This is a genomic window from Pseudomonas sp. AC239 (genome assembly GCF_979258545.1).
Map to the genome: position 1 here is coordinate 2,395,443 of NZ_OZ409864.1, position 57,671 is coordinate 2,453,113.

General features: G+C 60.7%; 44 protein-coding genes and 2 pseudogenes (2 of these 46 cut by a window edge). 23 read left to right on the forward strand and 23 right to left on the reverse strand.

Annotated features, from left to right (window positions below; all coding sequences use genetic code 11):
* The 9 genes in view from ACZ0AZ_RS11040 to ACZ0AZ_RS11080 are tightly spaced (at most 9 nt apart) and all read right to left on the reverse strand, a layout consistent with a single transcriptional unit that may run on beyond the window.
* Window positions 1-1,079: the 5' portion of an HAL/PAL/TAL family ammonia-lyase gene (locus tag ACZ0AZ_RS11040; protein WP_137215151.1), read on the reverse strand. Its footprint begins 466 nt before the window's first position; the window shows 1,079 of its 1,545 coding nt (coding positions 1-1,079); the start codon lies at window positions 1,077-1,079; its stop codon lies beyond the left edge, outside the window.
* Complete coding sequence (locus tag ACZ0AZ_RS11045) at window positions 1,060-2,007, reverse strand: LpxL/LpxP family acyltransferase (protein ID WP_463537372.1); 948 nt, start codon at window positions 2,005-2,007, stop codon at window positions 1,060-1,062. The genes ACZ0AZ_RS11040 and ACZ0AZ_RS11045 overlap by 20 nt, the downstream gene beginning before the upstream one ends.
* Entirely contained in the window at window positions 2,004-2,738 is a 735-nt protein-coding gene (locus tag ACZ0AZ_RS11050) for a glycosyltransferase family 2 protein (RefSeq protein WP_463537373.1), read from the reverse strand. Before ACZ0AZ_RS11050 ends, ACZ0AZ_RS11045 begins: the two co-directional genes overlap by 4 nt.
* Window positions 2,731-4,410, reverse strand: coding sequence for an ApeI family dehydratase (locus tag ACZ0AZ_RS11055; RefSeq protein WP_463537374.1), 1,680 nt, complete (start codon window positions 4,408-4,410; stop codon window positions 2,731-2,733). The genes ACZ0AZ_RS11050 and ACZ0AZ_RS11055 overlap by 8 nt, the downstream gene beginning before the upstream one ends.
* Complete coding sequence (locus ACZ0AZ_RS11060) at window positions 4,407-4,952, reverse strand: COG4648 family protein (protein WP_129998239.1); 546 nt, start codon at window positions 4,950-4,952, stop codon at window positions 4,407-4,409. Before ACZ0AZ_RS11060 ends, ACZ0AZ_RS11055 begins: the two co-directional genes overlap by 4 nt.
* Complete coding sequence (locus ACZ0AZ_RS11065) at window positions 4,949-5,203, reverse strand: acyl carrier protein (RefSeq protein WP_016772026.1); 255 nt, start codon at window positions 5,201-5,203, stop codon at window positions 4,949-4,951. Before ACZ0AZ_RS11065 ends, ACZ0AZ_RS11060 begins: the two co-directional genes overlap by 4 nt.
* Window positions 5,204-5,212: 9 nt before the next feature.
* Entirely contained in the window at window positions 5,213-5,488 is a 276-nt protein-coding gene (locus ACZ0AZ_RS11070) for a phosphopantetheine-binding protein (RefSeq protein ID WP_039756723.1), read from the reverse strand.
* Entirely contained in the window at window positions 5,466-6,278 is an 813-nt protein-coding gene (locus tag ACZ0AZ_RS11075) for a lysophospholipid acyltransferase family protein (protein ID WP_129998238.1), read from the reverse strand. The genes ACZ0AZ_RS11070 and ACZ0AZ_RS11075 overlap by 23 nt, the downstream gene beginning before the upstream one ends.
* Entirely contained in the window at window positions 6,254-6,979 is a 726-nt protein-coding gene (locus ACZ0AZ_RS11080) for a beta-ketoacyl synthase chain length factor (protein ID WP_039756726.1), read from the reverse strand. The genes ACZ0AZ_RS11075 and ACZ0AZ_RS11080 overlap by 25 nt, the downstream gene beginning before the upstream one ends.
* A 357-nt stretch (window positions 6,980-7,336) precedes the next feature.
* Between ACZ0AZ_RS11080 and ACZ0AZ_RS11085 the strand changes: the two genes are divergently transcribed.
* Window positions 7,337-8,107, forward strand: coding sequence for a ParA family protein (locus ACZ0AZ_RS11085; RefSeq protein ID WP_024011296.1), 771 nt, complete (start codon window positions 7,337-7,339; stop codon window positions 8,105-8,107).
* 132 nt (window positions 8,108-8,239) lie between these two features.
* Here ACZ0AZ_RS11085 and trxC read toward each other — a convergent pair whose 3' ends face one another.
* The gene (trxC, locus tag ACZ0AZ_RS11090) at window positions 8,240-8,674 is read right to left on the reverse strand and encodes a thioredoxin TrxC (protein ID WP_129998237.1); all 435 of its coding nucleotides are present in this window, start codon (window positions 8,672-8,674) and stop codon (window positions 8,240-8,242) included.
* Between trxC and mazE the strand changes: the two genes are divergently transcribed.
* Both mazE and mazF read left to right on the forward strand, forming a co-directional pair.
* Window positions 8,673-9,179, forward strand: coding sequence for a type II toxin-antitoxin system antitoxin MazE (gene mazE, locus ACZ0AZ_RS11095; RefSeq protein ID WP_240783180.1), 507 nt, complete (start codon window positions 8,673-8,675; stop codon window positions 9,177-9,179). The genes trxC and mazE overlap by 2 nt on opposite strands.
* On the forward strand, window positions 9,179-9,541 hold the full coding sequence (gene mazF, locus ACZ0AZ_RS11100) for a type II toxin-antitoxin system toxin MazF (protein ID WP_463537375.1): 363 nt from the start codon (window positions 9,179-9,181) through the stop codon (window positions 9,539-9,541). Before mazE ends, mazF begins: the two co-directional genes overlap by 1 nt.
* Window positions 9,542-9,546: 5 nt before the next feature.
* On the opposite strand, the gene selO is transcribed toward mazF, so the two are convergent.
* The 5 genes and pseudogenes from selO to ACZ0AZ_RS11125 form a co-directional block, all read right to left on the reverse strand.
* On the reverse strand, window positions 9,547-11,010 hold the full coding sequence (gene selO, locus ACZ0AZ_RS11105) for a protein adenylyltransferase SelO (RefSeq protein ID WP_463537376.1): 1,464 nt from the start codon (window positions 11,008-11,010) through the stop codon (window positions 9,547-9,549).
* Between the two features lie 48 nt (window positions 11,011-11,058).
* Window positions 11,059-14,412, reverse strand: a complete 3,354-nt coding sequence (gene mscK, locus ACZ0AZ_RS11110) for a mechanosensitive channel MscK (RefSeq protein WP_310404066.1) — start codon at window positions 14,410-14,412, stop codon at window positions 11,059-11,061.
* Between the two features lie 34 nt (window positions 14,413-14,446).
* Window positions 14,447-16,189: a potassium/proton antiporter gene (locus ACZ0AZ_RS11115; RefSeq protein ID WP_024011302.1), complete on the reverse strand. Its 1,743-nt coding sequence runs from the start codon at window positions 16,187-16,189 to the stop codon at window positions 14,447-14,449.
* A 294-nt stretch (window positions 16,190-16,483) separates the two neighbouring features.
* A complete protein-coding gene (locus ACZ0AZ_RS11120; RefSeq protein ID WP_370695130.1) occupies window positions 16,484-17,356 on the reverse strand; it encodes a methyl-accepting chemotaxis protein in 873 nt (290 codons plus the stop codon).
* Window positions 17,357-17,386: 30 nt separating this feature from the next.
* A pseudogene (locus tag ACZ0AZ_RS11125) lies at window positions 17,387-18,109 on the reverse strand (MCP four helix bundle domain-containing protein); the annotation flags it as partial.
* A 277-nt stretch (window positions 18,110-18,386) separates the two neighbouring features.
* On the opposite strand from ACZ0AZ_RS11125, the gene ACZ0AZ_RS11130 reads away from it, so the two are divergent.
* From ACZ0AZ_RS11130 to ACZ0AZ_RS11145, 4 genes and pseudogenes are all read left to right on the forward strand, one after another.
* Window positions 18,387-18,617, forward strand: a complete 231-nt coding sequence (locus ACZ0AZ_RS11130) for a hypothetical protein (RefSeq protein WP_016772015.1) — start codon at window positions 18,387-18,389, stop codon at window positions 18,615-18,617.
* Complete coding sequence (locus ACZ0AZ_RS11135) at window positions 18,614-18,916, forward strand: cell division protein ZapA (protein WP_039756738.1); 303 nt, start codon at window positions 18,614-18,616, stop codon at window positions 18,914-18,916. Before ACZ0AZ_RS11130 ends, ACZ0AZ_RS11135 begins: the two co-directional genes overlap by 4 nt.
* Before the next feature lie 144 nt (window positions 18,917-19,060).
* A pseudogene (locus tag ACZ0AZ_RS11140) lies at window positions 19,061-20,086 on the forward strand (cache domain-containing protein); the annotation flags it as partial.
* A gap of 135 nt (window positions 20,087-20,221) precedes the next feature.
* Entirely contained in the window at window positions 20,222-20,953 is a 732-nt protein-coding gene (locus ACZ0AZ_RS11145; RefSeq protein ID WP_463538772.1) for a methyl-accepting chemotaxis protein, read from the forward strand.
* Between the two features lie 143 nt (window positions 20,954-21,096).
* On the opposite strand, the gene ACZ0AZ_RS11150 is transcribed toward ACZ0AZ_RS11145, so the two are convergent.
* Together ACZ0AZ_RS11150 and putA are read right to left on the reverse strand one after the other, a co-directional pair.
* Entirely contained in the window at window positions 21,097-22,899 is a 1,803-nt protein-coding gene (locus ACZ0AZ_RS11150; protein WP_463537377.1) for an acyl-CoA dehydrogenase, read from the reverse strand.
* Window positions 22,900-23,064: 165 nt separating this feature from the next.
* Window positions 23,065-27,018 (reverse strand): trifunctional transcriptional regulator/proline dehydrogenase/L-glutamate gamma-semialdehyde dehydrogenase, encoded by a 3,954-nt coding sequence (gene putA, locus ACZ0AZ_RS11155; protein ID WP_463570884.1) that lies wholly within the window; start codon window positions 27,016-27,018, stop codon window positions 23,065-23,067.
* Window positions 27,019-27,476: 458 nt separating this feature from the next.
* Here putA and putP point away from each other — a divergent pair, with 458 nt between their 5' ends.
* From putP to ACZ0AZ_RS11175, 4 genes are all read left to right on the forward strand, one after another.
* Complete coding sequence (putP, locus tag ACZ0AZ_RS11160; RefSeq protein ID WP_039756745.1) at window positions 27,477-28,961, forward strand: sodium/proline symporter PutP; 1,485 nt, start codon at window positions 27,477-27,479, stop codon at window positions 28,959-28,961.
* A gap of 349 nt (window positions 28,962-29,310) precedes the next feature.
* Window positions 29,311-31,326 (forward strand): type VI secretion system Vgr family protein, encoded by a 2,016-nt coding sequence (locus ACZ0AZ_RS11165; RefSeq protein WP_463537378.1) that lies wholly within the window; start codon window positions 29,311-29,313, stop codon window positions 31,324-31,326.
* On the forward strand, window positions 31,316-32,029 hold the full coding sequence (locus ACZ0AZ_RS11170; protein ID WP_463537379.1) for a DUF4123 domain-containing protein: 714 nt from the start codon (window positions 31,316-31,318) through the stop codon (window positions 32,027-32,029). Before ACZ0AZ_RS11165 ends, ACZ0AZ_RS11170 begins: the two co-directional genes overlap by 11 nt.
* A gap of 331 nt (window positions 32,030-32,360) precedes the next feature.
* Window positions 32,361-32,681 carry a hypothetical protein gene (locus tag ACZ0AZ_RS11175; protein WP_039756751.1) on the forward strand — a complete coding sequence of 107 codons (321 nt, stop codon included), beginning with the start codon at window positions 32,361-32,363 and terminating at the stop codon, window positions 32,679-32,681.
* 93 nt (window positions 32,682-32,774) lie between these two features.
* On the opposite strand, the gene ACZ0AZ_RS11180 is transcribed toward ACZ0AZ_RS11175, so the two are convergent.
* Complete coding sequence (locus tag ACZ0AZ_RS11180) at window positions 32,775-33,188, reverse strand: hypothetical protein (protein ID WP_129998225.1); 414 nt, start codon at window positions 33,186-33,188, stop codon at window positions 32,775-32,777.
* A gap of 420 nt (window positions 33,189-33,608) precedes the next feature.
* Between ACZ0AZ_RS11180 and ACZ0AZ_RS11185 the strand changes: the two genes are divergently transcribed.
* The gene (locus ACZ0AZ_RS11185; RefSeq protein WP_039756754.1) at window positions 33,609-34,445 is read left to right on the forward strand and encodes a 23S rRNA (adenine(2030)-N(6))-methyltransferase RlmJ; all 837 of its coding nucleotides are present in this window, start codon (window positions 33,609-33,611) and stop codon (window positions 34,443-34,445) included.
* A 71-nt stretch (window positions 34,446-34,516) separates the two neighbouring features.
* Here ACZ0AZ_RS11185 and msrA read toward each other — a convergent pair whose 3' ends face one another.
* From msrA to aceE, 5 genes are all read right to left on the reverse strand, one after another.
* Complete coding sequence (gene msrA, locus ACZ0AZ_RS11190; protein ID WP_463537380.1) at window positions 34,517-35,167, reverse strand: peptide-methionine (S)-S-oxide reductase MsrA; 651 nt, start codon at window positions 35,165-35,167, stop codon at window positions 34,517-34,519.
* A gap of 195 nt (window positions 35,168-35,362) precedes the next feature.
* A complete protein-coding gene (locus ACZ0AZ_RS11195) occupies window positions 35,363-38,059 on the reverse strand; it encodes a putative bifunctional diguanylate cyclase/phosphodiesterase (protein WP_463537381.1) in 2,697 nt (898 codons plus the stop codon).
* 254 nt (window positions 38,060-38,313) lie between these two features.
* Window positions 38,314-39,711 carry an alkaline phosphatase D family protein gene (locus ACZ0AZ_RS11200; RefSeq protein WP_129998222.1) on the reverse strand — a complete coding sequence of 466 codons (1,398 nt, stop codon included), beginning with the start codon at window positions 39,709-39,711 and terminating at the stop codon, window positions 38,314-38,316.
* 276 nt (window positions 39,712-39,987) lie between these two features.
* Entirely contained in the window at window positions 39,988-41,940 is a 1,953-nt protein-coding gene (gene aceF, locus ACZ0AZ_RS11205) for a dihydrolipoyllysine-residue acetyltransferase (RefSeq protein WP_039756759.1), read from the reverse strand.
* Window positions 41,941-41,951: 11 nt separating this feature from the next.
* Window positions 41,952-44,597 (reverse strand): pyruvate dehydrogenase (acetyl-transferring), homodimeric type, encoded by a 2,646-nt coding sequence (aceE, locus tag ACZ0AZ_RS11210; RefSeq protein WP_039756761.1) that lies wholly within the window; start codon window positions 44,595-44,597, stop codon window positions 41,952-41,954.
* Between the two features lie 384 nt (window positions 44,598-44,981).
* Here aceE and glnE point away from each other — a divergent pair, with 384 nt between their 5' ends.
* From glnE to ACZ0AZ_RS11265, 11 genes are all read left to right on the forward strand, one after another.
* A complete protein-coding gene (glnE, locus tag ACZ0AZ_RS11215) occupies window positions 44,982-47,921 on the forward strand; it encodes a bifunctional [glutamate--ammonia ligase]-adenylyl-L-tyrosine phosphorylase/[glutamate--ammonia-ligase] adenylyltransferase (protein ID WP_463537382.1) in 2,940 nt (979 codons plus the stop codon).
* Window positions 47,922-48,096: 175 nt separating this feature from the next.
* A complete protein-coding gene (gene waaF, locus ACZ0AZ_RS11220; RefSeq protein ID WP_039756765.1) occupies window positions 48,097-49,131 on the forward strand; it encodes a lipopolysaccharide heptosyltransferase II in 1,035 nt (344 codons plus the stop codon).
* A gap of 1 nt (window position 49,132) precedes the next feature.
* Window positions 49,133-50,194 (forward strand): lipopolysaccharide heptosyltransferase RfaC, encoded by a 1,062-nt coding sequence (rfaC, locus tag ACZ0AZ_RS11225; RefSeq protein ID WP_463570882.1) that lies wholly within the window; start codon window positions 49,133-49,135, stop codon window positions 50,192-50,194.
* On the forward strand, window positions 50,194-51,315 hold the full coding sequence (locus ACZ0AZ_RS11230; RefSeq protein ID WP_310404031.1) for a glycosyltransferase family 4 protein: 1,122 nt from the start codon (window positions 50,194-50,196) through the stop codon (window positions 51,313-51,315). The genes rfaC and ACZ0AZ_RS11230 overlap by 1 nt, the downstream gene beginning before the upstream one ends.
* Window positions 51,315-52,121: a lipopolysaccharide core heptose(I) kinase RfaP gene (rfaP, locus tag ACZ0AZ_RS11235; protein ID WP_129998218.1), complete on the forward strand. Its 807-nt coding sequence runs from the start codon at window positions 51,315-51,317 to the stop codon at window positions 52,119-52,121. Before ACZ0AZ_RS11230 ends, rfaP begins: the two co-directional genes overlap by 1 nt.
* Window positions 52,121-52,855 carry a lipopolysaccharide kinase InaA family protein gene (locus ACZ0AZ_RS11240; protein WP_129998217.1) on the forward strand — a complete coding sequence of 245 codons (735 nt, stop codon included), beginning with the start codon at window positions 52,121-52,123 and terminating at the stop codon, window positions 52,853-52,855. The genes rfaP and ACZ0AZ_RS11240 overlap by 1 nt, the downstream gene beginning before the upstream one ends.
* On the forward strand, window positions 52,852-53,604 hold the full coding sequence (locus ACZ0AZ_RS11245; RefSeq protein ID WP_463537383.1) for a lipopolysaccharide kinase InaA family protein: 753 nt from the start codon (window positions 52,852-52,854) through the stop codon (window positions 53,602-53,604). Before ACZ0AZ_RS11240 ends, ACZ0AZ_RS11245 begins: the two co-directional genes overlap by 4 nt.
* On the forward strand, window positions 53,604-55,055 hold the full coding sequence (locus tag ACZ0AZ_RS11250; RefSeq protein ID WP_463537384.1) for a lipopolysaccharide kinase InaA family protein: 1,452 nt from the start codon (window positions 53,604-53,606) through the stop codon (window positions 55,053-55,055). Before ACZ0AZ_RS11245 ends, ACZ0AZ_RS11250 begins: the two co-directional genes overlap by 1 nt.
* Before the next feature lie 179 nt (window positions 55,056-55,234).
* Complete coding sequence (locus tag ACZ0AZ_RS11255) at window positions 55,235-55,564, forward strand: YceK/YidQ family lipoprotein (RefSeq protein WP_372339870.1); 330 nt, start codon at window positions 55,235-55,237, stop codon at window positions 55,562-55,564.
* Window positions 55,565-55,736: 172 nt separating this feature from the next.
* Complete coding sequence (locus tag ACZ0AZ_RS11260; RefSeq protein WP_463537385.1) at window positions 55,737-57,491, forward strand: carbamoyltransferase family protein; 1,755 nt, start codon at window positions 55,737-55,739, stop codon at window positions 57,489-57,491.
* Window positions 57,484-57,671, forward strand: partial view of a glycosyltransferase family 2 protein gene (locus ACZ0AZ_RS11265; protein ID WP_463537386.1) — the 5' portion only. The gene runs 721 nt beyond the window's last position; 188 of the gene's 909 nt are visible here — the first part of the coding sequence; it begins with the start codon at window positions 57,484-57,486; its stop codon lies beyond the right edge, outside the window. Before ACZ0AZ_RS11260 ends, ACZ0AZ_RS11265 begins: the two co-directional genes overlap by 8 nt.

A 57,671-nucleotide genomic window follows, 5' to 3' on the forward strand; every position in this document is an offset into this window, starting at 1 on the left:
AGTTGCCGATCGAGCAGATCGGCGACGTTGGCCACAAGGTTTTTCAGGCTGTCCATGGCGAACGCGATGTGCCCGCCGTAGAAGTGCCCGCCATGCAGGACGCGCTCGGCTTCGGCGTCGATGATCGGGTTGTCGTTGGCGCTGTTCAGCTCGGTTTCGATGAAGCCGCGCAGCCAGTTCAGACTGTCGGCCAACACGCCGAGCACATGCGGCGCGCAACGCAGCGAGTAGCGATCCTGCAGACGATGCAGCGGTGCAGTTGGCGCGTCGATTGCCAGATCCTTGCGCAGCCACGCGGCGACCTGCATCTGTCCCGGATGCGGCTTGGCGGCGAACAGACGTTCGTCGAAGTGCTCCGGGTTGCCTTGCAGCGCGACAACGTTGAGCGCGGTGATGCGCGTGGCCAGTTGCAACAGGTAATCGGCGCGGGCGAAGGCGAGGCAGGCGAGGCCGGTCATCACCGCTGTGCCATTCATCAGTGCCAGTGCTTCTTTCGGGCGCAGCACCAGCGGCGTCCAGCCGAGTTCGCGATGCACGTCGGCAGCCTGACGACGTTCGCCACGGAACATCACTTCGCGCTCGCCGGACAGGGTTGCGGCGACATAGGACAGCGGCGTCAGATCGCCGCTGGCACCCACCGAACCCTCTTCGGGAATCAACGGCAGGATGTCGTATTCGAGAAACGCGTGCAGACGCTCGAGCAGTTCGACGCGCACCCCGGAAACGCCGTGACACAGCGACTGCAAACGCGCCGCCAGCACCGCGCGGGTCGCCTGCGCGTCGAGCAGTTTGCCCAGGCCGCAACCATGAAAGGTGTAGAGATGACGCGGCAAGGCTTCGACGTGATGCAGCGGCACCGCGACCACGCAGGAATCGCCGTAACCGGTGGTGACGCCGTAGATCACGCCTTCCTTGTCCAGCAGCGAATCAAGAAACCGCGCGCCCTTGGCGATGCGCTCGCGATAGTCGGCGTCAGCCTGCAACTGCACGGGCGCCTGACGGTTGGCCAGGGCCAGCACGTCTTCGATGCGCAAAGGGCGTTCGCCGAAGGTTACCGGCTCATGGGTTGGCGTCGTCATCGGTCTTCCAGAAAGGGTAAAAGTTGAACCATTGCTGCGGGGCTTCGAGGCAATAGTGACTCAGGCGCTGCGCGTAGCGCGTGGCCCACTGATGAATGACCTGCTCGCGCTCGCGGCGTGTCCACACCACCGCGTCGGCGAACGGTTCGAGGGTCAGGCGATAGTGGCCGTCGGGTTGCTTGAGGCACATCAGCAGATTGACCGGGCACTTGAGCAGGCCGGCCAGCAACCACGGGCCTTGCGGAAATGGCGCCGGATGGCCGAGAAAATCCACCGTCACGCTGCGCCCGCCGTGCAGCGGCACGCGGTCGCCGGCAATCGCCAGCCACTCGCCGCGTTCCAGCCGTTCATGCAGTTGCAGCATGATCACCGGGTCGAGTTCGCTGACCTGGATCAGGCGCAGATTGGTCGCCCCGGCTTCACCAAGCAACCGGTTGAATTGCTCGGCATGCTTGGTGTGCACCAGCACGTTCATGGTGACCTTTTCGCCGATCTCCGCCAGCGCGCGGCAGACTTCGAGATTGCCCAGATGCGCGCCGACCAGCAGTTGCCCGCGACTGCCGCGCAACTGCTTGCGCAGCAGCGCCGGGTCGATGATTTCGATCTGCTCGATGCTCAGCTTGCCGTTCCACACGTCGAGCTTGTCGAGCAGCGAATCGGCAAAGGTCATGAACTGGCCGAACACCCGCCAGTGGCTCGGGCGCAAGTCGTCGCGCCGGCTCCACTCGGCCAAGCGCTGCTGGTACTGCCAGGCACTGCGTCGGGCGATCCGGCCGAACAAAAAGAAATACAGCACGATGCCGTACAGCAACGGACTGAGCAGTCGCCGGCCGAGGACTTTGGCGGCGAGCGCGGTGAATTTCATCAGCAGGAAACTGCCGCGCTCTTCGCGGTCGGCCCAGTGCTTCTTGTCGACTTCTTCGCTCATGGTTTCCACCGCCGCCAGAGGATCACCGGCCAGCGCAGCAACATGCCGAAGAAGAGCCGCGTGTGCATGCTGGAGATCAGCGCGTTGTCGTGGAACAGGCGAAAGTGCGATACACCGTCCAGCGGGTAATGCACGCTGGTCTGCAGCCAGCGCATCGGCTGATTGCGCCAGGCCAGACGCACGAGAATGTCCGAGTCGAAATCCATGCGCTTGCCGACCTTGGCCGAATCGATCACCGCCAGAGTCGGCGCCAGCGGATAAACACGGAAGCCGCACATCGAATCGCGAATCTGCAACGACAGGGTGTTGATCCACACCATCACGTGGGTCAGGTAGCGCGCGTACAAACGCCCTTTCGGCACGCTCTCGTCGAACAGTGGATAGCCACAGATCATCGCCTCGGGATGGGCGCGGGATTCGCCGACGAAGCGCGCGACGTCGTGCAAATCGTGCTGGCCGTCGGCATCGACCTGCAAGGCATGGCTGTAACCCAGACGCGAGGCTTCACGCAGACCGGCCATCACCGCGCCGCCCTTGCCCTGATTGGCTGTGAGACGCACCAGAAAAACCCCGTCGCGCTCGGCCAGGGCGTCGAGCACCCGTGCGCATGACGGCTCGCTGGCATCGTCCACCAGAATGCACGGCAGACCTTGTGCAAGCAGGGCATCGACCACGGTGATGATCGCGGTTTCGTGGTTGTACACCGGGATCACGGCGCAGGGGTTATGCATGGGCAGGCCCCAGGAGAATGCGTCCGCTGGAACACGTCGCTGTGTCGTTGCGATAAGCGAAATACAACTTGCCGCGCTCGGCATCGAAACGCAGATGCAGCTGGATTGCATCCCCCGGGCGCACCAGTTGCTGGAATTTCAGCACTTCCATTCCGGCAAACGCGCCGTCCAGCTTCAGCAACTGTCGACCCAGATTCAGCGCCCACTCCACCTGCACCACGCCGGGCAAAACCGGCGCCTTGGGAAAGTGTCCGCTGAAGTAGGCCAGATCCGGCGGCACGCTGAGTTGCAGGCTCCACTCGCCGTCGCTTGCGCTCTGCTCCAGCACTTCGGGGGCTTTCGGCCGTGCGGCCAGCAGCAGCGCTTCGACGTCGGCTTGCGCCAGTTTGCCCTGGCTGTTCAACGGCATTTGCCGCAGCAGGCGCCAGCGTCGGGGCAGGGCGAGGGCTTCGCAATGTTGGCTCAGATGTTTGCGCAGGGTCTCGGTCAGGCCACGGCGGCCATGCTCGCGCAGGGCGAACAGACCCGATTCGCTGAGCACCAGCAGCGCGCCGAGCGAGGCGCGGTTTTCCTGGACCACACCGAGGCGCGCTTCGGCGACCCAGTCATGGGCTGCCAAGGCCTGCTCAAGCATCGGCAGCGAGATGCGTTTTTCTTCCAGTTTGACGATGCGGTCCAGTCGCCCCAGCAGTTCGAAACGACCATCGGCGGCGATGCGCGCGGCGTCGGCGCTGTGTTCGACATGGCCGGCAGGCAGGTAAGGCGAGGCGATCAGCAGGGCGCCGTCGCTGTCCTGGCTCAGTTCGACGCCTGCAAACGGTTGCCACAACGATTCGCCCTGACGCCAGGCGATGCCGCCGGTTTCCGAGCTGCCGAGGATTTCCGTCGGCCATTGCTGCAAGCGCTGTTGCAGGCTTTGCGCAGCCTCCAGTGGCAACGCGCCCCCGGAGGAAAACACCCGGCGCACCGCGCTCAGGGCCGGCCAGTCGAGGTTGTCGCCCATGCGCTTGAGCAGCGCCGGGCTGGCGACCCAGGCAAAGGCCGGATGCTCGCGGCTGGCGCGCTGCAGGTCTTCGGAAAAGGCCAGTTGCCGGCGCACAAACGGGCGCCCGGCGCACAGTGGCCACAACACGCGAAACAGCAGGCCATAGATGTGTTGCGTGGCGACACTGCCGATGATGCAGGCTTGACCGAGGTCTGCGCCCCACAACTGTTCCAGCGCTTCGACCTCGTTGGCCAATTGGCGCAGGGTCTTGTCGATGCGCTTGGGGTCGCCGCTGGAGCCGGAGGTGCACAGGCTCAGTCGGGATTGATCGAGATCCAGTTCTGCACCGGCCAGGCCGGGCTGAGTGAAGTCGTGCAACTGGGCGTCGCCGGGTTGATCGGTCAGCCATAGATCGACCTCCTGCGACCAGCGCTGACGCGTCTGCGCTTGCAGATCCGCCGGCAGCAACACGCTGACGCCGGCACGCCATGCACCGAGCAGGGCGATGGCGAGGTCGGCAGCATCTTCCAGATGCACGGCCAGACGTTTCACGCCTCGGCTTTGCAGACCAGCGGCGACGCTCAAGGCCTGCGCTCGCAGTTGCGTGTGATCGAGGGCCGGCGCCTGGCAGATCGCCCGTGCTGGCAGTGCCTTGAGCAACAGCTGCTCAAGTTTTATCCAATTCATGTACGGCCTCTTACCCGTTGTCGTATCAGCCATTCAATGGCAAACATCAGGCCGATCAATCCATAGGAGATCAGGCCGGTGTACAACATCCACCAATCCAGCGGCGCCCACAGAGTGAGGAGGGCGGCGCACAAACCGTTGCAAAAGAAAAACACGCTCCAGGCCAGCGTCACCTTGCGCGTATAGCGAATGGCAACCTCAGGCAGTTCCGGCTCGCGCAACCGCGCCAGGCGCTCGACCATCGGCGGGCCGTATTTCAGGCTCACGCCGAACAGCACCAGCATGAACGCGCTGATCAGCACCGGGTACCAGCGCAGCAGCTGCGGGCTGTCGAACACCGCCAACAACAGGCAGAACCCGATCGCTGTGCAGGCCATCCACAGGCTGCCGGGCTTGCGTTCGCCGGTCAGGGCGCGCGCCAGCCACAGGCTGCCCAGCAGCAGCGCAAATTGCCACGGGGCGAAATGCTCCATGCCGAAATACACCGCAAAGGGGTACAGCAGACCGGCCAGCAGCAGGCCCAGGCCGATCAGTCGGCTCATGCGGCCGGTTGAACCAGACGGAACACCGCCTCGACCACGTCACCGACAGTGCGCACCGACTTGAATTCTTCGGCGGCGATTTTCTTCCCGGTCTGGCGTTTGATGTGATCGATCAGGTCGACGGCGTCGATGCTGTCGATTTCCAGGTCCTGATACAGGTTGGCGTCCATGCTTACACGGGCCGGATCCAGTTCGAACAGCTCGACCAGGGCATCGCGCAGGGTGTTGAAAATATCGTCACGAGTTTGCATGGTCCGGTCTCAAGCTGCCTGTTTTGCCGTGACGAACGCCGCAAGGCTGGCCACGTTGGTGAAATGGTTACGAGTGTCTTTGGCATCGGCGTCGATCTTGATGCCGTATTTTTTCTGGATCGCCAGGCCCAGTTCCAGCGCGTCCACGGAATCCAGGCCGAGGCCTTCGCCGAAGAGTGTCTGCTCATCGCCGATGTCTTCGGGGCTGATGTCTTCCAGGCCCAAGGCGTCGATGATCAGCAGTTTGATGTCACGCACCAGGCTAGCGGTGTTCAGTTCGCTCATCTGCGGCGAGCTCCTTAATGAAATAGTCATGCAAATAATCGTTGAGCTTGCGCGAGGCCTGCGGTGCGGGGCCTTGCGCGGCGAAGGTCTGTGGGTCTATATCGGCCCCCACGCGAAAACTGAAGTGCACGCGGCGATGGGGGATGCGATACCACGGCTCGGCTTTGGTCAGGGTGGTCGGGCTGACCTTGATGATCACCGGGGTGACGATTTTCGCACCGCGCAGGGCAATCGCCGCCGCCCCCCGATGAAAGGCCGGCGCCTGCCCCGGCTGGGTGCGCGTGCCTTCGGGGAAAATGATCAGGGTCTGGCCGTCCTGCAACGACTGTGCGGCGGCGTCGAGCATGTCCATGCTGCCGTCGTTGCTGATGTACTCGGTGCGGCGCAGCGGGCCACGGGTGAATGGGTTTTCCCAAAGGGTTTTCTTCACCACGCAGTTGGCGTGGCGCACCAGACCGATGAGGAAAACCACGTCGATCAGCGACGGGTGGTTTGCGATGATCATCTGTCCCGGCCGGCCAAGGCGTTCGGCGCCCTCGATGTCGTAGGTGAGCACGCCAGTGCGGGCCATGAACCGCACGAAAAACCAGAACAATCGGCTGACCGTGCGCCGCGCGCGCAGGCGATGTTCAAGTGCATCACCGGGCAGGCAACCGAGCACCGGAAATACCAGCACGCGCAGACACAGCCCGCCGAGCCCGAACAAAGCGAAGCTCGCAGCAGTGGCCAGCAGGCGCCAGTAGTAGGCGTCGCGGTATTTGGCGGTCACGGGTTGCGATGCCAGGTCCATACACGATTCTTCCACGCATGTTGGCAGTCAGGTTGCTGGCCGAGCAGGGTTCGCAGCAGGTTCAGCGCGTGGGGCCAGTGCACTTTGGACTCGGGTTTTGGGCTGCTGCTCAGGGTCAGCCGCCAGTCGGTACCGGGCGTGAGCAATAAACCCAGCGCGTAAGGGAATGGCACGTCATCGACCCACTGCGAATACGCCTCGGGCGGTTGTTCTTCGGTGATCACCAGCAGCACCGCCGGGGCGCCTTCTTCGAGCAGTGCGGCTGCTTCAAGCATGCCGTGCTCCAGACCGTCGCCAGCGGCGGCGAGGGCGGTCATTTCGCTGGTTTCACCGCGCATGATCGACCACAAACCGATGATCGCGTTATGCACCGAAAGGCTGAATTGGGTCGGCGACAAGGGCTGTTCGGTGGCCAGGTCGCGGAGAATTTCAAACGTGCGGGGGGTTTCGCCGTGCCGGGAAACGAACACCAGCGGCAGATGGTCCCGTCCGTCGGCCAGCGGCCAGCCAACACTGAACGCCATCCGCGCCAGGCGGCTGAGGCGACGGCGTTGCATGGCCGGCAGAAACGACACATCGGGCGCGGCATCACTGCTCTGCAGCACGACCGGTTGTCGGCTCCAGGCCTGCCAGGCGTCCACGCTGTCGAGCCCCGGGGCCCACGCGCGCCATTGGGCGATGTTGAAGTTGATCACGGACATTCATCCCGCCCCTGCGGGCTTTCGTTGACGCGTTGAGTCGCCAGCGCCGCAGCAGGCTTGGCTTGGCGCAGGGCGCCGGGTGGCGCGCATTATCCCGGTGCGACGGGTGTGTAGCAAATGTTGGTTACATTTTGCTCAACAAAATGTACCGAGCGGTTCGCTGGAGTGGCTATCACTTGGCCATTATCCATATTCCCCGGGGTCAGTCTGTCAGGTGTCTCTGTGACGGCTGGCGGTTTTTTCCATGCGTGGGCGCCGATATTTACACCTGGCGGCGTAGTCCATGTCGGTGAAGGTAGCGAAGCGCGGCCACCGCCAACTACACTCGGTCATTCTTTGATACACGGAGGTTTGGTCATGCGGCGCGTGGTGTTCAATCAGAAAGGTGGCGTGGGCAAATCGAGCATTGCCTGCAATCTGGCGGCGGTCAGCGCCAGCGAGGGTTATCGCACGTTGTTGGTCGACCTCGATGCTCAGGCCAATTCCACTCAGTATCTGACCGGGCTCACCGGCGATGACATTCCGATGGGCATCGCCGATTTCTTCAAACAGACACTGTCGTCCGGGCCGTTCTCGAAAAAGAATCAGGCGGACATCTACGAAACTCCGTTCGACAACCTGCACATCATTACCGCCACCGCCGAGCTGGCCGACCTACAGCCCAAGCTAGAGGCGAAACACAAGATCAACAAGCTGCGTAAGTTGCTCGATGAGCTATCGGAAGACTACGACCGGATCTATCTCGATACCCCGCCAGCACTGAATTTTTACGCGGTATCGGCGCTGATTGCCGCGGATCGCGTGCTGATTCCCTTCGACTGCGACAGCTTTTCCCGTCAGGCCCTGTACGGACTGATCGCCGAGATCGAAGAGTTGAAGGATGACCACAACGAAGGGTTGGAAGTCGAAGGCATCGTGGTCAATCAGTTTCAGGCGCGGGCCAGCCTGCCACAGCAGATGCTCGATGAGTTGATTGCCGAAGGCTTGCCGGTATTGCCGGTGTACCTGAGCAGTTCGGTGCGCATGCGCGAGTCGCACCAGGCCAGCATGCCGCTGATCCACCTCGACCCACGGCACAAACTGACGCAGCAGTTTGTGGAACTGCACAATCTGCTGGAAGACCACTGATTTTCCGACTCACACGCAAATCTTCTGTGGGAGCGAGCCTGCTCGCGAAGAGGCCGGCACATTCAACATCGGCGCTGAATGATCGACCGCCTTCGCGAGCAGGCTCGCTCCCACAGGGGGCTCTGTGGTGTGTCAGATGCCTTGGCTACGCAGCCACGCCATCAACTGCGGCAATGGCAACGCACCGCTCTGCCGCGCCACTTCCCTGCCGTTTCTAAACAGAATCAGACTTGGAATCGAGCGAATCCCCAACTGCGCCGACAACTGCTGGTTCGCCTCGCTGTCGAGCTTGGCCAGCCGACACTTGCCCGCCAACTGCGCCGCAGCCTGTTCGAACACCGGCGCGAACGACTTGCACGGCCCGCACCAGTCCGCCCAGACATCCACCAGTAACGGCAGATCGCCCTTGATCTGACTGGCGTAATCGCCTTGCTTGAGCTCGAACGGTTTGCTCAACAGCACCGCAGACTTGCAGCGCCCGCATTTGGGCTGGTCAGCCAGGCGCTCGGCGGGGATGCGGTTGAGGCCGTTGCAGGTGGGGCAGGGGATGAGGAGTGGGGTGGTCATGATTGGTTCTCTGATAGGAGTCTATAGAACTGATTTGAAGTCGATCTGCCAACTTATCAATGTCGCAACTGCTCACATTTTTCTCAAAACAGTTCCGGGATCGATGGCTAGTCTGAAGACCAATTCGGCGTTTTACGCTTGTCGTGAGGAGATCGCTTTGTCTTTATCTGCGTGCTACTTTTGTTGCACTAATCCAGGAATCGATGATTCCTATGCATCAAATCGGAGGGACATAATGTCCGTAACTTCCAAGATACGCCGCCAAGGCGGCGCTGCCGTCATTACGATTCCGCCCACGCTTTTAAAGTTGTTGCATCTGGAGGTTGGCGCACAGCTAGAGCTGAATGTGGTCGATGGCGAACTGATTGCTCGTCCAGCCGTAGCCGCTACGCGTAAGCGTTATAGTTTGTCAGAGCTACTCGAAGGCGCAGAAGAATTGCAGAAACTTAACGCCCAGACTAGCGAGACCCTTGAAGGTGATTCTGTCGGCCGGGAGCTGGGTTGATGGTGCGCCGACAGCCCCCTCAGCGGGGTGACGTTTACTGGATTGATCCAAACCCAGTGGCGGGGCGGGAGATGATGAACAGACATCGCTTTGTGGTGATCACGCTCAGAGAGATCAACGCATTGGGCGTGAGCATGACGGTGCCTGTTACTAGCGGTGGGAATTTCAGCCGGAATATGGGTTTGGCGGTCGCCATTACTGGCCACGAAACCAATGGTGTAGCGGTGTGTAATCAGGTTCGCAGTTTTGACATAGAACAACGGGTACGAGACGGCACGGCCAAATTCATCGAGCGACTGGATGACGTGACAATGTCTGACATCGTCGACCGTGTAATCAGTGCAATCGACCCGCTAAGCTGAAGCGCCTACGAAGAACAACTGATCTCCAAATGCTTGCCCCACTCCGGTGGCCGCTCGGCATAACTTTCCATCCCTGGCTGTTCCTCAAACGGCTTGCTCAACACCGCATGCAGCCGGCGCACCTCGGAATAATCGCCTTGCTCGGCGGCGTCGATGGCTTTTTGCGCAAGGTAATTGCGCAGGATGTACAGCGGATTGACCGCATGCATCCGCGCGCGGCGTTGTGCCTGATCGGCATTGCCGTCGCGAGTCACCCGGGCGACGTAGCGTTCGCCCCAGGCATCGAAACCTTTGATATCGACAAAATCGTCGCGCAGGCGGGCGATGGCCTGTTCGGCTGACTCTTCACCGAGGCGGCGGAAGAACAGCGTGTAGTCGACGCCGCTGTTCTGCATCAGTTGCAGCAGGTTTTCCAGCAGTTGCTGATCGTCGTCCTCGGCGGTGGTGAAGCCGAAGCGGCGGCGCATCAGGTCGAGGTAATGCGCCTGGAACAGCGGCAGGTACAAGCCGAGGGTTTCCCGCAGCGCTTCGACGCTGATGAACGGCGTCAGTGCCTGTGCGAGAGCGCTGAGGTTCCATTGGCCGACCGGCACCTGATTGCTGAACGAGTAACGGCCCTGATCATCCGAGTGGTTGCAGATGAAGTTGGCGTCGAAGTCGTCGAGAAAGGCGAACGGGCCGAAGTCGAAAGTAATGCCGAGGATCGACATGTTGTCGGTGTTCATCACGCCGTGGCAGAAGCCATAAGCCTGCCACTTGGCGATCAGCTCGGCGTTGCGCTCAACGATTTCGCGAAACATCGCCAGATACGGTTCCGGTTGTTCGAGGCATTCGGGGAAGTGCATCGCCAGCACATGCTCGCCGAGCTGTTTCTGCTGCTCGGGGCGCTTGGTGTAGTAGAAATATTCGAAGTGGCCGAAGCGGATGTGGCTCGGCGCCAGACGCAGCACCATCGCCGCGCGTTCCTGCTTTTCCCGCCAGACGGGCGTGTCGGAGCCAATCACGCAGGCGGCCCGCGAAGACGGGATGTTCAGCGCGTACAGCGCTTCGGAAGCCAGAAATTCGCGAATCGATGAGCGCAGCACCGCGCGGCCATCGCCCATGCGTGAAAACGGCGTCTGCCCGGCGCCCTTGAGGTGCAAGTCCCAGTGCTCGCCGGCGTTGTTGTAGACCTCGCCCAGCAGCAGGCCGCGACCGTCACCCAGTTGCGGGGTGTAGCCGCCGAACTGATGGCCGGAATACACCATCGCCCGTGGCTCGGCATCGGCCCACAATTTGTGGCCGCCGAACAGTTGCGCGAATTCTTCGGTGTCGGCGCTGGCCGCATCGAGATCGAGCAAGGCCAGAGCGGCCGGGCTGGCGACCACCAGGCGCGGATTGTCGATCGGCTCGGGCAGCACGTGCGCGGAGAACGCGTCGCCCAGACGGGCAAAGCGGTTGTCGAAAGTCAGTTCGTCGAGGGCTTTCACGGGCCGGCTCCAGCAGAATGTCCGAGCATTCTGCTGGGACCATGTCGGTTAGTCGAGTTTGCTCGGTGGCGGTTCCGGCAACGGTTTCTGCCCGTCGACGATCGGCACGATGGTTTTGTTCTCGGGTTCCACAGGCACCATCTTGTATTCCTGGCCGTGCAGGTTCTTCAGGTAAACCTCCATCTGCCGGAACGAGATGTTGATGTGCTGCTTCTTGAACTCGCGATTGATGAAGCGGTTGACCTCATCCAGCACCGGGTTGCGGTCACCGAGATCGCGCACATGCATGCGCAGTTCGTGGTCGAGGGTGCTTTCGCCGAAGTTGAGGAAGTACACGTGCGGCTCTGGTTCTTTGAGTACACGCGGGTTCTCCCGGGCTGCTTTGAGCAGCAGTTCCTTGACCAGATCCAGATCCGAGCCGTAATCGACGCCCAGTTTCAACGTGACGCGGGTGATGGTGTCGGTCAGCGACCAGTTGATCAGTTGCCCGGTGATGAACGTCTTGTTCGGGACAATGATGTCCTTGCGGTCAAAATCGGTGATGGTCGTGGCGCGGATGCGGATCTTGCTTACCGTGCCCGACAGGTTGCCGATGGTGATGGTGTCGCCGATCCGCACCGGGCGTTCGAAGAGAATCATGATGCCGGAGATGAAGTTGGCGAAGATCTCCTGCATGCCGAAACCGAGGCCCACCGACAGCGCCGCCACTAGCCACTGCAACTTGTCCCAACTGACGCCGAGGGTCGACAGGGTGGTGACGAAACCGACGCCGGCAATCACGTAGGACAGCAGCGTGGTTGTCGCATAAGCGCTGCCCTGCGCCAGATTGAGCTTGGACAGCACGAACACTTCGAGCAGACCGGGCAAGTTGCGCGCCAGCGCGAAGGTGATGCCGATGATGATCAGCGCGCCGAGCATGTCGCCGATGCTGATCGGCACCATGCTCATGTTGGCGCCGGTGCCGCTGGTGTATTCGTAGAGGGTGATGTTGTCCAGATACGAGAACACCGAAATCAGGTCCGACCAGACCCAGTACAGCGCCGCGATGAAACCGCCGAGCAGGGCCAGGCGGATCAGGCGCAGGGACTGTTCGTTGACCTTTTCGATGTCCAGGGTTGGCTCTTCGATCACCGCTTCGCCGTCGCCGGCCTCTTTCGCCGCCTGCCGTTTGGCCAGCGCGCGCTGGTAAGCCAGGCGCCGCGCGGCAACGCTCAGGCCCCGGACGAAAGTGGCCTCGATCACCAGCCAGAACATCAGCAGGTACAGGGTGTTGATCAAGCGGTCGCTGAGTTTCAGCGCGGTGTAGTAGTAGCCGAAGCACACCGCGACAAACAGGGCGATCGGCAGCAGAGTGAACATCACCCCGACGGCTTTGCGGAACAGCGAAGCGTTCTGGTGCGTCGGGCTGCTGATCAGCAGGCGACTGAGCAGCCAGGCCATCAAGGCGTAACAGGTCAGCACCACCGGCATGCCGAGCACGTCATCGGCCAGCGCCGCCGGTTGCAACTCGGCGACGGCCACCACGGCCACCAGCGCCATTACTACCAGGCCGAGTCGACGCACCCAGCCCTGAAGGAACTCGACCTGTGGCTTTTCCCAGCGGAAGTGCAATTCCGCCACGCCACCGGGCGCGAGAATCCGGTACGCGGTGTAGAACACCAGCCAGGCCTGCCCCATCTGCAGCAGCGCCGCGCCCATATTGGCGTTCTGCCCGCGCGCGTCGATCTGCAAGGCCAGACCGCACAGCGCCAGACCCAGTGCCACCGGCATCGCCAACAGAATATTGATCAGAATCGCCTGCGGCGTGTGCCACTGGCTGTCGCGCTTGAAGTGGCCGATGTCCTGGTGAACCTTGTTGAGTCGTCCGTACAGGGCCTTGCGTCGCCACAACAGGGCGCCGATCAGCAGCGCCAATGGCAGGAACAACAATGGCCGCTGGGTCAGGCCGTCAGTCAGCTCGCTCAGGCTCGACGCCCACGGCAAGGTGTTGACCTGCCGCTCAAGGCGCTCGGGCACGCCGCGCATCCATTCCACGTCCAGCGGCTTGTTGCTGGGGATCCAGAACATCTGTTCGTCGAGGGTCGCGCGCAGGCTTTGCGCGGTGCTCAGCAATTGCTTCTGGTTGAGCTGCAGGGTGATCGATTCGTTGAGCATCGCGCTCAACTCGCGGTTCAGCCGCTCGAGCAGATCAGCGCGGGTGTTGGCCAGATCGAGCAGGCTTTTGCGCAATTGCGGCGTGACCTGCTCCGGCGGCTGCGTGGCCAGCAGATTGTCGACGTAGGTCGCCGGACTGCTCAGCAGCTCGCGTTGCTGGCTGACATCGAACTGATACAGGCGAATATCGGCAATCTGGTCGGCGAGGTCGCGGTCGACCTTCAAGTGCGGCAGTGCCTGCTTCTGTTTATAGAGAATTTTCGATAGTAGCAGGCTGCCCTTGAGCACACTGATCTGCTCATCCAGTGCCGAATCGCTCTGGGTCAGGGTATCGAGTTGCTGTTTGGTCTGCAGGTTCTGCTGCGTGACTTCGTTGAGACGGTCGGTGCTCTTGAGCAAGTAATCGGAAAGCTTGAGGTTGGTCGCGCTCTCACTCGCCAGCAGGCTGCTGCCGCCGGCCTTCTGCGCTTCGATCGATTGCTGGGTGACGGTTTCCTGCGACTGCGCCAGACGCTTCTGATTGATCAGGGTTTGCAATTCCTGGATCTCGCGGTCGAGCCGATCGGATTTCTCCGAAAGCAAGTCGTGCTGAGCGTTGCCCAGATCCTGCAACTGGGTGTTGCCGGCCAGTTCCTGGCGGCGCAGCGGAATCAGTGCATTGAGTGCGGCGAGTTCGGCGTTCAACTGGTCGCGCTGTTCGGCGGTGACCGTTTTGCCCGTGTCCTTGCCGGATTTGAGGATAGTGTTGATCTGCTGGATGCGCGTCTGGCTGGCGGAAATCTCTGCCTGAGCGCGCTCGGGGCGAGTCTGCGCGGTGATGATCAGGCTGTTGGCTTCGGCCAGGGCTTTTTGCAGATCGCTCTGCTGGGTCGAGCGATCGGTGAGGATCTGCTCCAGTTGCTGAATCGACTCCTTCGGAAAACGCTGCGCTACCGGCACCGGCGCGGTGGCCTTGAGGCGGCTGAGTTCGCGGGTGTTTTCAATCGTCTGCTTCGGCGCGTTGGCCAGCTGACGCTTGAGATCGATCAGTTTCTGCTCGTAATCACGCTGGTTGTTCAGCTGATTGAGGGTGTTCTGCAGGACGGTCTGCAAAGTCTTTTTGTCGGCGTCCGGCAGTTTGCTGTCGGCCAGCTTGTCGAGGCTGGCCTGCACGGCATCGCTGGACGGTGGTTCGGCAGCATGCAGCGGGCCGACGACAAGACTGAGGCCCAGCAGGGCCGCGGCGAAAAAGGAGCGCAGGGTAGGCATAGAGACCGGTCAAGCAAGTGAGAGTGGAGGCAGTTTAGAGGAAGAGTCCGGGGCCCGGGCGACTTCCTTCGGGGAATCTGACGCCCACTTTGCCGATCTTGTTCCCGTCCATGACCGCCACCGTCCAGTGGGTGTTGTTCCATTCCACCTGGTCACCGACGATGGGGGCACCCCCGACTTTTTGCGCAATGAACGCGCCCAAAGTCATGTCCGGATCGATGCCTTCGGCCGGTAAGCCATACAACGCTGCAACCGCTTTAAGCTGGGCGTCTCCTTCAAGCACGAAGTCGCCGAAGAAACGCAGATCGAGGCCACGTTGCGGCGCCTGGCTGAACAGTTTGCCGAGGGCCGGCAGGTTGTGTTCATGGCCAATAACACACAGTAAATCATCGACTTCCAGCACCGTACTACCCGACGGATGGAGCAGTTGCTGGCCACGAAACAGGGCGGCGATGCGTGTGCCTTCGGGCATTTTCAGCTCACGCAGGGGCGAACCGATGCACCATTTCTCCGCGCCGAGCTTGTAAACGAACAGCTCCCACTCGCTGGTCACATGCACTTCCAGTGCCGCCCGGGATATCGGCGCGGGTTCTGGCGGAACGGTCACCTTGAGCAATTTGGCCACCCACGGCAGGCTCGTACCCTGCACCAGCAGCGACACCAGCACGATGAAGAACGCCAGATTGAAATACAGCTGCGCTTGCGGCAGGCCGGCCATCAGCGGGAACACCGCGAGAATGATCGGCACCGCGCCGCGCAGGCCGACCCAGGAAATAAAGGCTTTTTCACGACCGTGGAAGGCCTTGAACGGCAGCAGGCCGACCATCACCGACAGCGGCCGCGCGAACAGAATCATCCACAGCGCCAGACCGAGGGCGGGCAGGGCGATCGGCAGCAGATCGTGGGGCGTGACCAGCAGGCCCAGCACCAGGAACATGCCGATCTGCGCCAGCCACGCCATGCCGTCGAGCATGTGCAGAATGCCGTGGCGGCTGCGCACCGGGCGGTTGCCGATGACCAGACCGCACAGGTACACGGCAAGGAAGCCACTGCCGTGCAAGGCGTTGGTCAGCGCAAACACCACCAGCCCGCCAGCGATGATGAGGATCGGATACAGCCCGGCGGCAAGATTGATGCGGTTGACCAATTGCAGCATCACCCAACCGCCGCCCAGACCGATCACGCCACCGATGCCGAATTCGCGGATCAAGTGGGTCAGCAGGCTCCAGTGCAAGCCGGTCTCGCCGCTGGCGAGCATGTCGATCAGGGTGACGGTGAGGAACACCGCCATGGGGTCGTTGCTGCCGGATTCGATTTCCAGACTGGCGCTGACCCGTTCGTTCAGGCCTTTACCGCCGAGCAGCGAGAACACCGCGGCGGCGTCGGTTGAACCGACAATGGCACCGATCAGCAGGCCCTGAATCAGATTGAGGTCGAACAGCCACGCAGCGGCCATGCCGGTCAGCCCGGTGGTGATCAACACCCCGACCGTGGCCAGCGACAGCGCCGGCCACAAGGCCACGCGGAAACTCGACACCCGCGTGCGCAAGCCGCCGTCGAGCAGGATCACCGCCAGGGCGAGGTTGCCGACCAGATAGGCCGTCGGGTAGTTGTCGAAAATGATCCCGCCACCATCGACCCCCGCCGCCATGCCGACCGCGAGAATGATGACCAGAATCGGAATGCCGAGACGTGAAGAAAGCGAGCTGACAAGAATGCTTGCGCCTACCAGCAACGCGCCGATCAAGAACAGGCTGTTGATGGTCGTCGCATTCAAAGGCAGTACTCCAGAAGCGTAAAGACGAGGCACAAACTGACCATGCAGTCTGCGTGCCAGCGATTCTAACCTGTTGAAATGTGATGCTGTCAAAAAGCTTTTGTGCAGAATCGCCTTGCAGATGCGGCGAGTGATGACTGTGGCGAGGGGATTCATCCCCGTTCGGCGGCGCAGCCGTCGTAAAACCGTTGTACGCGGGTCCTCAGGTGGAACCGCATACGCTGTTTTTGGGGCGGCTTCGCCACCCAACGGGGATAAATCCCCTCACCACAGGGGAAGTTCCAGCGAAGTGTGTTACAGGCTGAACCGCCCAACCATGTTGTTCAGATCCAGCGCCAGGCGCGACAGCTCATTGCTCGCCGCGCTGGTCTGATTCGCCCCGGTCGCCGATTGCACCGACAGATCACGGATGTTGACCAGGTTGCGATCGACTTCACGCGCTACCTGCGCCTGCTCTTCGGCGGCGCTGGCGATGACCAGGTTGCGCTCGTTGATCTCAACGATGGCGCTGTTGATCGTGTCCAGCGACATCCCCGCGCCACGGGCGATGTTCAGCGTCGATTCGGCGCGTTCGGTGCTGTTGCGCATTGAATCCACGGCGTGTTCGGTGCCGCTCTGGATGCTGCCGATCATGCGTTCGATTTCGCTGGTCGACTGTTGGGTGCGATGGGCCAGTGCGCGCACTTCGTCCGCCACCACGGCAAAACCACGACCGGCCTCACCGGCACGGGCCGCTTCGATCGCTGCGTTCAAGGCCAGCAGGTTGGTCTGGTCAGCCAGACCACGAATCACGTCGAGCACCTTGCCGATGTCGCGGGATTCATTGGCCAGGTCGCCGATCAAGGACGCGGTGCTCTGCACATCGGCGCTCATGCGTTCGATGGCGCTGACGGTTTCCTGCACCAGATCACGACCGTCGCCCGCCGAAGTGGTGGCGTTTTTCGAGGCTTCCGAAGTGCTGACCGCGTTGCGCGCGACTTCCTCGACGGCGCTGGTCATCTCATTGACCGCAGTGGCCGCCTGCTCGATTTCATTGTTCTGCTGGGTCAGGCCTCGAGCACTCTCGTCGGTGACGCTGTTCAGCTCTTCCGCAGCAGACGCAAGCTGTGTGGCCGAACCGGAGATGCGCTGCAGGGTGTCGCGCAGCTTCGATTGCATTTTGGCCATGGCCGCGAGCAGGCGCCCGGCTTCATCTTCGCCATCGACATGGATCGGCTGGGTCAGATTGCCTTCGGCGATGGTTTCCGCAGCGTCCAGTGCCTTGGAAATCGGCTTGGTGATGCTAGTGGTCAATAACCAGGCGAACAGCAACGTCAGGCCGCTGGCAATCACCAACAGGGTGACGACCAGGTTGAACGACATTGAATACTGGTCACTGGCACCTTGATTGGTCTCGGCGATCTGCTGGGTGTTGATCTCCAGCAAGCGCGCCAGCGCGGTATTCACCGCTTCCGAATTGCTCAGCAAATCGCTGTTGAGCATCTGCCGCAACTCGTCGACCTGATTGTTGCGCGACAGGGTTTTCATGCGCTCTTCAAGCTGACGGTACTGCGCCAGCAATTGCACGTACTGATCGTACGCCGCACGTTCCTGCGGGCCTTCGATCAGTGGCTCATAGGCGCGTTGCGCATCGGCGATCTGGCGGTTGCGCAGGTCGAACAGCTCGATGGTTTTCTGCTGCACGTCGGGTTCGCGGTTGATCAGCAGGCGGTAAGAAAGCACGCGCAGGCGCAGGGTCAGTTGAGTGAACTCATCGAGGGCCTTGATCGATGGCACGCTGGCGGTGGCGATGTCTTCGCCGGCCGCGCGGATCTTGCTCATCTGGTTCAGCGCAAACACGCCGAGGATCAACATCAGGCCGCCGATCAGGGCGAAACCAGTAAACGCCCGTGGGGCGATATTCATATTGCGAAGGGACATGGGCGGATACCGAAAAGGGCCGCATCCATGCGGGCTGAGACTGCTGTATGGGTGACTTATCGGTCATACGACTAAAGTCTTGAGGTGGTGTGCGTATTTGTCGCAGACGGCGCTGTGCGACGAAGTGCAGGAACCAGATCGACCATTCGCAGTCTTTTAAACTCGCGAGAAGCTTCGCCACCCAGGAAAATCAAGGCCTTGCGCCGGTTTAACCCTGGCATCCGTGGTGACTTTTCTTTATCGTACGCGCCCTTTGAAAAACGCTTGGAAGATCAAAATGTTGGAAGCATCCCTCAGCCAATTGGAACAGCTCGTCAGCGACCTGGTGCAACAGAACCAGACCCTGCTGCAGACCAACCAGACCCTGTCCACGGAACTGGCCCAGGCCAAGGATGAAAACGAAAACCTGCAACTGAACCTGATGGAGCAGGAAGAAAAACACGGCGCCACCGCCGCGCGCATTCAGGCGCTGGTTGATCGCGTCAACGCCGGTCCCGTCAGCGCATGAACCACGGCACAGCAGGGGTAAAAGTCATCTCCATTCTTGGCGAGGACTATTCGATCAAGGCACCGGCCGGGGAAGAACAGACCCTGCTGGACGCGGCAATGATGCTCAAGGCCGCGCTGGAAGACACCAAGCGCAAATACCCGACGCTGATCGGTGACCGTTTGCTGGTGCTGGCAGCGATGAATCTGTGCTCGCAGCAGATCGAAATGAAGAAGCAGCACAAAGAAGAACTCGAGCGTTATCAAGAGCAAGTCAGCGCCACGGTCGAGACGATTGCCAAGACCATCAGTCAGGGCTGATGAGGTTGCGCACAACCAGGGAATAGATTGTCGGTTGGGATGTATACAATCGGCACGGCTGTTGCAGTATTTCGGCCACTTATTCCTTGGGGGTGCTCCATGCAGTGGTGGCGACGCAGTATTCAGTGGCAGTTGATTATTGGCATGGGCGCGGCCCTGCTGATCAGCATCGTGATCGTGGTTGGCATTTATACCCTGGTGGTCAACCGCCTCGCCCAGAGCTATCTGGTCGAACAAGCGCTGCCGTCGAGCATCGAAGCGACGCGCAACGATATCGAACGCATCCTCGTGCAACCGCTCACCGCCGCCAAGGACATCGCCAGCAACACCATGGTGCGTGACTGGCTGTCGACAGGCGAGGACAGCAGCAAAACTGCTCTCTTCGCGCAGTATCTGGAAGGCATCCGCGCCGAACACAAGGCCTTCACTGCGCTGATTATCGGCACCGAATCCAATCACTACATCACTGAAAAAGGCCTGGACCGCACCCTCAGTCGCGCGAAACCGGCCGACGCCTGGTTCTATTCCTTTCTCGACAGCAATCAGCCGCGCACGCTGAATATCGACAACGACGGCGCCACGGGCGAGCTGGCCTTGTTCATCGATCTGAAGGTCGAGCAGGCCGGCAAAGTCGTCGGTGTCGCCGGGCTGGGGCTGAGCATGAAAGAGCTGTCGGAGCTGATCCACAACTTCAGTTTCGGTGAACGCGGCAAGGTCTATCTCGTGCGCTCCGACGGTCTGATTCAGGTCCATCCTGAGGCGCAGTTCAGCGGCAAACGCACCTTGACCGAGCAGATCGGCGCCAACGCGGCGCAAGCGCTGATGGGGCACAAGGACGCCTTCAACAGTAGCTTCCAGCGCGACGGTGAAGACTTCCTCGCCTTCAGCCTGCCGCTGCGTGATCTCGGCTGGACGCTGGTGGCCGAAGTGCCGCAGTCGCAGATCTACGCTGAAGCACGGAAAGCGATGTGGATGAGTGGCGGCATCGGTCTGGTGGTGGCGTTGGTCTGCCTGGCGTTGGTGGTGTGGCTGGCCCAGGGGCTGGTGCGACCGATTCGACAAGTAACACGGGCGCTGGTGGCCATCGGTAGCGGTGGTGGAGATTTGACTCACCGGTTAGATTCCAGCCGTGCCGATGAGTTGGGTGACCTGGCGCGCGGCTTCAACCGCTTCCTCGACAGCCAGCGCGCGATGATCGGCGAAGTGCTGACCACCAGCGAGCGCCTGCGCACGGCCGTGGGCCAAGTGGCGAAGGTGGTGGACAACACCGCCGAGCGTTCCGGCCGGCAGCAGGAAATGACCGACATGGTAGCCACCGCCGTCCACGAAATGGGCCTGACCGTGCAGGAAATCGCGCAGAACGCTGGCAACGCCGCGCTTGCCTCGCAAACCGCGCGCGATGAGGCGTTGCAGGCGCGGGAAGTGGTCGGTGGCTCGATCCGTCATATCGAAAGCATGTCCGATGAGATCGGCGTGGCGGCAGGGGCGGTGGGTGAGCTGGCACAGCAAGTGGCGTCGATTGATTCGGTGCTGGCGGTGATTCGTGGCGTTTCCGAACAGACCAATCTGCTGGCACTCAACGCCGCCATCGAAGCCGCCCGCGCTGGCGACATGGGCCGTGGCTTCGCGGTGGTCGCCGATGAAGTGCGCACCCTCGCGCGCAGGACCCAGGCCTCGACCGACGAAATTCAACTGATGATCGGCAGCCTCAAGCAAGGCGCGGAAAACGCCGTGTCATCGATGCGCACCGGCCAGGCCGCGACCGGCACCGGGGTTGAGTCAAGCCAGCGGACCGGTGCATCGCTGACGGCGATCACCGGCCAGGTCGAGCGCATCAGCGATATGAACCATCAGGTGGCGACAGCGACCGAAGAGCAGTCGGCGGTGACCGAAGAGATCAACCGCAACGTGCAGGGGATTTCCGATCTGGCGCACGCGACGGCGGGGGAGGTCAGGGCTTGTCGCGAAGACTGCCAGATGTTGCAGAGGCTGGCGGATGATCTGGCGCGGCAGATGGGTGGGTTCAAGTTGAGTTGAAGCTGTATCGCCTGAGCTGACGCCTTCGCGAGCAGGCTCGCTCCCACATTGGATTCGGCATGTTCACGCATCCTGTGAACAGCACCTGTCCTGTGGGAGCGAGCCTGCTCGCGAATGGTTTCAGTCGCAAAACAACTTGCAGATCAGAACCACTCCTCCCGCATCCCCAGACACGTATCATCCCGCGCCTCCAGCAAGTCCAGCTCATGCTGGCAACCCGGCACTTCCCACGTGAGGAAATACCGCGCCGCCTGCAACTTGCCCTTATAGAAGTCGACATCCGCCGCATTTCCTTTGGCCAGGCCTTCCTCGGCGCGGATCGCCTGCTCCAGCCAGCGCCAGCCGATCACCGCGTGGCCGAACACTTTCAGGTACAGCGCCGAGTTCGCCAGGCTGCTGTTGACCTTGCCTTGGGCCAGATCCGTGAGCAGGCAGATGGTCACGGTTTGCAAGCGGGCCACGAGTTTTTCCAGCGGTTCGCGCAGGGTGGTCAACGAATCGTATGCAGTGGCACGTTCGGCCGTGTTGGCGATCAATCGAATCAGCTGCTTGAGACCGGCGCCACCGTTCTGCGCCAGTTTGCGCCCGAGCAAATCCAGCGACTGGATGCCGTGAGTGCCTTCGTGGATCGGATTCAGGCGGTTGTCGCGGTAGTACTGCTCTACCGGGTATTCGCGAGTGTAGCCGTGGCCGCCAAGAATCTGGATTGCCAGTTCGTTGGCTTTGAGGCAGAACTCCGAAGGCCAGGATTTGACGATGGGCGTCAGCAGGTCCAGCAGCTCATGTGCCTGTTTACGCTCGGTTTCGCTTTCCAGCGTGGTGGTGTCATCGAACAGCCGCGCGGCATACAGGCCAAGGTCAAATGCGCCTTCGACGTAGGATTTCTGCGTCAGCAGCATGCGTCTGACGTCCGCGTGCTGAATGATCGCCACCGGCGCCGTGCTCGGATCCTTGCTGTCGGGCACCCGACCCTGCGGCCGTTCGCGAGCATATTCCAGTGAGTACAAGTAGCCCGCATAACCGAGCATGACTGCGCCCATGCCGACGCCAATCCGGGCTTCGTTCATCATCTGGAACATATAGCTCAAGCCGTGGTGCGGCTTGCCCACCAGATAGCCGACGCACTCGCCGTTATCGCCGAAGTTCAGCGCCGTCGATGTGGTGCCGCGCCAGCCCATCTTGTGGAACAACCCGGCGAGCAGCACGTCGTTGCGCTGGCCGAGGCTGCCGTCGTCGTTGACCAGAAACTTTGGCACGATGAACAGCGAAATACCTTTCACCCCCGGCGGTGCATCCGGCAGTTTGGCCAGAACCATGTGCACGATGTTTTCCGAGAGCGGGTGATCACCGCCGGAGATAAAAATCTTGTTGCCCTTCAGGCGATAGGTGCCGTCGGCTGCCGGCTCGGCGCGGGTACGAATGTCCGACAGTGACGAACCGGCATGGGGCTCGGTCAGGGCCATGGTGCCGAAGAAACGTCCGTCGATCATCGGTTGCAGGAAGCGCTGTTTCTGCTCTTCGCTGCCGAAGCTCTCGATCAGGTTGGCCGCGCCCATGGTCAGGAACGGGTATGAGGTCGACGCTGCGTTGGCGGACTGAAAGTGCGCGAAGCAGGCTTGCGACAGCAGGGTCGGCAATTGCATGCCGCCGGCCTCGAAGCTGCGTGCGGCGTTGAGGAAGCCAGCCTCGAGAAAGGCATCCACCGCCGGTTTCACTTCGGGAATCAGAATGGCCTGGCCATCTTCATAGCGCGGCTCGTTTTCGTCGCCCTTGCGGTTGTGCGGGGCGAAATACTTTTCGGCGATGTTGCGCGCGGTGCCGATGGCGGCGTCGAAGGTCTCGCGATTGTGCTCGGCAAAGCGCTCGCGCCGGGACAGGCCCTCGGCATCGAGGACTTCGTACAGCTCGAAAGCCAGATTGCGGGAACTGAGCAGCGTCTCGGACATGGCGGCCTACCTTAAAGAAAGTATGCCGCAGTCTAGGTAGGCCCATAAAAATGGGGAAGGAAGATAGATAAGGGTGATGGGGCGGCACAAGCCACAAGCTTCAAGCTGCAAGTAAGAGCAGTTTGCTTTTACTTGCAGCTTGTCGCTCGAAGCTTGTAGCTGCTTTTATCCGATCGTCATCAAGCTGGCATTACCCCCCGCCGCAGCGGTGTTGACGCTCAGTGCCCGCTCGATTACCAAGCGCTCCAGGGCAATGTTGGTCTCGCCCTGGGACAGGCCCTGCACGCCAACGATCGCGCCGCCACGCTGGGCGATCTGCTGGCAGACGCCGCGCAACTGGTCGGAGTGGCCGTGATGCAGCACGGCATCGAACACCACTTCGTCTTTGTTCCAGTCGGCAACGCGCTTGATTCGCGCCTGCACTTCCTTCGGCAGACGGGCGAACAACGCCTTGGTCAGCTCGGATTCCGGCCACACCGCCGAACCGCCCACCGCCAGCACCGCCGCCAGTTGCGTCAGCAGATCACCTTCAACTTCCGCCAGGCACAGTACGTGTTCGCGCGGCAGGATCGCGTAGCTGTTTTTCTCGCCGGTCGGGCCAGCCAGCACGCGGGTGATGCCGCTCTGCGATTGCGCCGCGTATTGCACGCACAGAGTGCTCAGGTCGGCAAACTTGTTGTTGTCGGCCCAGGCTTTCAGCGCGTTCAACGATTGGCTCATGGCATCGCGCAAGCGCACGTCCGGGGCGACGATGGCGTCACCGCGAGCGAAGGATTGTTCGATGGCGTCGGTCGGACGCGTCGACAGCAGGCGATACAGATACAGCGGGCCACCGGCTTTCGGGCCAGTACCCGACAGGCCTTCGCCGCCGAACGGCTGCACGCCGACCACGGCACCAACGATGTTGCGGTTGACGTAGACGTTACCGGCGTTGACGTTGTCGATCACCTTGGCGATGGTCTCGTCGATGCGCGTGTGCACGCCCAGCGTCAGGCCGTAACCGGAGGCGTTGATCTGGCCGATCAGGTTATCCAGCTCTTTGCGCTTGTAGCGCACCACGTGCAGTACCGGGCCGAAGATTTCGCGTTGCAGTTCGTCGAAGCTTTCCAGCTCGATCAGGGTCGGCATGACGAAGGTGCCGCGCTTGATCTCTTCGCTGTCGGCAATCGCCACCTGGTAAACATTGCGACCTTTATCGCGCATGCCCTGGATGTGCTTGTCGATGCCGGCCTTGGCTTCGGCGTCGATCACCGGGCCGATGTCCACGGACAGACGCTCGGGGTTGCCGAGACGGCTTTCGGCCATCGCACCCTTGAGCATTTCGATGACGCGATCGGCGGAATCTTCCTGCAGGCACAGCACGCGCAGTGCCGAGCAACGCTGACCGGCGCTGTCGAAGGCCGACGACACTACGTCGATCACCACTTGTTCAGTCAAAGCCGAGGAATCGACGATCATCGCGTTCTGGCCACCGGTTTCGGCGATCAGCGGAATCGGACGGCCCTGGCTGTCGAGACGGCCAGCGATGTTGCGTTGCAGCAAGCGCGCGACTTCGGTGGAGCCGGTGAACATCACGCCTTTGACGCGTTCGTCACCGACCAGACCGGCGCCGACGGTTTCACCGCGACCCGGCAGCAGTTGCAGCACGCCCTCCGGGATGCCGGCTTCGAGCATCAGACGCACGGCCTGCGCGGCAACCAGTGGCGTCTGCTCGGCCGGTTTGGCCAGTACCGGGTTACCGGCGGCCAATGCCGCAGCCACCTGACCGCTGAAGATCGCCAGCGGGAAGTTCCACGGACTGATGCAAACCACCGGACCGAGTGGGCGGTGGGCGTCATTGCTGAAATCGTTGCGCGCCTGCACTGCGTAATAACGCAGGAAGTCGACGGCCTCGCGGACTTCGGCGATGGCGTTGGCGTAGGTCTTGCCGGCTTCACGAGCCAACAGGCCCATCAGCGGCTGGATCTCGCCTTCCATCAAGTCAGCGGCACGTTCCAGAATCGCCGCGCGCTCGGCCGGCGGCGTGGCCTGCCAGATCGGCGCGGCGTTCAGCGCGCATTGAATGGCGTTGTCGACGTCTTCGACGGTAGCTTCTTGAACGTGACCGACCACATCGCGGTGATCGGACGGGTTCAGCACGGCTGCCGGCGTTTCGTTGCTGGAAGCGCAACCAAGCATCGGCGCGGCTTTCCAGTCGTTATGCGCAGTCGCGAGCAGGGCGCAGGACAGCGAGGCCAGACGATGTTCGTTGGCCATGTCGATGCCGCTGGAGTTGGCGCGCTCGGCACCGTACAGGTCACGCGGCAGCGGAATGCGCGGGTGCGGCAAGCCGAAACCACCTTCCACGGTTGCCATCTGCTCGATCTGCGCAACCGGATCGGCGACCAGTTCCTGAATCGAAATCGACTGGTCGGCGATGCGGTTGACGAACGAGGTGTTGGCGCCGTTTTCCAGCAAGCGACGTACAAGGTAAGCCAGCAGGGTTTCGTGGGTGCCGACCGGAGCGTACACACGGCACGGACGGTTCAGCTTGCCCTCGGAAACCTTGCCGACAACCTGCTCGTAAAGCGGTTCGCCCATGCCGTGCAGGCACTGGAATTCGTACTGGCCGGGGTAATAGTTCTGACCGGCGATGTGGTAGATCGCCGACAGGGTGTGGGCGTTGTGCGTGGCGAACTGCGGGTAGATGGCTTCCGGCACCGACAGCAGTTTGCGTGCGCAAGCGATGTAGGAAACGTCGGTGTACACCTTGCGGGTGTAGACCGGATAGCCTTCCAGACCTTCGACTTGGGCGCGCTTGATTTCGCTGTCCCAGTACGCGCCTTTCACCAGGCGGATCATCAGGCGATGACGGCTGCGGCGAGCCAGATCAATCACGTAGTCGATCACGTACGGGCAACGCTTCTGGTAAGCCTGGATGACGAAACCGATGCCGTTCCAGCCGGTCAGTTGCGGCTCGAAGCACAGACGCTCAAGCAGATCCAGCGACAGTTCGAGGCGGTCGGCTTCTTCGGCGTCGATGTTCAGGCCGATGTCGTATTGCTTGGCCAGCAGGGTCAGCGACAGCAGGCGCGGGTACAGCTCGTCCATCACCCGCTCGTACTGCGCACGGCTGTAGCGCGGGTGCAGTGCCGAGAGCTTGATGGAAATGCCCGGGCCTTCATAAATCCCACGGCCGTGGGAGGCTTTGCCGATCGAGTGGATCGCTTGTTCGTACGAGGCCAGGTATTTCTGCGCGTCAACTTCGGTGAGTGCCGCTTCACCGAGCATGTCGTAGGAATAACGGAAGCCCTTGGCTTCGAACTTGCTCGCATTGGCCAGCGCTTCGGCGATGGTCTCGCCGGTCACGAACTGCTCGCCCATCAGGCGCATGGCCATGTCGACGCCCTTGCGGATCATCGGCTCGCCGCTCTTGCCGATGATGCGGCTCAGCGACGAGGTCAGGCCGGCTTCGTTGTGGGTGGAGACGAGTTTGCCAGTCAGCAGCAGCCCCCAGGTCGCAGCGTTGACGAACAGCGACGGGCTGTTGCCCAAGTGCGGATGCCAGTTGCCGGTGCTGATCTTGTCGCGGATCAGCGCGTCGCGGGTGCCTTTGTCCGGAATGCGCAACAGCGCTTCGGCCAGGCACATCAGCGCCACGCCTTCCTGAGACGACAGGGAGAATTCCTGCAGCAGGCCCTGAACAATACCGGCACGACCGCCGGCACTTTTCTGGTTGCGCAGTTTTTCGGCGATGGTCGCCGCGAGCTTGTTGGTGGCTTCGGCCATCGGGGCCGGCAGGCGCGCCTGCTCGATCAGCATCGGCACCACTTCCGGCTCAGGGCGGCGGTAGGCGGCGGTGATCGAAGCGCGCAGAACCGATTGCGGCAGGATGCTTTCAGCGAATTCGAGGAAGCATTGGTGAGCGTGATCGGTCTGCACTTCGCCTGCGTCATCGGCGTCTTTGGCGGTCAAACCGTTCAACTCGGTCAGGGTTGCACCACCCTCGAGTTTTTCCAGGTAATTGAAAATTGCCTGCTTGATCAGCCAGTGCGGCGTGCGATCAATCGAGGTTGCGGCAGCCTTCAGGCGCTCGCGGGTCGGGTCATCGAGTTTGACCCCAAGGGTGGTGGTAGCCATATTTTTATCCTCATGGTTGCCACAGTTGCGTGGCATCAGCTGGCCGCAAGATTAGCCGTGCGCTGAATGAGGTGCAACCGGGTGCAACCCTTTTTTTGCCGGAATAATACGCAGCTCGTCAGGAAATAATTTCTGGTACGAATGCGCTGCTCCTGCTTGGTGCTTTTGCTTCTAGCAAAGAGCCATGACTGCGACAAAAGGGAGCAAAAACGGGGTGATCGTCGATTAATCCGACTGGGTGCAACTAATTCTCGCGAAACTGGTTGCACCTTATTTGCTTTGTTGCATAGCATTCGCCGCCAAGGTGCAACCGGGAATAACCCCGTGTACCGGCTGATGGCTTTCCTGGGGAAACATCAGTCTTAAATGCGCGGGATCCCGGATCGTCTGCCAAACGTCGTCGTTTGCGAGCGGTTCACCACCGCCGCTACATAAAAACAAAGCCAGGGCGTAACTCAATGAGCGTAAGCAATCCAACCCTGATCACGTTCGTGATCTACATCGCAGCAATGGTGCTGATCGGCTTGATGGCCTATCGCTCCACCAACAACCTTTCCGACTATATTCTCGGCGGTCGCAGCCTCGGCAGCGTTGTCACCGCGCTGTCTGCCGGTGCCTCCGACATGAGCGGCTGGTTGCTGATGGGCCTACCGGGCGCCATCTACATGTCCGGCCTGTCCGAAAGCTGGATCGCCATCGGCCTGATCGTCGGTGCCTACCTGAACTGGCTGTTTGTCGCCGGCCGTCTGCGTGTGCAGACCGAGCACAACGGCGATGCCCTGACTCTGCCGGATTATTTTTCCAGCCGTTTCGAAGATAAAAGCGGCTTGCTGCGGATTATCTCGGCAATCGTGATTCTGGTGTTCTTTACCATCTACTGCGCTTCCGGCATCGTCGCCGGTGCCCGCCTGTTCGAAAGCACCTTCGGCATGACCTACGAAACGGCGCTGTGGGCCGGTGCGGCGGCAACGATTGCCTACACCTTCATCGGCGGTTTCCTCGCGGTGAGCTGGACCGACACCGTGCAAGCGACCCTGATGATCTTCGCGCTGATTCTCACGCCGATCATCGTCCTGCTGGCAACCGGCGGCGTCGACACCACGTTCCTCGCTATCGAAGCGCAAGATCCGAGCAACTTCGACATGCTCAAAGGCACCACCTTCATCGGCATCATCTCGCTGATGGGTTGGGGTCTGGGCTACTTCGGTCAGCCGCACATCCTCGCGCGTTTCATGGCGGCGGATTCGGTGAAGTCGATTGCCAAGGCGCGTCGCATTTCCATGACTTGGATGATCCTGTGCCTGGGCGGCACCGTGGCCGTCGGCTTCTTCGGTATCGCCTACTTTTCGGCGCACCCGGAAGTGGCCGGTCCTGTGACCGAGAACCACGAGCGTGTGTTCATCGAACTGGCGAAAATCCTCTTCAATCCATGGATTGCCGGTGTGCTGCTGTCGGCGATTCTGGCGGCGGTGATGAGCACCCTGAGCTGCCAGTTGCTGGTGTGCTCGAGCGCGCTGACCGAAGACTTCTACAAGACGTTCCTGCGCAAGTCCGCTTCGCAACTGGAGCTGGTCTGGGTCGGTCGTGCCATGGTGCTGCTGGTGGCGCTGATCGCTATCGCACTGGCTGCGAATCCAGACAACCGCGTACTGGGCCTGGTGTCCTACGCCTGGGCCGGTTTCGGCGCTGCGTTCGGTCCGGTAGTGCTGATCTCGGTCATCTGGAAAGACATGACCCGCAACGGCGCACTGGCCGGTATTCTGGTCGGCGCGATCACCGTGGTGGTCTGGAAGCATTTCGAACTGCTGGGTCTGTACGAAATCATTCCGGGCTTCATCTTCGCCAGCCTTGCCATCTACTTCGTTAGCAAGGCGGGTGAGCCGACTCGCGGCATGGTTGAGCGTTTCCAGGCAGCGGAAAAAGACTTCCATCTGAACAAGTGATGGACTGAGCTTCGGCTCACGAGAAACGGCCCGTTTCCTACCGGAGGCGGGCCGTTTTTTATTGCCTGTGATTTCTCGAATCCTGTGGAGATCCAGTGTGGGAGCGAGCCTGCTCGCGAATGCGGTGTGTCAGGCAATGTTGATGTCGACTGACGCTCCATCTTCGCGAGCAGGCTCGCTCCCACAGGGTTCGGCGGTGGTTTTGGAGATTTGTCTGTAGTCGAAGGCGCCGCGTTCTCAGGTCCTTTCAGCAAACAACGTAGGGCAAATCTGAATTTCCCGTCACCTGCTCATCACTCCTTGCCCCTCATGCAGAATCGCCCGCCCTCACACTGCAGAGAGACATCGGATGTTCGCGCCTGCCAATCAACCGCGTTTCACGTTGACCCTCGAAGGCGCCCAGCATGACCTCAAGGTCCTTGAGTTCACGGGCAGGGAAGCCATCAGCCAACCCTTTCGCTTCGAACTGGAACTGGTCAGCGAGCGGCCGGACCTGGATCTGGAAAGCCTGCTGCACGGTCAGGCGTTTTTGAGTTTTGATGCTCAGGGTTGCGGTATTCACGGTCAGATTTATCAGGTCGGACAGGGCGATTCCGGGAAACGTCTGACACGCTATCACCTCAGCCTGGTCCCGCGTCTGACGTATCTGGGGCATCGCATCAATCAGCGGATTTTCCAGCATCAGAGCGTGCCGCAAATCGTCACGCAGGTCCTCAAGGATCACTCGATCCTGCGCGATGCGTTTGAGTTTCGCCTGGGCAGCGAATACCCGCAGCGCGAGTACTGCGTGCAATACGCTGAAAGCGATCTGGCCTTTATCCAGCGCCTGTGTGCCGAAGTCGGCATTCATTACCACTTTCAACACAGCCCCGAAGGCCATCTGCTGGTATTCGGCGACGACCAGACCGTGTTCCCCAAGCTGCCGGAGCCGACGCTGTATCTGCCGGGGAGCGGCATGTCGGCAGGCGCGCCGGCGATTCAACGTTTCAACGTGCGCGTGGAAACCCGTACCAGCGTCGTTACCCGGCGCGACTACAACTTCGAAAAGCCGCGCCTGTCTCTGCAAAGCCGCAGTGACGGTGAACAGCGTCCGGTGCTGGAGGACTACCACTTCCCCGGCCAATTCAACGATCGCGAAACGGGCAAACACCTGACGCGCCGCGCGCTTGAACGGCATGTCGCCGATTACCGGCAGGCCGAAGGCAGCAGCGACGAATCTTCATTGGTCAGCGGACATTTTCTGCAACTCACCGAGCATCCGCGCAACGACTGGAATGATCTGTGGCTGCTCACTGCCGTCGAACATCGCGGCCGCCAGCCACAGGTGCTTGAGGAATCGGTGACCAGTGATGGCGAATCCTTCCAGGGTTACCGCAATACCTTCGTCGCCACGCCCTGGGACGTGGTCTTTCGTCCGGCGCTGTGCCCGGGAAAGCCGCGGATGTCGGGTTACCAACCCGCCGTGGTTACCGGGCCGAAAGACCTGGAAATCCATTGCGATGAATATGGCCGGGTCAAAGTGCAACTGGCCTGGGATCGCGATGGCGAACTCAACGAGCACTCCAGTTGCTGGCTGCGCGTCGCGACCGGTTGGGCTCACGATCACTACGGCAGCGTGTTGATTCCGCGCGTCGGCATGGAAGTGCTGGTCGGTTTCATCGATGGCGATGCTGACAAGCCGCTGGTCATGGGTTGCCTGCCCAACGCCGCAACACCGGTGCCGCTGGACCTGCCGGCGGACAAGACCCGCAGCATCTTCCGCAGCCAGAGCAGCCCCGGCGGTGGCGGTTACAACGAACTGCGCATCGAGGACAAAAAGGGCGCTGAGGAAATCTACCTGCGTGCCCAGCGCAACTGGACCCAGCATGTGCTCAATGACCAGCAGCTGCAGGTCGACAACCAGCGCAGTGTGGTGGTCACCGGCACCGCCCGCCATGAACTGAAGGCCGACGAACAGCGCATCACCCACGGCCAGCGCCAGACAGAAGTGAGGCAGGATGATCATTTGTCCGTGCTCGGCGATCGACAGGTTCGGGTGAACAGTCAAGCCACCAGCGCCTCGGCGCAGATCCATATCAGCGCAGGCCAGCAAGTGGTCATCGATGGCGGCGCGAGCGCGACGATTCAGGCCGGCGGACAGTGGATCAACATCGGCCCCGGCGGAATTTTCAGCAGCGTGCCGATTGTTGTTGGCGGCGCGCCGATGGCGGCGATGAGCGCGGCGCCGGTGGTGCCGGGTTTGGCGGAGAAACTGACCGCTGCGCCGGCGGCGATTCTCACGGCCGCACAGATCATGAGTTTCAAAGGTGATGCGCCGTTCTGCGAAGAGTGCGAGCGTTGTAAGGATGGTGTTTGTGCAGCCTGAAGAGTTAACCCCCGAAGATTGGCTGGCGCGTCAGCCGCTGCTGGCGTCAGAACAACTGTTTTCAGTTTTCAGCCGCGCCAGCGACGCCGATGCGTTCAAAGCCTGGCAGGGCACAGCGAGTCCAGTGTGGGCCGAGACCATTTATGCCGAGTGGGATGCGGTGATGCCCTATGTGGGAATTGTCGCTGCGGACAGTGAGTTTTTACGTTGGGTGGCGGAAACAGAATCTCGGGATTGGGGATGGTTGGCGGTGTCTTCGGCAGATCTGGAAGTGCTGGTCGAACATTTCCGTAGCCTGACTCAAGTGCTGATGCCGGACGGTAAAGCGGTGTTTTTCCGCTTCTGGGACGGTCGTTTTCTGCTGCCTCTTTTGCAGTCTGGCGAGGTCAATCCCGCGCAATTGCTGCCGGTCGTTTCGCGAGCCTTGATCAATGGCCAAGCCATTGACGTCGGGGGGCGTGCGCTGGTTTCGGGGCGGGTCTTCCCGTGGTGGAGCGTGCCGCAATCGCTGTTGGCGCAGACTGATGCGAGCGTACGCATCGCCAATGTTCTGCAGTGGCTGAGCGAGGAGCAGCCGGCCGTGTTCGAGGCGTTTCCCGAGACGGTCCTGCGCTGCAAGGTCGGGCAGTTTTTCAAATTATCGATGTCGGAAGATTCGTCACGATCGGCGCTTCTGGAGTTTTTACTGGCAGAGGCAGAATGAAATTTCGGGGCAAACGCTTCGGACGTTTCCTTCGAATTGCGGCGGTTTTCATGAACTGGTGCGCGGTGAGTTGCAGGGATAGTCTTTTCGTTGTCACTGCGAGAGTGGTGACAGGGTGAAGGATCCCCGCATTCATGACGTTACAGTTCGTTGGCTTTTTGCGGCACTTGGTTCAAGTCCGTAAGATCGTTCGCGGCGGCTGTGCGTGGGGCACGCTTCGGCGTGGCCGAGGTCCATGATTGCTCGGTTCCTACTCCTGCGCACAGCTGCCACCCTAACCCGTAGGAAGGTGTGATGGCGGCTCACGTTAATCAATCATGGAACGACAAAAATGGCCAATATGCATACTGATCCTCCTTACGAAAAAATCACCCCTCACCCCGATAACCGCTTCATGGCCCTGACCGGCAATTGCAGCGACATGCCCAGCCTGTTCATCGACACCCACGTGCCCCTCGACATCCTCATGGACGCCGCCAACTACCGCATCCGCGCCGTGGCCCAGGTCCTGGAAAACATGTGCATGCGCGGCTCGATCGAATGCGACTCCGTGATCCTCAGCGACTTTGCCTTGCTCTGCGCGATTCCACTGCGCGATGGCTGCGATGTGCTGGACGTCATCGGCAAGCGCCTGCGCAGCTTACCCGCCTGAAAAAAAGATCGCAGCTTTCTACAGAGTGAGCGCCTATCCCATGTAGGAGCTGCCGAAGGCTGCGATCTTTTGATGTTGATTGAAATCAGGGAGTCAGTCAGAGATGTAGGCATCTTGAGTTTGGATAAAGCAGTTGAACGCTTCGGAGTTGTAGATTTTCAGGCACGCAAGGAACACTACTTTCTCATTTGAGTGTTTGCTGCGTGAGGGTGTCTGCTCGTAAGCCGCCAACACGTAGCTCAGTGTTTCTTTATAGGGATCGTGCAGCACTTGCAGCGTGTCTTCATTTTGCAGGATGGAATGCAGGCCGTTGCCCATGAATGAGTAGGCATCGGCGGATAGTGCAATGTCTTTTCTCAGGGCTGATCGCTCATTGAATGGCGCCAGGATGCAGTGACTCAGCCCGTAGTTCTTTAGTGTCTGGCGTGCCTGTTCAATGTGGGTTTCGTCGGCAAGGGCTAAGTATGGGCCAAGAAGGCTGAGTAAACAGATGATCAGATATCGCATGAGTTTTTGACTTCCTGTCGTTCATGGTTAGCCAGTTTAACGCCATAAAAGCAAAGCCCCTCACCCTAACCCTCTCCCAGAGGGAGAGGGGACTGACCGAGTTGTCTGGGTGAGGTACGCCGACCTGCGACTTCAGTGGTGAACTTCGCTTGGCCAAGGCTGGATGGTGGTGTTCTTTCTGGGGACTGACCGAGGTGTCTGGGTGTTGTACGCCGACCTGCGACTTCAGCGGTGACCTTCGTTTGGCCAAGCCTGAGATCACGTCGATCATTCAAGTCGATGTAACTCGCAAGATCACCACCCTAGCCCTCTCCCTCCGGGAGAGGGCTAGGGTGAGGGCAGGCTTTTGTCCGCTCGGCCGCCAACCCCTGACTTGCCGCCCGGTAAAAGGTAAACTTTGCGGCCCTCGCAGGAGCAGCCATGAATTATCGTCACGCCTTCCATGCCGGCAATCACGCCGATGTGTTCAAACACCTGACCTTGACCCGCCTCATCGCCCTGATGTCGCGCAAGGAGCAGCCGTTTGCCTATCTCGACAGCCACGCGGGCATTGGTCTGTATGACTTGCAGGGCGATCAGGCCAATCGCACCGGCGAGTACCTGGAAGGCATTGCGCGGTTGTGGGATCAGCCGGACCTGCCGGCGCTGACTGCCGACTATATGAAGGTGCTACACGAGATGAACCCGGATGGCCAGTTGCGCTATTACCCGGGTTCGCCGGAGCTGGCGCGGCGCCTGACGCGGCCGCAGGATCGGGTGATGCTCAACGAGAAGCACCCCGAAGATGGCGTGTTGCTCAAGGACAACATGGCCGGCGATCGTCGGGTAAAAGTGCATCTGGGCGAGGGCTGGCACGTGGCACGGGCGATGTTGCCGGTGCAGGAAAAGCGGGCGGTGATGCTGATCGATCCGCCGTTCGAGCAACTGGACGAGATGCAGCGTTGTGCGGCGTCGATGAAAGAAGCCATCGGCCGCATGCGCCAGACCGTGGCTGCGATCTGGTATCCGGTGAAGGATCAGCGTGCGCTGCGGCGTTTTTATCAGGACCTGGCAGGCACGGGTGCACCGAAGTTGCTGCGTGTGGAGCTGCTGGTGCATCCGCTGGACACGCCGAACAGCCTGAACGGTTCCGGGCTGGCGATCGCCAATCCGCCGTGGGGGCTGGAGGAAGAGTTGCGTGAGTTGCTGCCGTGGTTGTCGAAGAAACTGGGGCAGACCCAGGGTGGCTGGCAGATGGATTGGTTAATAGCGGAATGAAGCTACAAGCTACAAGCTACAAGCTGAAGCGAAAACAGCGCTTGCAGCTTGAAGCTTGCCGCTAGCAGCTTTTAGCTCGGCATGCACACGCCGGTGCCGCCAATCCCGCAGTAACCTTCAGGGTTCTTCGCCAGATACTGCTGGTGATAAGCCTCGGCAAAGTACACGGTCGGGGCCTGGTCGATCTCGGTGCTGATTTCACCCAGACCGGCCTTGGCCAGTTCCGCCTGATATACGTCTTTGCTTTTCAGCGCGGCATCCAGTTGCTCCGGGGTGGTCGCGTAGATCACCGAGCGGTACTGGGTGCCGACGTCGTTGCCCTGACGCATGCCCTGAGTCGGGTTGTGCAGTTCCCAGAACATCGCCAGCAGTTCTTCGTAACTGACTTGGGCCTTGTCATACACCACCAATACCACTTCGGCGTGGCCGGTCAGGCCTGAGCAGACTTCTTCGTACGTCGGATTCGGCGTGAAGCCGCCGGCGTAACCGACCACGGTGCTGACTACGCCTTCGCGCTGCCAGAAGCGTCGTTCCGCGCCCCAGAAGCAACCCAGCCCGAAGATTGCAAAGTCGACGTCCTGAAAGAATGGACCGAGCAGCGGGGTGTCTTCGAAGACGAAGTGTTTTTCCGGCAGAGTCATCGGGGTTTCGCGGCCGGGCAGGGCTTGTTCTTTGGTTGGAAGCACGTTTTTGTTCACCAGAATTTCCGAGCGCAGAACCATGAGCGTTCCTCTCAGTCAGGTTGGAGGTAAAAAGTCAGACCGCCAGTGTGCCGAATGATGCCGGAATTCGCACTATCAAAACTGTGGGAGCGAGCCTGCTCGCGAAAGCGGGGTATCAGGCGACGAAGATGCCAACGGATTTATCGCCTTCGCGAGCAGGCTCGCTCCCACAAGGGATCTTCATAGAAGCCGGCGTTAGAGACAGAGCGGCCCACGCGGATAGCGCTTGAGCGCTTTGATCAGCTCATCGCCCGGAATCGGTCGGTCGAACAGATAACCCTGGCCGACGTCGCAACGGTGCCGGCGCAGGAACGCCAGTTGCTCGGCGGTTTCGATGCCTTCGGCGACGACCTTGAGTTTCAGGTTGTGGGCCATGGCGATCACCGCGGAGGTGATTTCCATGTCGTCCTGGTTGTCCGGGATCTCATGGATAAAGCTGCGATCGATCTTGATGATATCGATCGGAAATTTCTTCAGATAGCTCAGCGACGAGTACCCGGTGCCGAAGTCATCCATGGCCAGGGTCAGACCCAGGCGCTTGAGCTGGTCGAGCTGCAAGTGGGTGTCTTCGGTGGCTTCCAGCAGCAGGCCTTCGGTCAGCTCCAGTTCGAGCAGACTCGCCGGCAGCGCTTCTTCCCTGAGGATGTTGGCGATCGAGGCGACCAGATCCGGATCGGAGAACTGTTTCGGCGACAGATTGATCGCCACTTGCAGATTGCCCAGGCCGGCGGCGGTCAAGGATTTGCTCATGCGGCAGGCCTGACGGGCGATCCATTTGCCGATCGGAATGATCAGGCCGGTTTCCTCGGCGACGCTGATGAACTGGTCCGGGCGGATCATGCCGCGTTCCGGATGGTTCCAGCGCAACAGCGCTTCCATACCCAGCAGGCGCCCACTGCGCAGGCACAGTTTCGGCTGGTAGAACACGTCCAGCTCGTTCTGGGTCAGGGCGCGGCGCAGGTTGTTCTCGACGAACAGTTTGTAGCTGGCTTCGGCGTTCAGCGCTTCAGTGAACACCTGCAACTGATGTTTACCGTTGGCCTTGGCCTTGTGCAGTGCCAGGCCGGCGTTGCGCATCAGGGTCTGCGGATCGCGCCCGTGCAGCGGCGCGCAGGCGAGGCCGACGGAGCCGGTGACGCTGATCAGTTGGTTGTCGACGAACATCGGCTTGTCGAGGGTCATGAGCAACTGACTGGCGATCTGCTGCCCGGCTTCAAGATCGGTGTCGTCGAGCAATACGGCAAATTCGTTACTGGCAAAACGCGCCAGGCTCCCACTCGGGCTGAGGCTGTTGCGCAGGCGCCGGGCGAGGCTGATCAACAGTTTGTCGCCGGTCTGGTGACCGAGGCTGTCGTTGATCCGCTTGAAGTTGTCGATATCGACCAGCAACAGGCTGATCGGCGCATCGCTGTCGCGGGCAAAACGCTCATCGAGATTGCGGATGAATGCCGGACGATTGCCGAGGTTGGTCAGGTTGTCGGTGTAGGCCAGGCGCTCGATACGCTGCTGCGCGAGTTTGGTCTGGGTGATGTCTTCGTAGATGCCGATGTAATGCGTCAGCTCACGGTTGTCGCCATAGACCTTGGAAATCGACAACTGCCCCCAGTAGGGTTCGAGGTTTTTCCGGCGGCTCTTGAATTCACCCTGCCAGCTGTTGCTCTGGGCCAGCGCCGAGGGCGCGTCGAACAGCAGTTCGCTGAGGTTTTCCAGCGCCGGCAACTCCGACAGGCGCTGACCGTGGACTTCCTCGGTGGTGTACTGGGTGATCGCGGTGAAGCTCGGGTTGACGTACTCGACCACGCCGTCGCAATTGACCAGCAAAAAGGCGTTGGCGCTTTGCTCGACCGCGCGCTGAAACAGGTGCAGGGCGCTGGTGGCAGTGCGGCGGTTGTGGTTGTTGATCACTTGCGCGAACTGGTCGGCCAGCTCGCCGGCAAAGGCAATTTCGTCGGACTGCCAGGCGCGGGTCGCGCCGGTCTGTTCCAGACACAACACGCCGACCACTTGCCCGTCGACGCGAATGCTGGCGTCGAGCATGGCGTTGACGTCACGCGGACGCATCGCCTCGGCCATCTCGCGGGTGCGCGGGTCATGCATGGCGTTGTTTGCGTCGATGGCGCGGCTGCTGTGCAGCGCTTCCATGTAGTCGGGGAAGCCGCTGATATCGATCGGCTCCGGCAGGATGTATTCCTGAGTTGCGCGATGGTAGGCGGAGATCGGCAGCAAGCGCTGGCCTTCGAGGTTCCACAGGCTGGCGCAGTCGATCTCGTAAATGTCGCAGGCGCAGCGGGTGATCAGCTCGGCGGCTTCCTGCAGCGAATTGTGGGTGCTGTAGCGCTGGCGCGCGAGCAGCAGAATCAGATCCTGCTGGGCGCGTACGCGTTCCAGATGCTGCAGTTGTTCCTGCTGGGCACGCTGGTTCAGCTCAAGGGCGATTTGCAGGCGCGAATTCTGGGTTTCCAGGTCGACCGAAGGCAGCGCCTGGGTTTCGTCGAACACCTCGTCGACGGCCAGCAGGTAGCCGCGCAGCAAATGCCGGTTGTGCTGTTTGTAGGCTTCACCCAGCTCGAGGATGTTCAACGCGCCGGCGGCGGTGTGCAGGGTGTAGCGCACCACGTAATGCGCGCTTTTGCTCAACTGCTGCTGGATCGCGTCATGCAGTTGGTAGCGCGCTTCGGGCTCCATCAGGCTGGCGTAGGGCGAGCCGACCAGGGCGCAGAGCTCGACGGCCGGCTGGCCGAACTGGCGTTCGCAGTTGGGATCGAGGAACAGCATCGCCCAACTGGCTTCATTCAAGCGCTCGAAACGCAGCATGCCGAGCCGCGAGGGCACAGGCAACTGCGTCACTACCTCGGCCGCCATACGGCTGGCGGCATCGGGTTGGCTCTTCATGAAGGGAACTCGCTTGGAAATATGCTGAATGCGCCGGGCTCTCGCCCTCTTGTCTGTTGGCTGCGGCAAGGTTGCATCATTGCGGCACCGACTGACAAGAGAGATGAAGGCCAAGTGCTATAAGAATATGTCGGCTGCAGTGAACATTTCTCCAGTGCATGACTGAAATGAACAAAAGATCGCAGCTTCACGCCGCCCCAACAGGGTAATGCGCCTGGTGTAGGAGCTGCCGAAGGCTGCGATCTTTTGCTGTTTCAACGCAATTTCATACTGATCGACTGCAGCTTCTTGCCATCGCGGTCATGGTAGTTGACCCATATCTGATCAGCCTCAACGACCACATGCGCAAAATTGTCCTGACTCACCACGGCACCGGTCAGCTCGTGCCGATAATCCCCGGCTGCCGTGCGCACCAGCGGTTGATCGAGGATAAACGTCGAGGCTTTGGCATACGGCAACAGTTTGCTGTTGTGCAGCGGTGACGACACGATGGTGTGCACTTCGAAATCGGTGTCTTCGCTGTGAGTCAAGCGACTGGTCAGCGAGCCATGGACATCGCCTGAGACGAACACCACGTTTTTGATCCGATGGGTACGAATGGTTTCCAGCAGGCGCAGACGCTGTTCGGGAAAAGCTTTCCAGGCATCGTCACCGTGAAGCTTGCGGTCGGGATAAAACATCACGCTGGTCACCACGAATTTCACTCGTGCCGGAGTATGAATCAGCCATTCAAGCAGCGCTTGTTCCTGTTCGACGTCGAGAATGCGCCGGTCGTCTTTCGACAGGTTGCGCTGGGTGCGACTGTCGGTAACGAACCAAGCGATATCGCTGTCGCCGAACTGATACCAGTAATGCTTCAAGCTGTCCCGGTCTATCTGGCCCTTGCCGTTACATGCATAAACCGGGCTGTGGCTGGCTTGATAAAGTTCATAAGCGGCCATGGCATTGCGATACAAGTCCTTGTCCGCATCTTTGGCATTGGCGGGCCAGTTATCTTCGATTTCATGATCGTCAAGCATCATGTAAGTCGATGTATTGGACATCAGTCGTTGAATATTCGGTTGCGAAAATGCCGTTCGATATTTCTTCAGAATGTCTTTGGCTTCGCGATCCGGTGCAATGATATTCAAGTCATCTACATAAACCTGGTCGCCGGTCATGATTACCGCACTGACCGGTAGATGACTGTTTTCGATCAGTTGATTGATCGAGCCAAAGATGCGGTCGCCCAGTTGCGGCAGGGAAGCGATGCCTGCGGTGATCCGCAGATAACGGCACGAACCGACGATAAAGCTGCGGGGCTGGTTGCCCTGCGCAGTTCGGGTGCGAAAGCGGTAGAGCTGACGCGGCCATTGCAATGGAAACTCGACCACCGTGTCGATGGTATGCACCGGGTTCATCGGACTTAGGCAACCGGCTTGATATTCATATTCACAATCGGCATCGAGATCGTGCAATACGAGCACACCCGACATGTCATTAGCCGGATTCAAAAGTGCAAATACGCTGTTGGACCATTTTTCCGCACCGGCCTTGCGAGCGCGGACTCCGGCAAAGACTCTTTTTCTGTCCTGCTGTTCGCCGCGAATGAAAATGCGTACTTCGTTAGTTGTGGTGTGGCCCACAATAGGGCCGATAGTCGGTTTGAACATGATCGATTCCGTTCGAGATTTTAATAAGATGAATTAAATAAGCGGAGCGCATTGAAGCAACTTTCCTGAGCAGAGGTTAGTTGGCCGGCGGCGGAAAATATTGGCGTTAAGTGGACCAGGCCTGTGGCCGATGTCAGCGCAGGTTGTAGGAAAGAGGCGCGATCCGGTTTATTTCAGGCAAAAAAAAGCCCCGTCAATTGACGGGGTTGAGGTACGAGCGTGTGGCGCTCGAAAGGGTGCAGCAAACAGCCCTCCGTTGCCGGAGGGCCGTTTGGGTTACAGCAGGATGGTGCGGATGTCGCCCAACAGGCTGCCCAGACGCTGGGTGAAGCGTGCAGCTGCAGCGCCGTTGATCACACGGTGATCGTAGGACAGCGACAGTGGCAGCATCAGCTTCGGCTGGAAGGCTTTGCCGTCCCAGACCGGCTGGATGGTTGCCTTGGAAACACCGAGGATCGCCACTTCCGGCGCGTTGACGATTGGCGTGAAGCCGGTGCCGCCAATATGACCGAGGCTGGAAATGGTGAAGCAGGCGCCTTGCATCTCGTCCGAGGACAGCTTCTTGGTGCGGGCCTTTTCAGCCAGCGAAGCCGCTTCGGCCGCCAGTTGCAGCAGGCTCTTCTGGTCGACGTTCTTGATCACCGGCACCAGCAGGCCATCCGGAGTGTCGACGGCGAAGCCGATGTTCACGTATTTCTTGCGGATGATCGCCTTGCCGCTTGGCGCCAGCGAACTGTTGAAGTCCGGCAGCTCCTTGAGCAGGTGCGCGCAGGTCTTGAGCAGCAGCGGCAGGATGGTCAGCTTGACGCCAGCCTTCTCGGCCACGGCTTTTTGCGCTACACGGAAGGCTTCCAGCTCGGTGATGTCCGCCGAGTCGAATTGCGTCACGTGTGGCACGTTCAGCCAGCTGCGGTGCAGGTTGGCAGCGCCGACCTGCATCAGGCGGGTCATCGGCACTTCTTCGATTTCGCCGAAACGGCTGAAATCGACCACCGGGATCGGCGGGATGCCCGCGCCACCGGTAGCGCCGCCAGCAGCGGCCGGTGCTTCCTTGGCCTTCTGCATCATCGCCTTGACGTAAACCTGCACGTCCTCCTTGAGGATGCGACCATGCGGACCGCTGGCGCCAACGGCGCTCAGCTCGACGCCGAACTCACGAGCCAGTTGACGCACGGCAGGGCCGGCGTGAACCTTCGCGCCCGGCTTGGCCGGTGCGGCGGCTGGAGCGGCGGCAGGTGTAGCGGCAGCGGCAGCCGGAGCAGCAGCGGCAGGTGCCGGCGCGCTGGGTGCAGCCGGGGCGGCAGCAGGTGCCGCGCCTTTGACTTTGAGCTTGAGAATCAGGTCGCCAGTGCCGACTTCGTCATCCAGCTTGATCGAAACGCTTTCGACCACGCCAGCGGCAGGCGATGGAATTTCCATGCTGGCCTTGTCGGATTCCAGGGTGATCAGCGACTGGTCGGCTTCGACGGTGTCGCCGGCCTTGACCAGCACTTCGATGATCTTGGCCTTGCCGGCCGAACCGATGTCCGGCACGTGGATGTCCTGAACGCTGTCAGCGGCCGGTGCGGCCGGAGCAGCAGCCGGGGCTGGCGCAGCGGCAGCAGCAGGCGCAGCAGCCTGAGCCGGAGCGGCCGCAGCAGGGGCCGCAGCACCCGCCACTTCCAGATCCAGAATCAGATCGCCAGTGCCGACTTCGTCGTTGAGCTTGACGTTGATGGCCTTGACCACGCCAGCGGCAGGCGACGGGATTTCCATGCTCGCCTTGTCGGATTCCAGGGTGATCAGCGATTGATCAGCTTCGACGCTGTCGCCGACCTTGACCTGAATCTCGATGATCTGTGCCTTGCCCGACGAACCGATGTCCGGCACGTGCACTTGCTGTACCGAAGCGGCAGCAGGAGCAGCGGCAGGCGCGGCAGCAGCAGGGGCGGCAGCCGGTTTCTCTTCGGCTTTCGCAGCAGGTGCGGCGGCCGGCGCAGGGGCCGCTTCAGCAGCGCCCTCGACTTCCAGTTCGAGCAGTTCGTCGCCTTCTTTCAGACGGTCGCCCAGCTTCACTTTCAGGCTCTTGATGACGCCGGCTTTCGGGGCCGGCACTTCCATGCTGGCCTTGTCCGATTCCAGAGTCAGGATGCTCTGGTCGGCTTCGATGCGGTCGCCGACCTTCACAAACAGTTCAATTACTTCACCTTCACCGCTGCCGATGTCAGGTACGCGAATGAGTTCGCTCACAAAATGTCTCCTCAGCAGTCCAGTGGGTTGCGTTTTTCCGGGTCGATGCCGAACTTGACGATGGCCTCAGCCACGACTTTAGGTTCGATATCACCACGGTCAGCCAGTGCTTCCAGGGCTGCCAACACCACGAAATGACGGTCGACTTCGAAGAAATGACGCAGTTTCTTGCGGCTGTCGCTGCGGCCGAAACCGTCGGTGCCCAGGACTTTGAATTCCTTGGACGGTACCCACTGACGGATCTGCTCGGCGAACAGCTTCATGTAGTCGGTAGAGGCAATGACCGGACCTTTACGGCCGTTCAGGCACTCTTCGACGTAGCTCAGCTGAGGCTTCTGGCCAGGCTTGAGACGGTTGCTGCGTTCTACGGCCAGGCCGTCGCGACGCAGTTCGTTGAAGCTGGTAACGCTCCACACGTCAGCGCCGATGTTGAACTCTTCACGCAGGATCTTCGCCGCTTCACGCACTTCGCGCAGGATGGTACCGGAGCCCATCAGCTGAACGTGGTGCGCCGCATCGCGAGTGTCTTCCTCGAGCAGGTACATGCCTTTCTTGATGCCTTCTTCGGCACCGGCCGGCATGGCTGGCTGCTGGTACGACTCGTTCATCACGGTGATGTAGTAGAAGATGTCCTGTTGCTCTTCGGTCATCTTCTTCATGCCGTCCTGAATGATCACCGCCAGCTCGTAGCCGTAGGTCGGATCGTAGGTGCGGCAGTTCGGGATGGTCGCGGCCAGCAGGTGGCTGTGACCGTCTTCGTGCTGCAGACCTTCACCGTTCAGGGTGGTACGGCCGGCGGTGCCGCCGATCAGGAAGCCACGGGTACGGCTGTCGCCAGCGGCCCAGGCCAGGTCGCCGATACGCTGGAAGCCGAACATCGAGTAGAAGATGTAGAACGGCAGCATCGGCTGGTTGTGGCTGGAGTACGAAGTACCGGCAGCGATGAACGAGCTCATGGCGCCTGCTTCGTTGATGCCTTCTTCAAGGATCTGACCTTTCTGGTCTTCCTTGTAGAACATCACCTGGTCTTTATCGACTGGCTCGTAGAGCTGGCCGACGGAGGAGTAGATACCCAGCTGACGGAACATGCCTTCCATACCGAAGGTACGGGCTTCGTCCGGGATGATCGGGACGATGCGCGGACCGATTTCCTTGTCCTTGACCAGTTGCGCGAGGATCCGCACGAAGGCCATGGTGGTGGAAATTTCACGGTCGCCCGAGCCGTCGAGGATGGCTTTGAGGGTGTCCAGATCCGGAGTCGGTACGCTGAAGCTCTGCGCACGGCGTTGTGGCACGAAGCCGCCCAATGCAGCGCGACGCTCGGCCAGGTAGCGGCCTTCGGCACTGTTCGGCTCTGGCTTGAAGAACGGCAGGTTCTCCAGCTCTTCGTCCTTGACCGGGATATCGAAGCGATCGCGGAACAGCTTCAGGCTCTCGACGTCGACCTTCTTGGTGTTGTGCGCGGTGTTCTTCGCTTCGCCGGCACCGGTGCCATAACCCTTGATGGTCTTGGCGAGGATGACGGTCGGTTGTTCCTTGTGGTTGACCGCTTCGTGGTACGCCGCGTAGACCTTGTACGGGTCGTGGCCGCCACGGTTGAGTTTCCAGATCTCGTCGTCGGACAGATCGGCAACCATTGCCTTGAGTTCAGGCGTGTTGAAGAAGTGCTCGCGAACGAACGCGCCGTCTTTGGCTTTGTAGTTCTGGTACTCGCCGTCGATGACTTCGTCCATGCGACGCTGCAGGATGCCGTCGACGTCCTTGGCCAGCAATGGGTCCCAGAAACGGCCCCAGATGACTTTGGTTACGTTCCACTGTGCACCGCGGAACACGCCTTCGAGTTCCTGAATGATCTTGCCGTTGCCGCGAACCGGGCCGTCGAGGCGCTGCAGGTTGCAGTTGATGACGAAGATCAGGTTGTCCAGCTTCTCGCGGCCGGCCAGGGAGATGGCGCCCAGGGATTCCGGCTCGTCGCACTCGCCGTCGCCCAGGAAACACCAGACTTTCTGTTTGCCCGGCTGGATGAAACCGCGGTGCTCCAGGTACTTCATGAAGCGCGCCTGGTAGATCGCCTGGATCGGACCCAGACCCATCGATACGGTCGGGAACTGCCAGAAGTCAGGCATCAGCCAAGGGTGCGGATAGGACGACAGGCCTTGACCATCGACTTCCTGACGGAAGTTGTTCATCTGGTCTTCGGTGATGCGGCCTTCCATGAATGCGCGGGCGTAAACGCCTGGCGAGGTGTGACCCTGGAAGTAGATCAGGTCGCCGCCGTGTTCGTCGGTCGGGGCCTGGAAGAAATAGTTGAAGCCGATGTCATACAGGGTCGCACTGGAAGCGAAGCTGGAGATGTGACCACCCAGGTCCGAATCTCGCAGGTTCGTGCGCATTACCATGGCCATCGCGTTCCAGCGTACCAGCGAGCGAATGCGGCGTTCCATGAACAGGTCGCCAGGCATGCGTGCTTCGTGGGTAACGGGGATCGTGTTGCGGTAAGGCGTGGTGATCGCGTAAGGGAGCTGCGAGCCGCTGCGGGTCGCGAGTTCGCCCATACGGGTCATCAGATAGTGAGCACGGTCTTCGCCTTCTTTGTCGAGAACCGATTCCAGGGCGTCCAGCCATTCCTGGGTTTCGACGGGATCGAGGTCTTGCATGGCTTGCTCCAGGGCGGAAAGGCTTCCAGAATCGGTTGCCTGAGTTTGCGACTGGCCTTGTGGGCAGACGATTTAAAATTCTTGGATTGCCGACAGGTTGTTCCGGCGGCGTGTAGTTTTACTACAAATCTTCCGGCATTTCAGCCTTTCGAATGTATAGACGAGTAGTAAAACTACAGATGAAAGGCTTGTGGCCTCCGACTGCGTTGTGAGAATAATCGTTAAGGCGGGTCGATTTCCATCCGAATAAGGTGAAAGTTTGATGCTGGATGCCAAAGAAGAACAAATTTCAGCTATTTCTAACTTTTGTTCGACAGTCCTTCACGTAGCGGGTTTTCATCATTCACTACAAGCGGCCCTTTATACGCCGATCAAGGATAGACCATGACCCTGCCCGTGCTTGCCGAACTGCCCGCCATTCTCCTGCCGTTGGTCAGCCGATCCGAGCAGTCGTTCCGTACGTCCGTCGCCGCCCTTGAAGACGATCACGGCCTGTCGAGCTGGACGCCGGAGCGCTGGGCGCAATTCGCCCGCGTCAGCGCTGCCAGCGAATTTGTCATTGAACAGAGCATTCGTGACCCTTTGATGTTGCTGGCGCTGGTGGCGTCCGGCGAACTCGATCGGCCCTTTGCGCCCGGCGAGTTGCGCGCACAGATCGCCGCCGCCGTGAACACCGCGCAGAGCGAAGACGAACTCGGCCGCGCCTTGCGTCGCCAACGCGCACGCCATCAGGTGCGGATCATCTGGCGCGACCTGACCCGCCAGGCCGATCTGGTGCAGACCTGCCGCGACCTCTCGGACATGGCCGACGCCACCATCGATCAGGCTTATCAATGGCTTTACAGCCGTCATTGCGAGCAATTCGGCACGCCGACCGGTCGGCGCAGTGGTGAGCCGCAGCAGATGGTCATCCTCGGCATGGGCAAGCTCGGCGCGGTCGAGCTGAATCTGTCTTCCGACATCGACCTGATCTTCGCCTACCCCGAAGGCGGCGAAACCGTCGGCGTGAAACGCTCGCTGGATAATCAGGAATTCTTCATCCGCCTCGGCCAGCGTCTGATCAAGGCGCTGGATCCCATGACGGTCGACGGCTTCGTCTTCCGCGTCGACATGCGCCTGCGCCCATACGGATCGTCCGGTGCGCTGGTGCTGAGCTTCAATGCGCTGGAGCAGTATTACCAGGATCAGGGCCGCGACTGGGAACGCTACGCGATGATCAAGGCGCGGGTGGTGGCTGGCGATCAGGTGGCCGGCGCGCAGTTGCTCGATATGCTCCGGCCGTTCGTTTATAGGCGCTATCTGGACTTCTCGGCGATCGAAGCGCTGCGCACCATGAAGCAGTTGATCCAGCAGGAAGTGCGGCGCAAGGGCATGGCCGACAACATCAAGCTCGGTTCCGGCGGCATTCGTGAGGTCGAGTTCATCGCTCAGGCCTTTCAACTGATCCATGGTGGCCGCGACCTGAGCCTGCAACAGCGTCCTCTATTAAAGGTGCTGAGCACGCTGGAAGGGCAAGGCTATCTGCCGCCGGCGGTGGTCAGCGAATTGCGCGAGGGTTACGAGTTTCTGCGTTACACCGAACACGCGATTCAGGCGATCGCTGACCGTCAGACGCAAATGCTGCCGGACAATGCTCAGGATCAGGCGCGCATCGCCTTCATGCTGGGTTTCGCCGATTGGCCCGCCTTCCATGAACAACTGATGTACTGGCGTGGGCGTGTGGCCTGGCATTTCGCCCAAGTGATCGCTGATCCCGACGAAGAAGAGGGCGGCGAAAGCGAAGTGGTGGTCGGTGGTGAATGGCTGCCGCTGTGGGAGGAAGAACAGGACGAAGAGGCCGCGTGCCGGCAGTTGCAGGAAGGCGGTTTTGTCGATGCCGGCAAAGCGCTGAAAGCGCTGGCCGGTTTGCGTGGCAGTCCGCAATTGCGCGCGATGCAGCGACTGGGGCGCGAGCGTCTCGATGCGTTTATTCCACGACTGCTCGCGCAAGCGGTGGAGCATGCCAATCCCGATTTGGTGCTTGAGCGCGTGCTGCCACTGGTGGAAGCGGTGGCGCGGCGTTCGGCGTATCTGGTGTTGCTCACGGAAAACCCCGGCGCGCTGCGCCGCCTGCTGACCTTGTGTGCGGCGAGCCCGTGGATTGCCGAGCAGATCACGCGCTTCCCGCTGCTGCTCGACGAATTGCTCAACGAGGGCCGGCTGTTCAAGCCGCCGCTGGCGCCGGAACTGGCGGCCGAGTTGCGCGAACGGCTGACGCGAATTCCCGAGGACGACCTCGAGCAACAAATGGAAGCCTTGCGCCATTTCAAACTGGCGCACCGCTTGCGCGTCGCCGCCTCGGAAATCGCCGGCAGCCTGCCGTTGATGAAGGTCAGCGATTACCTGACCTGGCTGGCCGAGGCGATTCTCGAACAGGTGCTGGCTCTGGCCTGGCGGCAGACCGTGGCCAAGTACGGCACGCCGCTGCGCACCGACGGCACGCTCTGCGACCCCGGTTTCATCATTGTCGGTTATGGCAAAGTCGGTGGTATCGAATTGGGGCATGGTTCGGATCTGGATCTGGTGTTCATCCATGACGGCGATCCGCAGGCGGAAACCGATGGGCCGAAATCCATCGACGGCGCGCAGTTCTTCACGCGTCTGGGGCAGCGGATCATTCACCTGCTCACGGCGCAGACCAACTCCGGCCAGCTCTATGAAGTGGATATGCGCCTGCGTCCGTCCGGCGCTTCCGGGCTGCTGGTGAGTTCTCTCGGCGCGTTCGCTCGCTATCAGGAAAATGAAGCCTGGACGTGGGAGCATCAGGCTTTGGTGCGCGCGCGGGTGCTGGTGGGCAGCCAGGATGTTGGCCAGGCCTTCGAGAAAGTCCGCGCGCAGGTGCTGGGCAAGCCTCGGGATTTGGCCAAACTGCAGCAGGAAGTCAGCGAGATGCGTGCCAAGATGCGCGACAACCTCGGCACCCGAAGCACCGCGGCCGGCACGGCGGCGAATGCGTTCGACGCGGGCGTGCCGTTCGACCTCAAGCAGGACGCCGGAGGTATCGTCGATATTGAATTTATGGTGCAATACGCGGCCCTGGCGTGGTCACACAGCCATCCGCCACTGCTGCGCTGGACCGATAACATCCGCATTCTGGAAGAGCTGGAGCACGAAGGGCTGATGCCCGCCGAAGATGCCAGTCTGTTGCGCGAGGCCTACAAGGCCTACCGCTCCGCCGCCCACCGGCAGGCCTTGCAGAAGGACGCCGGGGTGATAGCCGGGGATCAGTTTGTCGAAGAGCGGCAACAGGTGTTGCGGATCTGGAAAGAGTTGGGGCTAAGCTGAACCACAGATGTATGGCCGGATGCAAAACCCTGTAGGAGTGAGCCTGCTCGCGATAGCGGAGTGACAGTCGACAGTCATGTTGAAGGAAATGACCCATCGCCAGCAGCGCCGCTTCCACAATGATTATCGAGGCGGGGAGGCGTAAATGCCTCCCCGGTTCGTTTTTGGAAACCACATGAATATTCTGATCGTTGGGCCCAGTTGGGTCGGTGACATGGTGATGGCGCAGACACTGTTTCAGTGTCTCAAGCAGCGCCACCCGCAATGCGCAATCGACGTGCTGGCGCCCGAATGGAGCCGGCCGATCCTCGAGCGCATGCCCGAAGTGCGCAAGGCCTTGAGCTTCCCGCTCGGCCACGGCGCACTGGAACTGGCGACGCGTCGGCGCATTGGCAAATCCCTGCGCGGCCAGTACGATCAGGCGATCCTGCTGCCCAATTCGCTGAAATCGGCACTGGTGCCATTTTTTGCCGGCATCCCGAAACGTACCGGTTGGCGCGGCGAATTCCGCTATGGCCTGCTCAACGACGTGCGTACCCTCGACAAACAACGCTATCCGCTGATGATCGAGCGCTTCATGGCCTTGGCCTATGAAGCGAACGCTGAGTTGCCGAAGCCGTATCCGCGCCCGAGCCTGCAAATTGACCCGGTCACCCGCGAAGCCGCTTTGGCCAAATTCGGCCTGAGCCTCGATCGCCCGGTCCTGGCCCTGTGCCCTGGCGCCGAGTTCGGCGAATCCAAGCGCTGGCCGTCCGAGCACTACGCCAAGGTCGCCGAAGCGCGCATTCGCGAGGGCTGGCAGGTGTGGCTGTTCGGCTCGAAAAACGATCACGCGGTCGGCGAGGACATTCGTGCCCGGCTGATCCCGGGCCTGCGCGAAGAATCGGTCAACCTCAGCGGCGGCACTTCTTTGGCCGAGGCCATCGACCTGCTGTCCTGTGCTGATTCGGTTGTCTCTAACGATTCCGGCCTGATGCACGTCGCTGCGGCATTGAATCGCCCGCTGGTCGCGGTCTATGGCTCGACCTCGCCGGGCTTCACCCCGCCGCTGGCCGAGCAGGTCGAGATCGTGCGCCTGGGCATCGAATGCAGCCCGTGCTTCGATCGCACCTGCCGTTTTGGCCATTACAACTGCCTGCGCCAGCTGATGCCGGACGCGGTCAACGATGCCTTGCAGAAGTTGCAGGGCTCCGTGATCGAGGTTCATTAACTTGCGGGTATTGCTGATCAAGACTTCATCGCTGGGCGACGTGATTCACGCGTTGCCAGCGCTGACCGACGCCGCCCGCGCGATCCCGGGCATCAAGTTCGACTGGGTGGTGGAAGAAGGCTTCGCCGAGATTCCGAGCTGGCACCCGGCGGTCGATAAGGTAATTCCGGTGGCCATCCGCCGCTGGCGCAAGAATCTGTGGAACACCATCACCAGCGGCGAGTGGAAACGCTTCAAGCAAAGCGTGCGCGCCAATAAATACGACCTGGTGATCGACGCTCAAGGCTTGCTGAAAAGCGCCTGGCTGACCCGCTACGTCAAAGCGCCGGTGGCCGGCCTCGATAAAACCTCCGCTCGCGAGCCGATGGCTGCGCGCTTCTACAATCGCAAACTCGCTGTCGCCCGTGGCCAACATGCCGTCGAGCGCGTACGGCAGTTGTTTGCCATCGCGCTGGGTTACGACTTGCCCAAAGGCCTCGGTGATTACGGCCTCAACGTCGAGCGGCTGGTCGAGTTGCCGCGCAAGAATGCCTACGTGGTGTTCCTCCACGGCACCACTTGGGACACCAAGCACTGGCCGGAAATCTACTGGCGCGAGCTGACCGAGCGGGTCGGCTACCTCGGCGTTGGCGTGAAGTTGCCGTGGGGCAACCCACAGGAAAAAGCCCGCGCCGAGCGCATCGCTGCCGGCTTCAAACATGCCGAAGTGCTGCCGAAGCTCAATCTGGCCGGCGTCGGCAAAGTTCTCGCCGGCGCGCAGGCTTGTGTGGCGGTGGACACCGGTCTCGGCCACTTGGCCGCTGCGCTGGACGTGCCGACCATTTCGCTGTTCGGCCCGACCAACCCGGGCCTGACTGGCGCCTACGGCAAGCTGCAGATTCATCTGGCCAGCGACTTCCCGTGCGCGCCCTGCATGCAGAAAAAATGTACCTACCAACCGACCGAGCAGGATGCCCGTCAGTTTGACCTGAAACGCGAGCAGCCTTTGTGCTTCACGCTTGTAAATCCCGAGCGTGTCGCCAGCCGACTGAGCACGTTGTTGATGGCTGAGGAGCTGCGCTGATGCAATTGGCATTCGTCCTGTACAAATATTTTCCGTTCGGTGGCTTGCAGCGCGATTTCATGCGCATCGCCCTCGAATGCCAGAAGCGCGGCCATCAGATCCGTGTTTACACGTTGATCTGGGAAGGCGATATACCGCCGGGTTTTGAAGTGCTGGTGGCGCCCGTCAAGGCGTTCTTCAATCACCGTCGCAATGAGAAACTCAGCGCGTGGATGGCGGCGGATCTGGCCAGGCGCCCGGTCGATCGTCTGATCGGTTTCAACAAGATGCCGGGCCTGGACGTGTACTACGCGGCTGATGGCTGCTTCGAAGACAAGGCGCAGAACCTGCGCAACTCGCTGTATCGCCGCTGGGGCCGCTATCGTCACTTCGCCGAGTACGAGCGCGCGGTGTTCGCCAAGGACGCGAAGACCGAAGTGCTGATGATTTCCGAAGTGCAGCAACCACTGTTCATCAAGCACTACGACACGCCGCTTGAGCGCTTCCATCTGCTGCCGCCGGGCATCGCCCAGGATCGTCGTCGCCCAGCAAATGCTGATGAAATCCGAGCCGGTTTCCGTGCCGAATTTGATCTCAGGGACGACGAGCTGCTGCTGGTACAGATCGGCTCCGGCTTCAAGACCAAGGGTGTCGATCGCAGCCTCAAAGCGCTGGCCGCACTGCCCGCCGAATTGCGCAAACGCACCCGGCTGTTTGTAATCGGCCAGGATGACCCCAAATTGTTCCAGATGCAGAGTGCGACGCTGGGCCTGGGTGACAACGTGACCTTTCTCAAAGGGCGCAGCGATATCCCGCGTTTTCTGCTCGGCGCCGACCTGTTGATTCACCCGGCCTACAACGAAAACACCGGTACCGTGCTGCTTGAAGCGTTGGTGGCCGGTTTGCCGGTGCTGGTCAGCGCGGTCTGCGGATACGCCCATTACATTGCCGAGGCCGACGCCGGGCGAGTGCTGGACGAGCCGTTCGAGCAGGCGCAGCTGACGCAATACCTTACCGAGATGTTGAGCAATGACGCTGCACGTGCGGCCTGGAGCCGCAACGGTCTGGCCTTCGCCGAGACGGCCGACCTCTACAGCATGCCGCAGCACGCGGCGGATGTGATTCTGGCGGAGCACGCTTAATGAAGTTGATGCTGGCTGAACCGTTCAAAAGCCTTTGGGCCGGACGCGACCCGTTCGCCGCAGTCGAAGGCTTGCAGGGCGAGGTATACCGCGAGCTGGAAGCACGCCGGACATTGCGCACGGAAGTCGACGGCCATGGCTTTTTCGTCAAGATCCACCGTGGCATCGGCTGGGGCGAAATCTTCAAGAACCTGCTGACCGCCAAGCTGCCGGTGCTCGGCGCCGGGCAAGAGTGGAAAGCCATTCAGCGCCTGCAGGAAGTCGGCGTGCCGACCATGACCGCCGTCGCCTACGGCGAGAAGGGCAGCAACCCGGCGGATCAGCATTCGTTCATCGTCACCGAAGAACTGGCGCCGACCATCAGCCTGGAAGACTTCAGCATCGACTGGGTCAAGCACCCCCCCGAGCCAACACTCAAGCGCGCATTGATTGCCGAAGTGGCGCGGATGACCGGCATGATGCACCGCGCCGGGGTCAATCACCGTGACTGCTACATTTGCCACTTCCTGCTGCACACCGACAAACCGGTGACGCCGCAGGATTTCAAACTCTCGGTGATCGATCTGCACCGTGCCCAGACCCGCGCGAAAATCACTCAGCGCTGGCGCAACAAGGATCTGGCGGCGCTGTATTTCTCCGCGCTGGACATCGGCCTGACTCGCCGCGACAAGCTGCGTTTCCTCAAGGGTTATTTCCAGCAACCGCTGCGGCAGATTCTGGCAGAAGAGGCGCCGCTGCTGAACTGGCTGCAAGGCAAGGCCGACAAGCTCTACGAACGCAAGCAGCGTTACGGGGATGCGCTCTGATGGCGGGCTGGACGCTTGAGCCGCAGTACAGCGAACTCGCCGAAGAGTTTGGCAGCCTCGAAGCCGTATTTGCGTTGCAGGGTGAACGCCTGACTCGCGACCCGCTCTCGGAGGTCATCCGCGTGCAGCGCGCCGGCGTCAACTATTACGTCAAGCGCTACGTCGGCGCCGGTAAGGGCCTGCGTCGCTACCTCGGCAAGCCGCGAGTGAAGATGGAGTGGCAGAACCTCAAGCGCTTCGCCAAGTGGGGCATCCCTACCGCCGAGGTGGTCGCCTGGGGGCTGGAACGACGTGGTGCGGCTTATGATCGTGGCGCCATGATCACTCGCGAATTGCCCAACACCGAAGACCTCTCGGCGCTGGCCGAGCGCAAGGATCCCAAACTCAAGGATCGCGCCTGGGTCGACGGCGTCAGCCGGCAACTGGCCGGTTATACCCGGACCATGCATGATCACCGCTTTACCCATAACGACCTGAAATGGCGCAACCTGTTGATCGACGATCAGGCGCGTATCTTTCTCATCGACTGCCCCAACGGTGAGTTCTGGCGCGGCTTCTGGCTCAAGTACCGGATCACCAAGGACCTGGCCTGTCTCGACAAGCTGGCCAAATATCACCTGTCCAATACCCAACGCCTGCGTTTCTATAAGCAGTACCGCCAGTGCGATCGGCTCGATGTCGCCGACAAGAAACGGATTCGGCACGTGGTGAGATTTTTTGAGGGACGTGAATGACTGATTTTATTGCCGAGCAGGACCGTGGGCTGCTGGAGCGCCACGGTCTCGGCACTTTCGACGCGCTGTGGGCCAAACAGCTGGAAGCGGTGGATGAGCCCAACACTTCTGGCGGCGGCTGGAGCAGCGTGTTCCGCCTGAACCTGGAAGGCCAGGGTTATTACCTCAAGCGCCAGAGCAACTATCTGACCCGCACCTTGCATGCACCGCTTGGCGAGCCGAGCTTTGCCCGCGAGTTCCGCAATATCAGCCGCTATCGCAAGCTTGGCATCCCGGCATTGCAGGCCGCGTTTTTCGGTGAGCGCAAGGTTGATGGGGAAGTGCGCGCCATTTTGCTGACCCGCGCACTGGACGGCTGGAGCGATCTGGATTCGTTGCTTGAACGCTGGGCTCAACTCAGTGCCGCGCAACATTCGGCGATTCTCAAGTCCTGCGGATTGCTGGCGCGGCGTCTGCACGGCATGCGTCAGGTGCATGGCTGTTTTTATCCCAAGCATATTTTTCTGCGCGCCACTGGCGACGGTTTCGAGGCGCAACTGATTGATCTGGAAAAGACCCGGCCGCTGCTGTTCGGCGCGCGTGATCGGGTCAAGGATCTGGAGCCTTTGCAGCGCCGTTCGCCGCAGTGGAGCGAGGCAGACTTGCGCCAGTTGCTCGCGGCTTATCTCGATCAGCCGACTGACAGTTCGCTGCTCGACCGCTGGCTCGATCGGCTGACGGCACGGCGCAGTCACAAGGAGACCCGCTGATGCGCTTGTCCGAACTGGCCCGATCCGGGCGCTCACCCTCGTTGCCGCTGACTGTGACTCTGGCGGATGCAGCCGGGGCTGCGGATTTGCAGTTGCTGAGCCTGTTGCGGGTGCTGCCCGGGCAGCGCTACGTCGGTGCCGGGGTCTGGCGCGGTCGGCCGGTACTGGCCAAGTTGTTGGTCGGCAGCAAGGCTGCCCGGCATTTTCAGCGCGAGCTGGATGGCGTGCGGCTACTCGCTGCGCAGGGCCTGACCACGCCGCTGCTGTTGGCCGATGGGCTGGAAGACGGCGAGGGCGGCTGGCTGCTCTTTGAATTTCTCGAAGACGCCGAAAGCCTCGGTGATGCCTGGGCGAAGGTCGAGTCGCTGCCTGTGTTGGCCGATGAGCAAACGGCCGTGTTGGCCGAAGCGCTGGATGCCATCGGTCGCCTGCATGGCAAAGGGCTCTGGCAGGAAGACTTGCACCTGGACAATCTGCTGCGTCACGGCGGCCAGCTGTATCTGATCGATGGTGCCGGGGTGCGTGCGGAAACGGCGGGGCAGCCATTGTCCCGGCAGAAAGTGCTGGAAAACCTCGGGGTGTTTTTCGCCCAGTTGCCCAAGTCACTGGAGCCGTTCACCGAAGAGTTGCTGGTCTATTACCTGTTGAGCAACAGCGAGCATGCGTTGCCGCTGGAGGCATTGCAAAAGCAGATCGACAAGGTCCGGAGCTGGCGCCTCAGGGATTATCTGATCAAGGTCGGCCGCGACTGCACCTTGTTCGCGGTTCACCGCGGCGCATTCGCTCTGCGCGCCATTCGCCGCGAAGAAGAAACCGCCATGCTGCCGGTGCTCGAACAGGCCGACGCCTTGCTTGATCGGGGGCATCTGTACAAGACCGGCGGCGCGGCCAGCGTCGGCCGAGTCGAGGCGGGCGGCCGCACGCTGGTGATCAAGCGCTACAACATCAAGGGCTTTGCCCACTGGCTCAAGCGCTTCTGGCGCCCGAGTCGGGCCTGGCATTCGTGGCGCGAAGGCAATCGCCTGGCCTTCCTTGGTATCGCCACGCCGAAACCGCTGGCGGTACTGGAAAAGCGGTTTTTGTGGCTGCGCCGCAGTGCCTATCTGGTCACGGAATTCCTGCCGGGGCCAGACATCATCGAGCGCTTCACGCCTTACGTGGAGAATGGCGAGGCACCAGAAGCCGAGTTGCAGGCACTGGATCAGCTGTTTGCCCGGTTGATTGCCGAGCGCATCAGTCATGGCGATTTCAAGGGCCACAACCTGTTCTGGCAGGCGGATCGCTGGGCTTTGATCGACCTCGACTCGATGTGCCAGCACGGCTCTGTCAGCAGCTTTGCCCCGGCCTACGCCCGGGATCGCGCGCGTTTCATGCGCAACTGGCCGCCAGGCAGTGCGTTGTACCGCGTCATTGATCAGCGCCTGCCGAAAGATGTCTCGAGCGCGGGGTGACTCATTTCGTGAGCAGGCCGCTTCCGGCGAGGGACTCGGTCCCCTGCGGATCCGAGTCTGCGGGCAGTAACGGACAAAACACAGCGACTTGTCCTACAGCTTCTCCAGAAGCCATGAACTGTGCCCTGCTCGGCCTCGATGCTAATTTGCCTGTCGATTCTGGAGGGCGAATCTTGAGCATGAAAAAACTGATGACGCTGGGCGTTCTTTCCTGGGTTCTCTCAGGCTGTGGCAGTGTCTCGACCGTATTGCAGGACGACGCCGATGCTGCCCGTGACTTGCGCAAGAAGAAGACCTACTGCCAATCGATTCCGCGCGTATACAGTGGCCTGGCCTTCGATTTTTGCACGTTGAATGCGCCGCCCGATCCGACGGGCATGCTGGCGCCCTTTGTGTTGCTTGATCTTCCGCTGTCCGCCGTGTTCGATACCCTGTCGTTGCCCTATACGATTTATCGCCAGGTCGCCGACTCAAACCTGAGTATTTACTGGCGCAGAGACGGCTATTGAGTCGTTCGGTCCGTTGAATCGGCCCATTCGCGCAGGTGACAATTCGCACAAGGTAATTCCCGTCATGTTTACGCTATAATCCCGCCCTTTAGCTGCCACTCGCCCTGTGCGAAGGCACATCAATACTCAAGGCGCATCGCGCCTGCATGCAGACTAAAGAGGCTAGACCCCTGTGGCATTGACGATTCTTGGCCTGTCCGGCGCCCTTAGCCATGATCCTTCCGCAGCCTTGTACATCGACGGCAAGCTGGTCGCGGCGGCTGAAGAGGAGCGCTTCGTACGCGATAAACATGCAAAGAACCGCATGCCCTACGAATCGGCGAAATTCTGCCTCGAGCAAGCTGGCATCAAGCCGTCCGACGTTGACGTGGTGGCAATTCCATTCGCCCCGATCAGCCTGTTCGGCAAGGCCCGCTGGCACTACGCCAAGCGCTATTGGTACGCCCCGGATCGCGCTCTCGATGCAATCCTGATGGGCAACCGTCGCTACAAGCGCTATCGCAACAAGATCGTCTGGTGCCTCGAGCAACTGGGCTTCGATCCGAAGAAAATCAAGATCGAGCCGGTCGAGCACCACCTGGCACACGCTTCCAGCGCCTATCACTGCTCGGGTTTCAAAGAGAAAACCGCGATTCTCGGCATCGATGGCAAGGGCGAATACGCCACGACTTTCTTCGGCTATGGCGAAAACGGCAAGATTCACAAGATCAAGGAATTCTTCGACCCGGATTCCCTCGGCGGCCTGTACGGTGCGATCACCGAGTTCCTCGGTTTCGAGATGCTCGACGGTGAGTTCAAGGTCATGGGCATGGCGCCGTACGGCGATGCCAGCAAATATGATTTCTCGCGTCTGGCCTCGTTCGAAAATGGCGAGCTGGTGATCAACACCGACTACGCCAACGTGATCGGCCTGCGTCGTTATAAAGAAAAGGGCAAAGGCTTCTACTTCTCGCCGAAGCTGATCGAGTGGCTGGGTCCGAAGCGCGAAGGCGACATCGCCGACGAGCCGTACATCCACTACGCCGCGAGCATGCAAGCGCTGTTCGAGAAGCTCGCGCTGCAGATGATCGACTACTACCTGGGCGACGTACTCAAGGAAACCGGCAAACTGGCTTTCGCCGGTGGCTGTGCGTTGAACGTCAAGCTGAACCAGAAAATCATCGCCCGCGACGACATCAAGGAGTTGTTCGTGCAGCCTGCGTCCGGCGATGCCGGCACTGCGGTCGGCGCTGCCGCTTACGTGTCGCACGCCCGTGGCGTACCGGTCGAGAAGATGGAACACGTCTACCTCGGCCCGTCCTACAGCAACGAAGATGTGATCGCTGCGTGCGCCCGTCATGAGAACAAGCCGACCTGGCGCAAGCTCGACAACATGCCGCAAGAGATTGCCAGAATCATGGTTGAAGGCAATCCGGTGGCCTGGTTCCAGGGCCGGATGGAATTCGGTCCGCGTGCACTTGGCGGCCGTTCGATCATCGGTTGCCCGAGCATTCCCGGTGTGGCTGATCGAATCAACCACCAGATCAAGTTCCGCGAGCGCTGGAGGCCTTTCTGCCCGTCGATGCTCGACACCGTCGCGCCGCATATGATCAAGATCGATCACCCGGCGCCGTTCATGACTTTCACCTTCGAAGTCGCCGAAGAATGGAAAACCCGCGTGCCGGAAGTTGTCCATGAAGACGGCACCTCCCGCGCCCAGGTGCTCAAGCGTGAATACAATCCGCGCTACTACGACATGATGAAGGCGCTGGAAGACCTGACCGGCAACGGCGTATCGCTGAATACTTCGCTCAACCGTCGAGGCGAACCGATGATCTGCTCGCCGACCGATGCGCTGAATATGTTTTTTGGTTCTGACCTGCAATATCTGATCATGGAAGATATTCTTGTCGTCAAAGACGGCGTGCAAGGAAACGGTCTTGACTGAAACACTGATCAGCGTCGTGATCCCCGCGTACAACTACGCCAGTTCGCTGCCTCGGGCTGTGGAGTCGGTGCTGGCGCAGTTGCATGAAGCGACGGCGGATCTGCTGGTTATCGATGACGGTTCCACTGACGCGACGCCTGAGGTTGTACGAGCGTTGCTGGCAGAGCACCCCGGGCGTTT

Excerpts from the sequence above, each read along its gene's own strand:
- ACZ0AZ_RS11045 (WP_463537372.1), bottom strand. The coding sequence starts at position 2,007 with ATGAGCGAAGAAGTCGACAAGAAGCACTGGGCCGACCGCGAAGAGCGC.
- ACZ0AZ_RS11050 (WP_463537373.1), bottom strand. The coding sequence starts at position 2,738 with ATGCATAACCCCTGCGCCGTGATCCCGGTGTACAACCACGAAACCGCG.
- ACZ0AZ_RS11055 (WP_463537374.1), bottom strand. The coding sequence starts at position 4,410 with ATGAATTGGATAAAACTTGAGCAGCTGTTGCTCAAGGCACTGCCAGCA.
- ACZ0AZ_RS11060 (WP_129998239.1), bottom strand. The coding sequence starts at position 4,952 with ATGAGCCGACTGATCGGCCTGGGCCTGCTGCTGGCCGGTCTGCTGTAC.
- ACZ0AZ_RS11065 (WP_016772026.1), bottom strand. The coding sequence starts at position 5,203 with ATGCAAACTCGTGACGATATTTTCAACACCCTGCGCGATGCCCTGGTC.
- ACZ0AZ_RS11070 (WP_039756723.1), bottom strand. The coding sequence starts at position 5,488 with ATGAGCGAACTGAACACCGCTAGCCTGGTGCGTGACATCAAACTGCTG.
- ACZ0AZ_RS11075 (WP_129998238.1), bottom strand. The coding sequence starts at position 6,278 with ATGGACCTGGCATCGCAACCCGTGACCGCCAAATACCGCGACGCCTAC.
- ACZ0AZ_RS11080 (WP_039756726.1), bottom strand. The coding sequence starts at position 6,979 with ATGTCCGTGATCAACTTCAACATCGCCCAATGGCGCGCGTGGGCCCCG.
- ACZ0AZ_RS11085 (WP_024011296.1), top strand. The coding sequence starts at position 7,337 with ATGCGGCGCGTGGTGTTCAATCAGAAAGGTGGCGTGGGCAAATCGAGC.
- mazE (WP_240783180.1), top strand. The coding sequence starts at position 8,673 with ATGATTGGTTCTCTGATAGGAGTCTATAGAACTGATTTGAAGTCGATC.
- trxC (WP_129998237.1), bottom strand. The coding sequence starts at position 8,674 with ATGACCACCCCACTCCTCATCCCCTGCCCCACCTGCAACGGCCTCAAC.
- mazF (WP_463537375.1), top strand. The coding sequence starts at position 9,179 with ATGGTGCGCCGACAGCCCCCTCAGCGGGGTGACGTTTACTGGATTGAT.
- mscK (WP_310404066.1), bottom strand. The coding sequence starts at position 14,412 with ATGCCTACCCTGCGCTCCTTTTTCGCCGCGGCCCTGCTGGGCCTCAGT.
- ACZ0AZ_RS11120 (WP_370695130.1), bottom strand. The coding sequence starts at position 17,356 with ATGGCCAAAATGCAATCGAAGCTGCGCGACACCCTGCAGCGCATCTCC.
- ACZ0AZ_RS11130 (WP_016772015.1), top strand. The coding sequence starts at position 18,387 with ATGTTGGAAGCATCCCTCAGCCAATTGGAACAGCTCGTCAGCGACCTG.
- ACZ0AZ_RS11135 (WP_039756738.1), top strand. The coding sequence starts at position 18,614 with ATGAACCACGGCACAGCAGGGGTAAAAGTCATCTCCATTCTTGGCGAG.
- ACZ0AZ_RS11145 (WP_463538772.1), top strand. The coding sequence starts at position 20,222 with ATGGTAGCCACCGCCGTCCACGAAATGGGCCTGACCGTGCAGGAAATC.
- ACZ0AZ_RS11150 (WP_463537377.1), bottom strand. The coding sequence starts at position 22,899 with ATGTCCGAGACGCTGCTCAGTTCCCGCAATCTGGCTTTCGAGCTGTAC.
- putA (WP_463570884.1), bottom strand. The coding sequence starts at position 27,018 with ATGGCTACCACCACCCTTGGGGTCAAACTCGATGACCCGACCCGCGAG.
- putP (WP_039756745.1), top strand. The coding sequence starts at position 27,477 with ATGAGCGTAAGCAATCCAACCCTGATCACGTTCGTGATCTACATCGCA.
- ACZ0AZ_RS11165 (WP_463537378.1), top strand. The coding sequence starts at position 29,311 with ATGTTCGCGCCTGCCAATCAACCGCGTTTCACGTTGACCCTCGAAGGC.
- ACZ0AZ_RS11175 (WP_039756751.1), top strand. The coding sequence starts at position 32,361 with ATGGCCAATATGCATACTGATCCTCCTTACGAAAAAATCACCCCTCAC.
- ACZ0AZ_RS11180 (WP_129998225.1), bottom strand. The coding sequence starts at position 33,188 with ATGCGATATCTGATCATCTGTTTACTCAGCCTTCTTGGCCCATACTTA.
- ACZ0AZ_RS11185 (WP_039756754.1), top strand. The coding sequence starts at position 33,609 with ATGAATTATCGTCACGCCTTCCATGCCGGCAATCACGCCGATGTGTTC.
- msrA (WP_463537380.1), bottom strand. The coding sequence starts at position 35,167 with ATGGTTCTGCGCTCGGAAATTCTGGTGAACAAAAACGTGCTTCCAACC.
- ACZ0AZ_RS11195 (WP_463537381.1), bottom strand. The coding sequence starts at position 38,059 with ATGAAGAGCCAACCCGATGCCGCCAGCCGTATGGCGGCCGAGGTAGTG.
- ACZ0AZ_RS11200 (WP_129998222.1), bottom strand. The coding sequence starts at position 39,711 with ATGTTCAAACCGACTATCGGCCCTATTGTGGGCCACACCACAACTAAC.
- aceE (WP_039756761.1), bottom strand. The coding sequence starts at position 44,597 with ATGCAAGACCTCGATCCCGTCGAAACCCAGGAATGGCTGGACGCCCTG.
- glnE (WP_463537382.1), top strand. The coding sequence starts at position 44,982 with ATGACCCTGCCCGTGCTTGCCGAACTGCCCGCCATTCTCCTGCCGTTG.
- waaF (WP_039756765.1), top strand. The coding sequence starts at position 48,097 with ATGAATATTCTGATCGTTGGGCCCAGTTGGGTCGGTGACATGGTGATG.
- ACZ0AZ_RS11230 (WP_310404031.1), top strand. The coding sequence starts at position 50,194 with ATGCAATTGGCATTCGTCCTGTACAAATATTTTCCGTTCGGTGGCTTG.
- rfaP (WP_129998218.1), top strand. The coding sequence starts at position 51,315 with ATGAAGTTGATGCTGGCTGAACCGTTCAAAAGCCTTTGGGCCGGACGC.
- ACZ0AZ_RS11240 (WP_129998217.1), top strand. The coding sequence starts at position 52,121 with ATGGCGGGCTGGACGCTTGAGCCGCAGTACAGCGAACTCGCCGAAGAG.
- ACZ0AZ_RS11245 (WP_463537383.1), top strand. The coding sequence starts at position 52,852 with ATGACTGATTTTATTGCCGAGCAGGACCGTGGGCTGCTGGAGCGCCAC.
- ACZ0AZ_RS11250 (WP_463537384.1), top strand. The coding sequence starts at position 53,604 with ATGCGCTTGTCCGAACTGGCCCGATCCGGGCGCTCACCCTCGTTGCCG.
- ACZ0AZ_RS11255 (WP_372339870.1), top strand. The coding sequence starts at position 55,235 with ATGAAAAAACTGATGACGCTGGGCGTTCTTTCCTGGGTTCTCTCAGGC.